The 50,052-nt window shown below is 45.0% G+C and carries 43 protein-coding genes; 30 read left to right on the top strand and 13 right to left on the bottom strand.

Annotation, left to right across the window (positions count from 1 at the left end; genetic code table 11):
- Positions 1–111: 111 nt before the first annotated feature.
- Positions 112–3,030: a response regulator gene (locus QUB06_RS23475; RefSeq protein ID WP_333437328.1), complete on the top strand. Its 2,919-nt coding sequence runs from the start codon at positions 112–114 to the stop codon at positions 3,028–3,030.
- A gap of 401 nt (positions 3,031–3,431) precedes the next feature.
- Positions 3,432–3,929: a hypothetical protein gene (locus tag QUB06_RS23470; protein ID WP_333437327.1), complete on the top strand. Its 498-nt coding sequence runs from the start codon at positions 3,432–3,434 to the stop codon at positions 3,927–3,929.
- A 65-nt stretch (positions 3,930–3,994) separates the two neighbouring features.
- Here the strand turns inward: QUB06_RS23470 and QUB06_RS23465 are convergent, their stop codons facing one another.
- On the bottom strand, positions 3,995–4,360 hold the full coding sequence (locus tag QUB06_RS23465; RefSeq protein ID WP_039886668.1) for a response regulator transcription factor: 366 nt from the start codon (positions 4,358–4,360) through the stop codon (positions 3,995–3,997).
- Positions 4,361–4,561: 201 nt separating this feature from the next.
- On the opposite strand from QUB06_RS23465, the gene QUB06_RS23460 reads away from it, so the two are divergent.
- Entirely contained in the window at positions 4,562–4,861 is a 300-nt protein-coding gene (locus tag QUB06_RS23460) for a hypothetical protein (protein ID WP_333437326.1), read from the top strand.
- On the opposite strand, the gene QUB06_RS23455 is transcribed toward QUB06_RS23460, so the two are convergent.
- Both QUB06_RS23455 and QUB06_RS23450 read right to left on the bottom strand, forming a co-directional pair.
- Positions 4,854–7,190: a polysaccharide biosynthesis tyrosine autokinase gene (locus QUB06_RS23455; protein WP_333437325.1), complete on the bottom strand. Its 2,337-nt coding sequence runs from the start codon at positions 7,188–7,190 to the stop codon at positions 4,854–4,856. The genes QUB06_RS23460 and QUB06_RS23455 overlap by 8 nt on opposite strands.
- Positions 7,191–7,325: 135 nt before the next feature.
- A complete protein-coding gene (locus QUB06_RS23450) occupies positions 7,326–8,798 on the bottom strand; it encodes a polysaccharide biosynthesis/export family protein (RefSeq protein WP_333437324.1) in 1,473 nt (490 codons plus the stop codon).
- A 205-nt stretch (positions 8,799–9,003) separates the two neighbouring features.
- On the opposite strand from QUB06_RS23450, the gene QUB06_RS23445 reads away from it, so the two are divergent.
- From QUB06_RS23445 to QUB06_RS23395, 11 genes are all read left to right on the top strand, one after another.
- On the top strand, positions 9,004–10,425 hold the full coding sequence (locus QUB06_RS23445) for an O-antigen ligase family protein (RefSeq protein WP_333437323.1): 1,422 nt from the start codon (positions 9,004–9,006) through the stop codon (positions 10,423–10,425).
- Between the two features lie 130 nt (positions 10,426–10,555).
- The gene (locus QUB06_RS23440) at positions 10,556–11,893 is read left to right on the top strand and encodes a flippase (RefSeq protein ID WP_333437322.1); all 1,338 of its coding nucleotides are present in this window, start codon (positions 10,556–10,558) and stop codon (positions 11,891–11,893) included.
- Positions 11,890–13,107: a hypothetical protein gene (locus QUB06_RS23435; protein WP_333437321.1), complete on the top strand. Its 1,218-nt coding sequence runs from the start codon at positions 11,890–11,892 to the stop codon at positions 13,105–13,107. Before QUB06_RS23440 ends, QUB06_RS23435 begins: the two co-directional genes overlap by 4 nt.
- 19 nt (positions 13,108–13,126) lie before the next feature.
- Positions 13,127–14,050 (top strand): glycosyltransferase family 2 protein, encoded by a 924-nt coding sequence (locus QUB06_RS23430; protein WP_333437320.1) that lies wholly within the window; start codon positions 13,127–13,129, stop codon positions 14,048–14,050.
- Between the two features lie 28 nt (positions 14,051–14,078).
- A complete protein-coding gene (locus QUB06_RS23425) occupies positions 14,079–15,338 on the top strand; it encodes a glycosyltransferase family 4 protein (RefSeq protein ID WP_333437319.1) in 1,260 nt (419 codons plus the stop codon).
- Between the two features lie 354 nt (positions 15,339–15,692).
- On the top strand, positions 15,693–16,580 hold the full coding sequence (locus QUB06_RS23420; RefSeq protein WP_333437318.1) for a glycosyltransferase family 2 protein: 888 nt from the start codon (positions 15,693–15,695) through the stop codon (positions 16,578–16,580).
- A 141-nt stretch (positions 16,581–16,721) separates the two neighbouring features.
- The gene (locus tag QUB06_RS23415) at positions 16,722–17,507 is read left to right on the top strand and encodes an FkbM family methyltransferase (protein WP_333437317.1); all 786 of its coding nucleotides are present in this window, start codon (positions 16,722–16,724) and stop codon (positions 17,505–17,507) included.
- A 24-nt stretch (positions 17,508–17,531) separates the two neighbouring features.
- On the top strand, positions 17,532–18,683 hold the full coding sequence (locus QUB06_RS23410; protein ID WP_333437316.1) for a glycosyltransferase family 4 protein: 1,152 nt from the start codon (positions 17,532–17,534) through the stop codon (positions 18,681–18,683).
- A 109-nt stretch (positions 18,684–18,792) separates the two neighbouring features.
- The gene (locus QUB06_RS23405; protein WP_333437315.1) at positions 18,793–20,022 is read left to right on the top strand and encodes a glycosyltransferase; all 1,230 of its coding nucleotides are present in this window, start codon (positions 18,793–18,795) and stop codon (positions 20,020–20,022) included.
- A gap of 59 nt (positions 20,023–20,081) precedes the next feature.
- Positions 20,082–21,164 carry an NAD-dependent epimerase/dehydratase family protein gene (locus QUB06_RS23400; RefSeq protein ID WP_333150197.1) on the top strand — a complete coding sequence of 361 codons (1,083 nt, stop codon included), beginning with the start codon at positions 20,082–20,084 and terminating at the stop codon, positions 21,162–21,164.
- A 117-nt stretch (positions 21,165–21,281) separates the two neighbouring features.
- Positions 21,282–22,088, top strand: coding sequence for a WecB/TagA/CpsF family glycosyltransferase (locus QUB06_RS23395; RefSeq protein WP_333437314.1), 807 nt, complete (start codon positions 21,282–21,284; stop codon positions 22,086–22,088).
- 587 nt (positions 22,089–22,675) lie between these two features.
- Here the strand turns inward: QUB06_RS23395 and QUB06_RS23390 are convergent.
- The 4 genes from QUB06_RS23390 to QUB06_RS23375 form a co-directional block, all read right to left on the bottom strand.
- Positions 22,676–23,614 (bottom strand): class I SAM-dependent methyltransferase, encoded by a 939-nt coding sequence (locus QUB06_RS23390; protein ID WP_333437313.1) that lies wholly within the window; start codon positions 23,612–23,614, stop codon positions 22,676–22,678.
- 633 nt (positions 23,615–24,247) lie between these two features.
- On the bottom strand, positions 24,248–25,207 hold the full coding sequence (locus tag QUB06_RS23385) for a DUF362 domain-containing protein (protein ID WP_333437312.1): 960 nt from the start codon (positions 25,205–25,207) through the stop codon (positions 24,248–24,250).
- A gap of 125 nt (positions 25,208–25,332) precedes the next feature.
- Positions 25,333–25,659 carry a hypothetical protein gene (locus QUB06_RS23380; protein WP_333104212.1) on the bottom strand — a complete coding sequence of 109 codons (327 nt, stop codon included), beginning with the start codon at positions 25,657–25,659 and terminating at the stop codon, positions 25,333–25,335.
- 173 nt (positions 25,660–25,832) lie between these two features.
- The gene (locus QUB06_RS23375) at positions 25,833–27,257 is read right to left on the bottom strand and encodes an aspartate ammonia-lyase (protein ID WP_333437311.1); all 1,425 of its coding nucleotides are present in this window, start codon (positions 27,255–27,257) and stop codon (positions 25,833–25,835) included.
- Between the two features lie 373 nt (positions 27,258–27,630).
- On the opposite strand from QUB06_RS23375, the gene QUB06_RS23370 reads away from it, so the two are divergent.
- On the top strand, positions 27,631–29,496 hold the full coding sequence (locus QUB06_RS23370) for a hypothetical protein (RefSeq protein WP_333437310.1): 1,866 nt from the start codon (positions 27,631–27,633) through the stop codon (positions 29,494–29,496).
- Between the two features lie 174 nt (positions 29,497–29,670).
- Here the strand turns inward: QUB06_RS23370 and QUB06_RS23365 are convergent, their stop codons facing one another.
- A complete protein-coding gene (locus tag QUB06_RS23365; protein WP_333437309.1) occupies positions 29,671–29,883 on the bottom strand; it encodes a hypothetical protein in 213 nt (70 codons plus the stop codon).
- On the opposite strand from QUB06_RS23365, the gene QUB06_RS23360 reads away from it, so the two are divergent.
- A complete protein-coding gene (locus QUB06_RS23360; RefSeq protein WP_333437308.1) occupies positions 29,848–31,533 on the top strand; it encodes a DNA repair helicase XPB in 1,686 nt (561 codons plus the stop codon). The two genes, QUB06_RS23365 and QUB06_RS23360, sit on opposite strands and share 36 nt — an antisense overlap.
- Here the strand turns inward: QUB06_RS23360 and QUB06_RS23355 are convergent, their stop codons facing one another.
- Positions 31,534–32,178 (bottom strand): peptidase M15, encoded by a 645-nt coding sequence (locus QUB06_RS23355; protein ID WP_333437307.1) that lies wholly within the window; start codon positions 32,176–32,178, stop codon positions 31,534–31,536.
- A 370-nt stretch (positions 32,179–32,548) separates the two neighbouring features.
- Here QUB06_RS23355 and QUB06_RS23350 point away from each other — a divergent pair, with 370 nt between their 5' ends.
- From QUB06_RS23350 to QUB06_RS23310, 9 genes are all read left to right on the top strand, one after another.
- On the top strand, positions 32,549–32,968 hold the full coding sequence (locus QUB06_RS23350; protein ID WP_332948402.1) for a XisH family protein: 420 nt from the start codon (positions 32,549–32,551) through the stop codon (positions 32,966–32,968).
- On the top strand, positions 32,953–33,264 hold the full coding sequence (locus QUB06_RS23345) for an element excision factor XisI family protein (RefSeq protein ID WP_333437306.1): 312 nt from the start codon (positions 32,953–32,955) through the stop codon (positions 33,262–33,264). Before QUB06_RS23350 ends, QUB06_RS23345 begins: the two co-directional genes overlap by 16 nt.
- Before the next feature lie 90 nt (positions 33,265–33,354).
- Positions 33,355–33,795, top strand: a complete 441-nt coding sequence (locus tag QUB06_RS23340; protein ID WP_333437305.1) for a hypothetical protein — start codon at positions 33,355–33,357, stop codon at positions 33,793–33,795.
- Entirely contained in the window at positions 33,782–34,111 is a 330-nt protein-coding gene (locus tag QUB06_RS23335) for a type II toxin-antitoxin system PemK/MazF family toxin (protein WP_333437304.1), read from the top strand. Before QUB06_RS23340 ends, QUB06_RS23335 begins: the two co-directional genes overlap by 14 nt.
- A 171-nt stretch (positions 34,112–34,282) precedes the next feature.
- Entirely contained in the window at positions 34,283–35,428 is a 1,146-nt protein-coding gene (locus QUB06_RS23330) for an iron-containing alcohol dehydrogenase family protein (RefSeq protein ID WP_333437303.1), read from the top strand.
- Between the two features lie 99 nt (positions 35,429–35,527).
- Positions 35,528–36,709, top strand: a complete 1,182-nt coding sequence (locus tag QUB06_RS23325) for an aspartate aminotransferase (RefSeq protein WP_333392207.1) — start codon at positions 35,528–35,530, stop codon at positions 36,707–36,709.
- Between the two features lie 402 nt (positions 36,710–37,111).
- Positions 37,112–39,631, top strand: coding sequence for a dynamin family protein (locus QUB06_RS23320; protein WP_333437302.1), 2,520 nt, complete (start codon positions 37,112–37,114; stop codon positions 39,629–39,631).
- A 38-nt stretch (positions 39,632–39,669) separates the two neighbouring features.
- Complete coding sequence (locus QUB06_RS23315) at positions 39,670–40,293, top strand: hypothetical protein (protein ID WP_333437301.1); 624 nt, start codon at positions 39,670–39,672, stop codon at positions 40,291–40,293.
- A 15-nt stretch (positions 40,294–40,308) separates the two neighbouring features.
- Positions 40,309–41,652, top strand: coding sequence for a hypothetical protein (locus QUB06_RS23310; RefSeq protein ID WP_333437300.1), 1,344 nt, complete (start codon positions 40,309–40,311; stop codon positions 41,650–41,652).
- A gap of 79 nt (positions 41,653–41,731) precedes the next feature.
- Here QUB06_RS23310 and QUB06_RS23305 read toward each other — a convergent pair whose 3' ends face one another.
- Positions 41,732–42,874, bottom strand: coding sequence for a hypothetical protein (locus QUB06_RS23305; protein WP_333437299.1), 1,143 nt, complete (start codon positions 42,872–42,874; stop codon positions 41,732–41,734).
- 229 nt (positions 42,875–43,103) lie between these two features.
- Positions 43,104–43,946, bottom strand: a complete 843-nt coding sequence (dapF, locus tag QUB06_RS23300) for a diaminopimelate epimerase (protein WP_333437298.1) — start codon at positions 43,944–43,946, stop codon at positions 43,104–43,106.
- Positions 43,947–44,258: 312 nt separating this feature from the next.
- On the opposite strand from dapF, the gene QUB06_RS23295 reads away from it, so the two are divergent.
- Positions 44,259–44,471, top strand: a complete 213-nt coding sequence (locus QUB06_RS23295) for an Hfq-related RNA-binding protein (protein ID WP_333205415.1) — start codon at positions 44,259–44,261, stop codon at positions 44,469–44,471.
- Between the two features lie 55 nt (positions 44,472–44,526).
- On the opposite strand, the gene QUB06_RS23290 is transcribed toward QUB06_RS23295, so the two are convergent.
- Entirely contained in the window at positions 44,527–44,652 is a 126-nt protein-coding gene (locus QUB06_RS23290) for a hypothetical protein (RefSeq protein WP_333437297.1), read from the bottom strand.
- Between the two features lie 11 nt (positions 44,653–44,663).
- On the bottom strand, positions 44,664–46,979 hold the full coding sequence (locus QUB06_RS23285; RefSeq protein ID WP_333437296.1) for a cation:proton antiporter domain-containing protein: 2,316 nt from the start codon (positions 46,977–46,979) through the stop codon (positions 44,664–44,666).
- A gap of 116 nt (positions 46,980–47,095) precedes the next feature.
- On the opposite strand from QUB06_RS23285, the gene QUB06_RS23280 reads away from it, so the two are divergent.
- The 4 genes from QUB06_RS23280 to QUB06_RS23270 all read left to right on the top strand — a co-directional run bounded on the left by QUB06_RS23280 (position 47,096) and on the right by QUB06_RS23270 (position 49,822).
- On the top strand, positions 47,096–48,193 hold the full coding sequence (locus tag QUB06_RS23280; protein WP_333437295.1) for an acyltransferase: 1,098 nt from the start codon (positions 47,096–47,098) through the stop codon (positions 48,191–48,193).
- 161 nt (positions 48,194–48,354) lie between these two features.
- Positions 48,355–48,558 (top strand): hypothetical protein, encoded by a 204-nt coding sequence (locus tag QUB06_RS23275; protein ID WP_333437294.1) that lies wholly within the window; start codon positions 48,355–48,357, stop codon positions 48,556–48,558.
- 12 nt (positions 48,559–48,570) lie between these two features.
- Entirely contained in the window at positions 48,571–48,720 is a 150-nt protein-coding gene (locus QUB06_RS34755) for a hypothetical protein (protein WP_445251414.1), read from the top strand.
- Between the two features lie 40 nt (positions 48,721–48,760).
- Positions 48,761–49,822 carry an NADH:flavin oxidoreductase/NADH oxidase gene (locus QUB06_RS23270; RefSeq protein WP_333437293.1) on the top strand — a complete coding sequence of 354 codons (1,062 nt, stop codon included), beginning with the start codon at positions 48,761–48,763 and terminating at the stop codon, positions 49,820–49,822.
- The last annotated feature ends 230 nt before the right edge of the window (positions 49,823–50,052 follow it).

Here is a 50,052-nt window from a genome sequence, read left to right as displayed (position 1 = left end):
TTTAGTCGGGGTACTTCGCGTAGCGCTCAGATTAATCCCCTCTAAATATACCGAGGGACTTCCCGGCTGGAAGTTAAGAATGTTTGCGCCCATACAAAAACTAAAAGGCTAATGGTGTCTATTCTATTAATCGACGACAACCCGAACGATCGCCTGATGATCGAGCGAGAACTGAGGAAAACTTTTCCCGATTTAGAAATTAAGTCGGTTATTGATATCCAAACTCTCGAACAAATCCTGGTCGCCGGGGGTTTTGACCTAGTAATTACCGACTACCAACTGCACTGGAGCGACGGATTAACGATTCTCCGCAAAGTTCACAGCCGCTACCCAAATTGTCCGGTAATTATGTGTACTGACAGCGGCAGCGAACAAGTGGCAGTCGAAGCTATGAAAGCGGGTTTGAGCGATTACGTGTTCAAAGGGCGACACTTAAAGCGGCTGGCGGCGGCAGTGGGCGAAAGCTTGAAAAATCAGCAGTTGCGCGAGAAATACGCGAAAACGTCGGCGCAGTTGGCAATTTCGGAGGAAAGGCTGAGGTTGGCGATCGAAGCCTCGAAAATGGGAACTTGGGATTGGAATTTATTAAATGGCGAGGTGGTTTGGTCGGAGGGACACGAACTGTTATTCGGGCTGGAAAAAGGCAGTTTTGCGGGAACTTACGAAGCGTTTTTTAGCTGCATTCACCCGGATGACCAGGCCTCGCTCGCCCAGGCTGTTGCCTTTGCTTTAGAAAACAAAATAGAATACCAATACGAATTTAGAGTCATTTGGCCCGACGGCAGCTTGCACTGGATCGCGAGTAGGGGCAAATTTTTTGAGGATGATACGGGTAAACCGGTGCGATCGATCGGCGTGGTTTGGGATATTACCGATCGCAAATTATCGGAAGCCCGGGTGCAAGAAAGCGAGGAAAACTTGCGCTTTGCCCTAGAAGCAGCTAATACGATCGCTTTTAGCTGGGATGTGGCATCGGGAGAAGTCCGCCGTTCGTCCAATGCCGAAACACAGATGGGTGTGGGCCCAGACACCACCTTTGGTACTTTTGAGCAAAAAAAGAATACGGTGCATCCAGAAGACCGCGAAAGCTTTTTGGCAGATTTGGATGCCGCACTCAGCGGGACGGGAGTCTACGAGTCGGAATACCGCCACGTGCACCCCGACGGCTCAGTGATTTGGCTTCACGACAAAGGGCGGGTGGTTTTTGACCCATCGGGCACACCCCTTCGGCTGTTCGGCGTGGCGATCGACATTACGGATCGCAAACAGTTAGAATACGACCGCTCCCGCGCGTTGGCCCGCGAGCGGTCGTATTTGCGCCGCCTGCAAAAGTTAACCTCCGCGTCAGTTGCTATCAACTCCACGCTGTCGGTGGCAGAAATACTTCAGTTAGCTGCCGATAGCGCCCGCCAAATTCTGGAAGTCCACCAGGTAGCGGTCAACCTCAACCCAGCCGCCAACTGGGATGCGGGAATTAGCAAGTTTTCCATGTCAGAAAAATACGCCGCGTGGCAAGATTACTGCGAAGAGCCAGACGGTACGGGCATTTACCAACAAGTTTGCCAGCAGCAAAAGGCGATGCGAATGACTCAAAGCGAGTTAGAGGCTCACCCGGCCTGGCGGGAGTTCGGCAAGGCTGCGGGGAAGCACCCGCCGATGCGGGGCTGGCTGGCTGTACCGCTGACGACTCGGGACGGCAGAAATCTGGGATTGATTCAGTTGTCGGACAAGTATGAGGGGGAGTTTGCCGAAGATGATGAAACTATTTTAATGCAGTTGGCTCAGGCGGTGTCGGGGGCGATCGACAATGCCCGGCTTTACGAGGAATCTCAGCAGGCAAATCGCATGAAAGATGAGTTTTTGGCAACTCTTTCTCATGAGTTGCGATCGCCCTTAAACGCGATTTTGGGCTGGGCGCAACTGCTGCGGCACCGCAGTTTCAGTCCGGCTGCTACGGGGCGGGCTTTAGAAACGATCGAGCGAAATGCTAAATTGCAAACTCAATTGATTGATGATTTGCTGGATATTTCTAGAATTATTCGCGGCAAGTTGAGTTTGAATCCTTGTGCGGTAAATTTGATTTCGATGGTGGAAGCAGCGGTGAATACGGTGCGGTTGGCCGCCGATGCTAAGTCGATCAATTTACGGTTTGCAATTGTAGATTTGGGCTTGGAGACTGCAGAGTTTTCCGAAGCCGGGGAGATTTCTGGCAATCCTGAATCTCCGTTAAATCCGAAATTTTGGGTATCAGGAGACCCCGGCCGCTTGCAGCAAGTGATTTGGAATTTGCTGACGAATGCGATTAAGTTTACGCCGCGCGGGGGGCGAGTTGAAATCCGGCTTTCGAGAGTTGATTCGGAGGTTGAGCTGGCTGTTACCGACACGGGAATTGGGGTTGCACCGAATTTTTTGCCTTACGTGTTTGAGTCTTTCCGCCAAGCGGATGCTACGATTACTCGCAATTATAGCGGCTTGGGGCTGGGTCTGGCGATCGTCCGACAGTTGGTGGAACTCCACGGCGGCACGGTTTGGGCGAGCAGTCCGGGACTGGATATGGGATCGACTTTTACTTTCCGTCTCCCCGCGATGCAGGTAAATTCGCTCGCGGGCGAGGAAGCGCAGGTTTTGGCTGGCGCTGGTAATTTACTGGGAGTTAAGATTTTGCTGGTTGATGACGAGGTTGATTCGCGGGAATTTATGAGGTTTGTCTTGGGGGATTCCGGGGCCACTGTCAGGGCTGCATCGTCTGCTGCTGAGGCGTTTGAGGTGGCTTCGCAGTTTGAGCCGGATGTTGTGGTCAGCGATATCGGAATGCCGGAGGAAGACGGCTATTCGCTGCTACGAAGGCTGCGTTCTTTGAACACGCAGACAGGGAAATTTTGGGCGATCGCTCTGACGGCTTATGCTAGGGATGAAGACCGCGATCGTGCTTTTGCTGCAGGTTTCGATCGGCATCTGTCTAAACCTGTGCAACCCGATGTGTTGGTAGAGACTATAGTCAAGTTGAGGCAGCAAGGGCTAACAACTTAAAAAAATCTCTTAATAAATGGTAAATGGTAAATGGTAAATGGTAAATGGTAAATGGTAAATGGTAAATAGTAAATGGTAAATGGTAAATGGTAAATGGTAAATGGTAAATGGGAATTGTGTTTGTAGTGGCGACTTTAATCCTCGTAAAACTCGCTCGTACTTGCCTTCCTCACTACCAATCTATAATGCTGATTTTACCGGACACCACCTGATTAACCCGACTGGATATCGACGTAATCGCTCAACTGAGAAATATAAAAATTTGTATTTTTCAAACTCTTCAACTTCTGCTTGTGGGGCTTTGCTTCTAGCCCGCCTAAAATATGCAATTTCTATGCCGATTAGGTGATTGGTTTGTGTTAATATGCTAAAATATCCAACAACCACGCGGTAATAATTAGGTGGACAAACTTCAGACAGATATAGAGGCAATTTACTCTCAAATTGAGGAATTGCGCCTGGAACGCCAGCAGCTTAGTATTGCCGATGTTGTCCCAGCCGGTGATTCGCCCCAAGCGATCGCCGATGCTTATCGTCGTCACGCGAGGGAAAAAGCACAAGTATCGGCAGAAGTCAAGGGGATAGATGACGCGATCGCGGCTCTGTCTGCTCAACTGAGTCAGAAACAGCAGCAGTCGGTAAAGTTGCAAAGAATCACTCCGATGGAGGAGCAAGTTGAAGAAGGAAGATTACTAGCCCAGGGACACGCGGAACGGATTAATGAACTGGCGGCGGAACTGGCGGCGGAAGTGAAGGGACTCAAAGCTATCGCCGACCAAATTAGTCCCAGCTACTGGCAGGTTTATTACAAGCCTTTTATTACGGGTTTTAAGAGTATTACTGTTCCCTACGTGCGATCGGACGGCGATGTTTGGACTATTGTCAATCGAGTAGTTTAGAGAGGCTGCGGGAGCAGAAATAATCAGCGCTCAAGACATTTTTTTCCTGTCCCTATTCCTCTACCTCAACCTCGCAGCAATTGCTTAATAGTCCCGACCAATTCTTGAGGGTGAAATGGCTTGGCGATGTAAGCGTCGGCTCCTTGTTTCATTCCCCAATAGCGATCGAACTCTTCGCTTTTGCTCGAACACATTACCACCGGCAAATTTTGGGTTTTAGGGTCGCTTTTGAGCCGACGACAAACTTCGTAGCCGTTCATCCGGGGCATCACGATATCCAGAACCACTAAATCTGGGCGGTTAGCCTTGATTTGCTCTAGAGCTTCTACGCCATCACTCGCTACGGTGACGTTGAGTCCTCTACCTTTGAGCAAGTCGGCGATCATCTCCCGCAGAGTGACGCTATCATCAACAACCATAACTGTACTCATAGAATAATCCCTACCAAGTTTCTGGGTTGAAACGTTCTCATTAACGTTTACACTAACGTTCACCTTCAAAGGTGTCTTTTCCTGATTGAGATTGCGCTCTGCTAAATGTAGTTTACCCACTTTTGCTGATTTCTCAATCATTTTCTGAGTAATTTCGGCCAAATTTAAAGTTCCGCGCAATCTCGGTTGACACAGGAGGCTATGTCCGTTAGTCTATCATTTTCTTTCTCAAATGGTACTATTATCAAAAAATCAGGGTATAGCTTGGTTGTGCGTTTCCGGTTGAGGACGGCGGCCCTCGGCTGCCTGCATCAACGGGAGCATCTCAATGAAAGCAGCCCTCCGCTAGAAATTGGAGTTTTGAGGCAGAAGGCAGGAGGCAGAAGGCAGGAGGAAAGAGGAAGAAGGAAAGAGGAAGAAGGAAAGAGGAAGAAGGAAGGAGCTAGAAGAAGTTTTTTTACAAATATGAGATGCTCCCTGCATCAACATTTGTCTAATTAGGATTTTTCGTACCTAAAGCCGATAGTTTTTGGTCGTAGAGCGTGTCTAAAACGACCGGGCGCTGGCGGTAGCTGTGACCGGTGTTTTTGCAGCCGTTAGCAACGATTCCCAAGACGGAAGCTCCAGAAATTTTTAATTCTTCTAAAACTTTGCGAACTTGCGATCGGTCTGTTTGCCCAATTTGGACGACCATAATCGTAGCGTCTGTGCGAGCTGCGATCAAGTGGGTGTCTGCCAAGCCTGCTACTGGCGGGGTGTCATAAATTACTAAGTCAAAAAATGCTTGAAATTGCTCCATTAGATACTGCATTTTTTTGGAAGAAAGAAGCTTGATCGGATCGGGGGGAATTTGGCCTGCGGTGAGTACGAACAAATTTTCTTGGTTCGGGGCTCGTTGAATCGCGTCGTTGAGGCTGAGATCCGTGGAGATGGCATCGCCCAGGCCACGCACGTTTGGGAGTCCTAACTTAGCGTGCAGTTGCGGGCAACGCAAATCTGCATCTACTAACAATACTCGCTGTCCGACTGCTGCTGCTGTGGCTGCTAGGTGCAAAGCTACTGTAGATTTGCCGTCTCCGGCTACGGCTGAGCCGACTAAGAGCGATCGAATTGCCGTGCCTGCACTCAGCAAGTGAATGTTCGTGTATAGCGATCGAAATGCTTCTAAAAATTGATAGTCCAAGTCGCTCAAAATACTTGGTCCCCCGCTCGTCGAACCAGTATGTCTAGCTTCGGCCGGTTCGACTACTTCCACTTTCAAGTTCGATCGAGCCGATGTTAGTTTCCTCTGTCTAGCTGGCGGTCGGCGCTTGACTTTCTTTGTAAACGGAATCACCCCGAGTATTGGCAATCTTGTGGCCATTCTGAGTGATTCTGGAGTGTGGAACACAGTATTTAGTACCTCTACGAGCAAGCCGACTGCTATGCCAAGCAGACTGCTTAAAATTACTGCCAGCGCTAACTGTTTTCTGGTTTGTTTGACGGTAGCTGTTATGGGGTTGCCGAATTTGTCTAGCGGAATTTGCGGAGGATTTATCAGCACCCAGGGTATTTGCTCCTGAGCCGCATCAATCCGCAAGGCTTCTCGTTTTGCCAAGAAGTCCGACAAACTCTTAGTAACTACTTGCAGTTCCCGCTGTAAATTGTCGTATTGTCGGGTTGTAACTGAAAAGTTTCTAATTTTTTGGTTGAGAGCATTTTGCAAAGCGGTCATTTCGCGATCGCGCGCTTCAATTTCTTTGATTTGGGTCTCTAAATTTCCCATCACCACTTCTTTTGCTTGTTTAGTGGCGGTTAAAATCAGTTCTTCCCGACTTTTTCGCAGCGCTAAAACTGGCAAACTGTCTTCTCTGTACTGAGCTGCTTTTAATGACAATTCCGAGTCTATTCTCTGAATTTGACCTAAGAGTCCGCCGTAAGCTTGTCCTTGGGTCATCAGCAGCCCCTGGGGATTATTTTCGTTGAGTAGTTTTTCATAGCTTTGGTAGAGGTTTCGCATCCCTTTTAGCTGAACTCTAATTTCTACTTGCTTGCCCCGAATGCTTTGAACTTGTTCAGACAGAGATCTTCCCTCTAGCTGGGGTTCAAACAAGTTGCTCTGCTGCCGCAGTCTTTGGACTTGCAATTGCAGAACTTCTACTCTTTCTCGGAGCTTGGGCAGCTCCGCATCTATAAATTTAATACCTTGATTAATGCCCGTCAGCCGTTGCTGCAAGCTGTAATCTAGATAAGCTTTTGAAATTTTATCCAATACCGTGTAAATTTTTTTTCGGTTTGAATCTTTGTAACGAACTTGTAAAATTTTTGTGCCTTGCTGTTTACCATCTTTCGTGTAGCTGATGCGGTTGATCGACATTTTTGAGTTCAGTTCGCTATAGCTCATTTTGGGATACCAAGCCCGCAATTCCTCAATCACTGGCTGCATCATTCTGGGACTTCGCAAAATCCTAATTTGGGTCTCGTAGTCTAGTAGGCTAATTCCTTCTATATTAATTCTTGCTAAGTCGGCAGCTTGGGTGTTGTTTAATTGTTTGGATAGCAAACCTTCAGCCGTGGCTGGTTCTACCAACAAGGAAAAGGAGCCTTCATACTCGATCGTAATCTGTTTAGACGTGAGGACGATCGCTGTTCCTGCCAGGGCGCTCAAAGCAATTGTGGCTGCTGCCATGACCAGGAAGCGACGGCGCACGACGCCTAACAGCCAGGACAAGTCTAGCTTTTCTTCTTCTCTCTCCTCTACGAAGTGATCTCTGTAGTTCGGAGCAGATAACTCCGGCAGTTTGCCATTCGATTTGGGTGTGAAGGGTTGGTAATCTTGTCTGCTATCCATATTCAGCCTGGGTATTTTTGAGGTTGATATTTTTGAGGTTGATATTTTTGAAGCGGCCAGGTCGCGGCTGGGTAATCTTATTGTTTAGTTTATTCTAGCCTTTGCCAGGAATTATCCACCTCACCCGCCGCCTTCTTACCTGAATAAAAAGCGGAGAACGTTTATAAAATTTAACACTCCCGTAGCTGGCCCGACAGGTCCGATTACAGCGTTCATGCGATCGACAAAATCGACGAGACCCCTGCGAGATACGATAATCATGTCGTTGTTGCGAAGTTGAGGATTGGTTTCTTCGTTAATTCCTTGACTTAAATCGACTTGGATCGTCCGTTTAGTAGCTGTACCGTCGTTATTCAGGCGGACTAGCTCAACTTTATCTCTTCTAGCTCTGGTATTCTCGTACCCAAAAAATCCTCTGGAAATTAAAGCTTGATTCAGCGTGGCATTAGCTGGGAGGCTCAAGGGATCGAGGGATGTTCTGAGTTCTCCTACTACAAAAACGTTAATGCCGGCGGGGGCAAAGTTAGTGTTCGCGAGCAAACCAGCTTCTGCGGGGTTGACGATCGTAGCTTTGGGCACGATGATCGTGTCTCCCTCCTGGAGGATGGTATCTTGGGCGCCGTCGCCGGACTCTAGGAACTGCCACAGGTTGACTGGGATAATTTGTTCGCCTCTTCTGGTGACGCGCCGCACTTGGATTTGCCGGATGTCGGCATCCGAGGTGATGCCGCCGGCTAGCTGAATGGCCCGGATGACGGTAGGGAAACCTTCGCGGCTGAGGTTGTTTGTGGTGTTGCCACCGATCACGACGTAAGCGCCGGGGCGGGTGACTTGACCAACGATGGAGATCGATCGAGGTTTTTCTGGGGGTGGCGAAAAGTTAGCCGTCGCAAATTGACGAGCTTCTGCTTGGTTGAAGTTGGCGACTGTGGGAATCACGATTGTGTCTCTGTCTTGCAAAATGATGTCTTGAGAGATGTCTCCTTCCTGCAAGAATTTCCACAGGTTGACGTTGAGCACTTGATCGGGGCCGCCTCGTTGGGGACGGCGGACGCGGATGTTGCGGATGTCGGCGACACCCGTGACGCCTTCTGCGAGTCTGATCGCTTGGGTGACGGTAGGGTACTGGACACTCGGCGAGGCTCCCGGGCCAGGTGTTAGGGTGATAATGAAGTTTCCGGGCCTGGTGACTTCTCCGATGACGCCGACGTTGAGGGGGCGGGCGGCCACGAGGCTGACTGTGACTATGGGGTCTTTGAGGACGCGGCGGTAGGCGTTGCGGATGATGTTGGTGGCTTCTACTAAGGTGCGGCCGCGGATGGAGACCAAGCCGATCAGGGGCAGGTTGACTGAACCGTCGGAAAGGACTTCGTAGCCGCGGCTGAGTTCGGGTACTTCGAGTATTTCTACTTGGATGCGATCGCCGCCGCCGAGTTTATAGCTTTCCGGCGATCTCGTAACGGGCGCAACATTCTGGGCTTGCTCTGCGCCTAGCGGGATGGGAAGTTGTGCCGGGGTGCTTCGGGCGTCAGCGATGACAGTGGAAGCAAACAAGACAACACCCACAACCGACCGGGCTATCTGTCCTGGAAAATGGGTGTTAACCATACACCACCTAATTTTATTGACTATGATTTATATAAGTGTAGCCTTTTTAGTGCTGGGCAAAAAGCTCATTATTTTAAGCGATCGCCGAAAAAACGATGCTGTATTTTTGCTTTATGCCTAATTTCTGTGTTAGCGTGGTTGCGGGTTGACGGCTATATTTTATATCTAGATAATTCGCTCTTGTTTTAGATAAAGGAAAGCAATTATGACTGAACCAGTGTCTCCAGCAAATATGCTAAAAGAGCTGATATTAGGTAGTTCTTCATTAACATGGATGCTAATTGCTATACTCGCGATGGCAACTCTACTATTATTTCAATTTGCTAGCTATAAAAAAATAGGTTTAGCTTTAGAAAAAAGCTTTGCTGGTCTTTATATTTTTATCTCTCCCTTCCTGACACAACCTCCTTTTAATTACTTGCACTTTGTTAATTTGAAAGATCCAGAAGGTGGCCTATTAAAACTCATACCCTATTTTTTTTACCCCTGGGTAGTATTGATTTTAATTTCAAGAATTAAAACTTTTAGTAGCAATTTTATAGATATTTTTGCCAAAATATTGATAATGAATCCTTTTTTCTTACTTTATATATTACTTCCATTAGTATCTACATTATGGTCTATAGTGCCTGAAAAAACGCTAAGAGCAGGCCTAGCGTTTTCAGGATTTACTGCTTTCGGGTTTTACATTGCAGCCCAATATAAATGGGAATATCTATCTCGTTTTTGGCGGTGGGGATACACGGCAATCGGTTTGGCAAGTTTTGTAATGCAACCCCCTGGAGCAGGCGATTTTGTCGGCTTAACCCAATCTAAAAATTCTTTAGGGGGAGTCTTAGCTTTATGTACGGCATTTTGGTATTTGCATTATTCTCAAGGAGCTAAAACTCAGAAAGAACGCTGGATTGCTTTGGGAATGATGTTCTTTTCATTTTACCTGGTGAGGGCTAATAAGTCTGGCTCGGCTCTAGTGATTACTATCATATTAATAATTGCAGTCTCTTCGCTAAATTTTCTAAAAAAGTTGAGTTTTCAGTGGGCATTTACTGCCATTATATGTTTCCTGGTTTTCAGCATAATTATGACTGTTTTTGTCGTAGACAACCTAGAGGATATTATTGTAGGTGGGTTAGGCAAGGACTTGACTCTAACTGGGCGGACAGAATTCTGGCCGCAGTTAATCGCTGCGGCCAATCAGCGCCCCTGGTTTGGCTACGGATACGATGGATTTTTTCAACAAGATAAGTTAGGAGCGGGTACTCCTGCTTATTTTATTTATACTCCTAGTGGATTTCAACCTAAAAATCCTCACAATGGGGGGCTCGGTATCTTGTTAGCCTTCGGTTGGCCGGGATTAATTTTAATGATGACTTCGTTGCTGCTCAATTTAGCTTACGCAGTTCGGTATTTGAGTCGTAGCACGCTGGAAGAAGCGGGAATGCCTATTTGTTTTCTAGTGTCTATTATTATAAGCAACATCACAGAAGGCTATATTATAGATATAGGAAATCCTTGGCTGAGTTACACAATGTTGACGGTTCGACTTGCGATAGATAATGCTAACAATAGTTCTAACAGTAGCACCAGTAACCCTCAAAGGCGTTCTTTAGCTCGCACTGTCCATTGAAGTAACCTTTATTGGGCGGATCGTGGGTCAAGTTGTGGTATGTTGTTATAGGAGCAACAAATCTAATTTTGCGAGATTGCCGACTCTGCCAGAACCGCGTTTGTGTTTTGTAAATATTTAAAATATTCTGATGCTAGAGAAGTTAACTGCGGTGAGTCAAAGGCTCGGCCCTAGTCTGCGCCAGGTACTCAGCAACATAGCTTGGCTGTTCACTGACCAAATCTTGCAGATGGGTCTAGGTCTGTTTGTAGGCCTTTGGGTGGCTCGCTATCTTGGTCCGACACAATTTGGATTGCTCAACTACGCGATCGCCTTTGTGTCGCTGTTTAGTTCGGTGGCAACGATGGGGTTGGGTACTCTGGTAGTGAGGAATATCGCTCGCGACCCAGAATGCAAAAATGAGACCCTGGGAACTGCCTTCGGACTGCAATTTACTGGTGGCTGCATCACTTTGTTGTTAACTGTCACCGTGATTGGGCTACTCAAGCCCAACGACACTCTGACTCGGTGGCTGGTAGGTATCATCGCAGCAGGAACTATCTTTAATGCTTTTGAGGCTATCAATTTTTGGTTTCAGTCCCAAATCCAGTCAAAATATACAGTGTTGGCTAAAAATTCGGTATGTTTTTTAGTTGCTGCTGTCAGAATTGCGTTAGTAACAATTAAAGCCCCCCTGCTTGCCTTCGCCTGGGTTAGATTGACAGAGGTCGCATTGGTAGGAATCGCTTATGTATATTTTTATAAGCTTACGGGGAATAAAATTAAGGATTGGCACTTCAGTTGGGAAAAGTGTAAGGAACTCCTATCGGAGAGTTGGCCAATAATTTTGTCGGGATTTGCAGTTTATGTGTACTCAAAAACGGATCAGATAATGCTCGGTGCGATGAATAAAAATGCCGAACTGGGCTATTATGCTGCAGCTGTTAAAATTTCCGAAATCTGCGATTTTTTGCCGATGATCATATCCAGCTCTATTTTTCCCAAATTAGCGAATTTGAGAAAGACAAATTATGAAGAATATCTAAATAAATTTCAAATTTATTCTGATATAATGATATTTTTGTGGTTGGGAGTTGCCATACCGATATCATTATTTTCTCCCTGGATAGTGCATCTACTTTACGGTGACAAATATGCACAGTCAGCAGCGGTGCTGGGAATCTATGTTTGGGCGCAATTTGGCAGTAACTTTGGAGTAGCACGGAGCACATATTTAAACATAGAAGGTCAGTTGCGCTACGGTCTTTATTTGACTGTAGTCGGATCTACTTTAAATGTAGGGTTGAACTTTTTGCTGATTCCTAAGTATGGAGCTTTGGGAGCAACCACAGCTACTCTGATAACTTATTTTTACGTAATTATATTAGTCAATTTCTTGATTAAGGAATTGCGCCCATTCGCAACTTTCATCTGGCGCTCGCTTAACTTATACAAGGCAGCTTGTAGAATCAGAGGATTAGTAAAGTGATTCAAATTAAACCTAAAATCGAACAGCGCTCGAATTGCCCCTATTGCGACACTGAACTCAATGCCAAAAAAATTTTGTGGCAAGGGATACATATTGTTCTGGACTGTAAGTGCGCGGGATGTGGTAGCGAAATAATCGACGAGTTGAGAGTAGGTCATGGAGTCAGAAACTCAGTCCAAGTTGATAGAAACAAAGGTGAAGTTTTTGCCAAACTTGCTAACATAAAAGAATGGCTAGGCAAACCATTACTCAATTCACTCCAAAATCCTCAATCAGAAAAACTTGAGATTGTAAAAGAGATTTTTAAACCCTGCAAGCGGGTAATTATCTTAAACTGTATCGATCATCTTTATGGTCATTCCCTGCTGAAGTTGCTAAATGCACAAAGGCACTTAGAATGCAACTCGGACTGCGGGTTAGTTGTGATAGTTCCTAAGTTTATAAGGTGGATGGTTCCCGATGGAGTTGCGGAAGTCTGGACAGTACCTATTTCCTTAAAAAATGGTCAAAATTACTATCCCAGCTTCGCCGACTTTGTGGAGGAAGAAACTAAACGCTTTGATGAAATTTATGTCAGCGAAGCCCATTCTCATCCTAGCCAGTTTGACATCACGCGGTTTACTAGAGTTCCCAAACACAAATTTGATGAACCAGAAACAAGAATTACTTTTATTTGGCGGGAAGATCGTTTATTAGTTAACAGTGGGCTGTTCCGATTTCTGAAAAAGCTAAATCAACGAGAAAGGGCATTGCCATTGCAAAATTTGAAAATTCAGCAGTTATTTGAGAAAATCAGGTTGCAAGTACCAGAAGCAAAATTTGCCGTAGCTGGTTTGGGGACAAAAACCAAGTTTCCAGCATGGATTGAAGATTACAGAGTGGATAGTTTTAATGAAAAAGTTGAAAAGGAAATATGCCGTGTTTATTCACAAAGCCGCTTAGTCATTGGTCTTCACGGCTCTAATATGCTGCTACCTTCTGCTCATGCTGGTATGACAATTGATTTGATAGATGAGCGCTGGGGAAACTTTGCTCAAGATATTTTATACCAAGAAAGCGACCCGAGAATGGCTAGTTTTCGCTATAGATTTTTGCCCTATCAGACTAGCAATGATACACTGGCATACATAGCGGCTGTGATGCTTCAGAAGTGGTTTAATTTTAAATCGCAGATGACTGCTGAGCTTGTTAATTCAGATGTTGAAGACTACTAGAAAAAGTAGAGTCGCAGAAATGTTCAATTACCAAATCCAAACACCCGTCGCTTTTATCATCTTCAAACGTCCAGATACAACGGCTAGAGTATTTGAGGCAATTCGTCAGGCCCAACCTCCCAAATTGCTAGTAATTGCTGACGGCCCACGTCCAGATAGGCCTGGAGAAGATCGAGAATGTGCTGCCACTAGAGCTATTATTGACCAAGTAGATTGGGACTGCGAAGTCTTGAAGAATTACTCAGACGTAAATCTCGGTTGTCGGCTGCGGGTTTCTAGCGGTATGAATTGGGTGTTTGATAAAGTTGAAGAGGCAATTATTCTTGAGGATGACTGTCTCCCTCATCCTACTTTTTTCCGCTTCGCTGAAGAATTGCTGGATCGTTACCGAGACGATCGGCGGATTCTGTCAATCTCTGGTCAAAATGTTCAGTTTGGGAGGAAAAGAACTGATTATAGTTACTACTTTTCTCGCTACAATCACTGCTGGAGCTGGGCGAGTTGGAGGCGAGCTTGGCAGCATTATGATTTAGATATGAAGTTGTGGCCGGAAATTCGGGATGGTAATTTTTTGATGGATGTACTGGGAGACTCCCATGCTGTAAAAGTTTGGACAAATACTTTTCAGCTTTGTTATGAAAAAAAATTACAGAGTTGGGCTTTTCAGTGGACATTTGCTAGTTTTATTCAAAATGGTATGAATATTATTGCGAATGTCAATTTAGCTTCTAATATCGGACATGGTGTAGGGGGAACTAATACGGAGGATGTGAACAGTCCTTATAGTAATATGCCTGTAGAAGCTATAACATTTCCGATGAAACACCCAGCCTTTGCAATTCGGGATCTGCAAGCAGATAATTTTACTGAAAACACTTTATATGATTACGATCCGAAATTTGTCAAGAAAGTACAACGAAAACTCCTACAATTTTTGAAATAGTAAGTAAGCATGAGTTAAGGATGTTTGGATGAAAGTTTTGCTGGTAAGTAATTATGATATTAAAGGTGGTGCGGCGAGAGCGAGTTATCGCCTGCACAATGGTTTACAAAGTATGGGGGTAAATTCCCAAATTTTGGTAGGGTCTAAGTCTAGTAATGATGAAAATGTGCGGTTGATGCCGACTAAATTAGGGGAGAAATTTAAGGGTATTAGAGCTAAATTAAATAGGTTGCCGTTAAAGGTTTATCCAAAACTGGGTCAGGTAATTTTTTCGCCTCAATGGGTTCCTGATTCCCTGGCATCTGAAGTTGCGGAAATTAATCCTGATGTGATTAATTTGCACTGGGTTTGTGAAGGCTATATGCAAATTGAAACGCTGCCTAAGTTTAATAAACCGATCGTTTGGACGCTGCACGATATGTGGGCGTTTACGGGTGGATGTCACTACAGCGAAAATTGCGATCGCTATCTTGATGCTTGCGGTGCTTGTCCGCAGCTTCACAGCACTAAAGATGCTGATATTTCTCGTTGGATTTGGCAGCGAAAAGCTCAATCTTGGCAAGATTTGGATCTGACTTTGGTAACTCCGAGTAATTGGTTAGCTGAATGCGCGAAATCTAGTTCTTTGTTGAATAAATATCCAGTAAAAGTAATTGGTAATGGCCTTGATGCTGAAGTCTACAAACCGCTGAACCGCCCGGAGGTGAGATCTAGTTTGAATTTGCCTCAAAATAAACAATTGGTGTTGTTTGGGGCGATGCAGGGAACAGGCGATCGCTGGAAGGGTTTTCCGCTGCTGGTTCCGGCTTTGCAAAGGCTCAGCAAGTCGGGATGGCAGGACAAAATTGAACTTTTGGTGTTCGGTTCTTCTAAACCTGAAAATCCGATCGATGTTGGTTTTAAAACTCATTATCTCGGCCGGTTGGAAGATGAAACTTTAGCAAAAGTTTATGCAGCGGCTGATGTGATGGTTGTACCGTCGCGGTACGAAGCTTTTGGTCAGACGGCATCGGAAGCTTTGGCTTGCGGCACGCCTGTGGTGGCTTTTAATGTGACGGGGTTAAAAGATATTGTCGATCGGCAACAAAACGGTTATTTAGCTGAACCCTATGACAGTGAAGACTTAGCGCGAGGAATTGCTTGGGTTTTAGAAGATCCCGAAAGACACCAAAAACTCTGTCGCAGCGCTCGCCTTAAAGTTGAAGAGAAATTTACATTAGAAGTGCAAGCTCGCGAGTACAAAAAGCTATATGAACAAGTCTGGGAAGCCGGTAATGGTGTTCATTGAATCAAGCCAGGATGACTGGTATATTTTCGGAGAGTGCGAGGTGCTTATTTTTACCATTTTGTGCTTATTTATACCACGAGGTCTTAGGCAATTACGAGGGCGGCCCGCGTTGGAAAATCACAAAATAAATTAGCAAATGGGGTTTACGAGCGAATATTGTGGGGTAATGAGCGATCGATAATACAGTTTGTAACGATTCTGAGGGTGATCCGGTTTTAAAATAAATAAATTTCTTATTAAATCTCTTGATGGTGCGGCCAACTTAAGTTAATAATTGAACAGGACTCGAACTCGATCGGTATTGCCGATCGTCCGAGGACAATTTTTTACTTCTCAGCCCAATCTTTTAGATAAATGGAGCACACCAGCATAGCAGTCCTGATGACTTGTCATAACCGCAAGTTAAAGACTTTGACCACTCTAGAGTCGCTGTTTCAGCAAACAGTAACAAATGAAATTGCACTTAGCGTTTATCTGGTAGATGATGGCAGCACTGATGGCACGGCCGAAGCAGTACAGCAAAAATATCCTCTAGTCAAGCTTTTTTCTGGAGATGGCAATTTATTTTGGAATGGAGGAATGCGGATAGCTTTCAGCGAAGCCATGAAAGACGAGCCGGATTACTACCTCTGGCTCAACGACGATACGGTACTGGCTCCAGAGGCTTTAAATACGCTGCTGACAACCAGCCGCCAGTTAAGTGAAAAGGGAGAAAAAAAGGCGATCGTTGCCGGCTCTACTTGTGATCCGGAGACTGGTAATTTTACTTACGGAGGAATGGTGCAGAGCAGGTGGTGGCACCCGATTTATTTGCGAGCGGTAGAACCGATCGATCGCCCGCAGCCGTGCGATACTATGAACGGGAATTTTGTTTTAATTCCTAAAGAAGTAGTTCGAGCCGTCGGCAATTTAGACCCGGCTTTCATTCACTACGCAGCCGACTATGACTACGGGTGGCGGGCCAAACAGCAAGGATGTAATGTTTGGATCGCTCCCGGTTATATCGGCACTTGCGCTCTCAATCCCAAACCTACAGAAACGCCCGCTCAGCCTTTAAGCGACCAACTGCAAAAAGTTAGCCAACCCAAAGGTTTAGCGCTGCAAGATGTAACGCTTCAACCTCTAGAAGAATGGAAAGTTTACAGTCAGCGGTACGGGGGTTTGCTGTGGCCGATATATTGGCTGTTGCCATACCGCAGGTTGATTTGGAGGTCTTTCGTGGCTAAGTTAAAAGGAGCGTGAAAGATTTTCTTGCTTGAAGAATACAGGGTGGCGGGCGGATTTAACCAACTATAACAACTGACAATGATGCAATCAAATTCCCGTTATTTCACAACAAAATGGAACTATCTAAGAAATCACAGAGCTTTTAAAAAAGCTCCTTTGACAGCTATTTTTCGCACGATATATTGGGCCGTCCTTTGCCAGTTGCGGATTCCGGCGACTGTGGAAATTCCGAAGTGGAAGTGCCGTTTTTTCTTGCCTGCTAAGTTCAAACAAGCCGGCTCGACAGGCATTTTTGTACTGCGCGAAGATTACGAGCCGGAACTGTATTATTTAGAGCGATCACTCTCTCCTGGTTCGGTATTTGTAGACGCGGGAGCCAACACGGGAATTTATACGGTTTTAGCAGCTAAATTAGTAGGAGATGTGGGGAAAGTTCTTTCCTTCGAGCCGGGAGAAGAGAGTTATCAAAATCTCGATCGCAACGTAAAACTCAACAATTTGACTCAAGTCAAACTCTTTAAATCAGCTCTTTCAGATACAGAAGGAACAGCGAAATTCTACCACATTGACAACGCTCCCAACAGTTATTCACTAGGAGGCGATGGCAGCGAAAATACGACCTACGAAGAAGTAGCTACCACTACTATAGATAGCGTTCTGAACCGCGAAGGAATCGAAGGGGTAGATTTCATCAAAATGGACGTAGAAGGTGCAGAAGAATACGTATTGCAGGGTGCGAAGTCACTGTTTAGCAAAATGCGGCCGACAGTGCTATTTGAAATTAACGAAAAAGCAATTGACAGATTCAAGCTCTCCGATGCGGGAGCCTGGAATTTTCTGAAAAACTTGGGTTACGAGTTTTTTACTGTTAAAGATACCGGAGAGCTGCAAAGCGTAAGCGCTCCGCAGGAAGGGAATATCCTCGCAATTCCTAAAGCTTAAAAACGAAATCGAGGTAAACATTACATGGATGATTTGCGCGTCGCTTGGCTGGTGCCGGAAGTAGAATTGGGTGCATATTGGCAGCCAGTATTGAGAGAATTTTCAAAAGTGTTTAAAAACACTGTTTTCTACACCGGCCGCGTTTGGTCGGGGTTCGATCCGACACTTCCGGGAGCATCGGCAATTCAGTTGGTAGGGGAGACTAAATTTATCGATACGGAAAAGATAGAAACAGGATACGATCGCGGATTCATTGTAGTATCGCCTAGTATTATCGGCTATTTGCTAGAATTTAGACCTCATCTGGTCTTTCCCCAAGCTTTCTCTTTGTGGACTGTAATTGTCGCGCTTTTAAAACCGCTGATGAGGTGGAGAATTGCGATTATTTACGATGGTAGTTCCCCAAATACAGACTTTCGAGATTCCAGTTTTAGGACATTTGTTCGCCGCATCCTCGTGCGGTTTGCCGATGCTTTTGTTTCCAATAGCAATGCGGGTAAAAAATATCTCAGGGAAGTTCTAAACGTACCGGAGGATAAAATTTTTACCAGAACTTATCTCGTACCTGATGCGGGAGCTTTGCTGAAACGGTTGGATCAAACTCAGCCGCCGAATTTGCAGTTAAAACGCCCGATTTTTCTGTATGTAGGGCGCATCACGGCGAGAAAGGGAATAAAAACGCTTTTAGAAGCTTGCGCTATGCTTAAAAGTCAAGGTTATGTAGATTATTCGCTGTTGATTGTTGGCAAGGGAGATCAGCGGGAAGAACTGGAAGCTTTTATTAAAGAGCGACATTTTGAAGAGCAGGTGAGCTGGGCTGGATGGGTGGAATATGGAAATTTGGGTCCTTATTTTCAGCAAGCTGATATTTTTGTGTTTCCTACTTTTGAGGATGTCTGGGGTATGGTTGTACCCGAAGCGATGGTGTTTGGAAAACCGGTATTGTGTTCAAATGGTGCAGCTTCCTATGAGTTAATTGTGTCAGGGGAGAACGGTTATATTTTCGATCCTAGCAGTGCTAAAGAATTAGCGGATAAAATGCAAATTTTTCTAGATAATCCTGATTTGATTGAGTCGATGGGAGAGCGTTCACGACAGATAATTTCTCAAAAAACTCCGGAAACAGCAGCTAAAGCTTACGTAGAAGTTACATCTTTTTTGATGGAGAATAGATGAAGTCAGTTCTGTGACGGATTTTGTAAGGGATTTAACGGATGGAGGGAAGATGGAATAGAGATGAGGGAAGAGGGAAAAATTAGCAATTACCAATTAGCAGCAATGAGCAATGAAAGTTTTATTATCTGCGTTTGCTTGCGAACCTAATCTGGGTTCCGAAGAGGGAGTAGGATGGAATACTGTTATCCAATCTGCTAAACATCACGAAAGTTGGGTATTTACTCGCACGTTTTGTCGATCGTACATTGAAGCAGAACTAGAGCGGAACCCAGTGCCAAACCTGCACTTTGTTTATTTCGATCCGTTTGGGTGGAGCGAAGATTGGAAGGGAAAACAAGGATTGCTGCAACTTCACTACTATCTGTGGCAAATCTGGGCTTATTTTATCGCTCGGAAGCTCGATCGCGAAATCGGTTTTGACATAGTACATCACGTAACTTATGTCAAACATTGGTCTCCAAGTTTCCTGGCGCTGTTGCCACATCCTTTTATTTGGGGGCCTGTGGGGGGTGCAGAAGCAGCACCAAAGCCTTTTTGGCAAGATTTTAGTCTCCGGGGCAAAATTTACGAAACGCTGCGAGCATTGGCTCAAAGCGTAGGAGAACGCGATCCGTTTGTGGGGTTGACGGCGCGTCGCAGTGCCGTAGCGCTGGCAACTACGGAAGAAACCGCAGCCAGACTGCGATTTCTCAAAGCAAAAAATGTGAAGATTTTCTCGCAAGTCGGTTTGTCCCAGCAGGAAATTCAAGAACTAGAGCAATTTCCTACCCCGCCGGAGCAACCAATTAGATTCATCAGTGTCGGTCGTCTCTTACACTGGAAAGGGGTGCACTTGGGACTCCGTGCATTTGCGGAGGCGAAGCTGGAACAATCGGAATATTGGATTGTGGGAGACGGCCCGGAAAGGCAGCGTTTGGAAGCTTTGGCAACAGAATTGGGACTGGCAAATAAAGTATTTTTTTGGGGAACTTTATCTCGCGCTGAAACTCTTTCTAAAATGGGGGAGTCTCACGTTCTCCTCCATCCGAGTTTGCATGACTCTGGCGGTTTTGTCTGCACGGAAATGATGGGGGTTGGCCGTCCGACGATTTGTTTGGATTTGGGCGGCCCGGCTACTCAAGTGACGGCCGAAACGGGCATTAAAGTGGCTGCTACTGAACCCGATCGCGCTGTGCAAGGTCTAGCAGAAGCTATAGTTTGTTTAGCCCAAGATAGTGAATTGCGAGCTCGCTTGGGTCGAGCGGGTCAAACGCGCGTCAGAGAAATCTATGATTGGAATATCAAAGGTAAATTTTTTGCCCAATTGTGCGAAGATGTATTCGACGGAAAATCAGGATAACTTCTGATGGGTTCGATCGGGCAAAACACAAAAAACTATATTTTTTCAGGCGGTGAAACGTGGGCGTTGCAATCATTACTGGCTCGGCGGGATTAATTGGCTCTGAGGCGTGTAAGTTCTTTGCCAAACAAGGCTTAGATATAGTTGGCATCGACAATAATATGCGCCAATTCTTTTTTGGTGCTGATGGTTCTACAAACTGGAACCGCCAACTGCTCGAAAAGTCTTTGGGTACCAAGTATTATCACTTAGATGTGGACATTCGCGACTATGAAGCGATTACCAATATCTTTCAGCGGTACGGCGAGTCGATCGAATTAGTAATTCACACAGCAGCCCAGCCCAGCCATGATTGGGCTTCCCGTGCTCCGAAAATAGACTTTACCGTCAATGCCAACGGCACTCTCAATCTTCTAGAAGTAACTCGCTTGTACTGTCCTAAAGCGGTTTTCATTTTCACTTCTACCAATAAAGTATACGGCGATACGCCTAACAGTTTGCCTTTAATTGAATTAGAACACAGGTGGGAAATTGCACCCGGCCATACTTACGAAACCGGCATTCGGGAAGATATGTCAATCGATCAGTGCCTGCACAGTTTGTTTGGTGCTTCTAAGGTAGCTGCTGACGTTTTAGTCCAAGAATACGGTCGATATTTTGATATGAACACCGCTTGTTTTCGTGGCGGCTGTTTGACGGGGCCAAATCACTCAGGAGCTCAATTGCACGGCTTTCTCGCCTACTTGATGAAGTGTGCTGTCACGGGAACTCCTTACACCGTATTTGGCTACAAAGGCAAGCAAGTTCGCGATAACATTCATAGCGCTGATTTAATTTCGGCATTTTATGAATTTTATAAAGCTCCCAAAAGCGCCCAAGTTTATAATACAGGAGGAGGCAGGTACAGCAATTGTTCGATGTTAGAAGCTATCCAGATGTGCGAGGCCATTGCAGAACGCAAGTTTAATTGGACTTATGCTGAAGGGAATCGCATTGGCGATCACATTTGGTGGATTAGTGACAATTCAAAATTTTCCAGTCACTATCCCAACTGGAAAATGAAATATAACGTTAAACAAATCTTACAGGAGATTTATGAATGTAACCGCGAGCGTTGGCTGAAAGAGGATGCCAATGAGTGAGCGGGGTCAAAAGAATGTGCTGGGAATTTCGGTAAACGATTGAAGAATACAAGGTTAAACAAATCTTAGGGGAGATTTATGAGTGTAACCGCGAGCGTTGACTTAAAGAGGTGCTCCATGATTGATAAAGGGAAAAAGAATGTACTGGGCATATTAGTAAATGCGGTTAATTATGAAGCGGCTGTTAGCAAAATTATTGCGGCAGCCAGCGCCGGAAAACCAATGTCAGTTTCTGCTCTCGCGGTTCACGGGGTAATGACTGGGGTTCTCGACAGCACTCATCGTTATCGGATTAATCACATTGACTTAGTATTGCCAGACGGACAGCCGGTCAGGTGGGCGTTAAATTGGCTCTACCATACGGAATTGCCGGATCGAGTTTGCGGGCCGAATGCGATGTTACAAATTTGCGAACGTGCGGCAGAAGAGGGATTACCTATCTATTTGTACGGATCTCAAGCTTCTGTACTGGAAGCTTTATCTCGCAATCTCTGCCAGCGTTTTCCCAAGTTAATTATTGCTGGATCTCAGCCTTCTAAATTTAGGCACGTTTCGCCCGAAGAGAAACAAGAAATTGCACAGCAAATTCGCAACAGCGGTGCAGCAATTACTTTTGTCGGTTTGGGGTGTCCCCGGCAAGAAGTCTGGGCTTACGAATACCGGGACGACTTATCAATGCCGTTGATTGCTGTAGGTGCTGCTTACGATTTTCATGCGGGTAATTTGGCTAAATCTCCTGACTTTTTATCTAAAATAGGTTTGGAATGGCTGTTTCGGATGATGAAGGAACCTCGGCGCCTTTGGCAGCGGTATGTTTTTTTGAATCCGCTTTATATCTGGCTGTTTTTGCTACAAGCTTTGAAAATCAAACAGTTCGACCCCACAGACGCCACGCCACCTGTAGAAGAAGTATTATATGGTTGAAATTTAAAAGTTTCTTGTGAATTATCGGTGCTCACAAGAAAAAATTTAAAAAGCAAACACATCGTAATATCAAATCCGTTAGCATCGGAATAGTAAATTCGACTTCACGGCGTTCACGGCGTTCACGCCGTCAACAGTCAACAGTCAACATCATATATGAGTATAACCGGAAATGATATAACTAATCTTTTTGAGGTGCAACTACGATCGCATATTCAAGAAAACTGATATCAAATCCGGTGGCATCGGAATTATAGTGGGAGCTTAAGAGCTCGCGATTTGGGTAGCGAGATATTAAGCTCCCACTGACATGATCCGAATATATTATTCCGATGCCACCGGAAACGATATTACGCCCGAAAACAATTTTTACCTTATCTATGTGGTAAGCTCCCGACTGCACACATTACATACAAAGTTTCTGCGTCAGTCTCGATCGAGTCAGGTGGATTGCTGGGTCAATAGTCGCATTTGGTTTGAGCGCACTCCTGGCCTTGGGGATTATCGCAGGGGATCGCAAAAGTATTGTGACTGTGTAACCAAACTGGATACAAAACCAAAAGTTTATTGCCCTTACCTCGCTCTTGCTATGGCTTTTGGGCTACAATCCGGATCGAATCGTACTTGTTTTCATCAGCCGCAAAAATTGTTTTCAGCAGTAGATTCCAAGCTTGGGCCTTACTGTTTTCTTTGGGCTTTACCATCCGAGGGGATTCCATTGAATCGAACACACTCAAAATTTTTCTTTCATCATCGATCCAACTGTTGGCAAATTGGCGATAGTAGCCATTAAACTCAGTAGAAATTATCTCAAATCCCGCTTTTTCACAGATAGCGCGGAAGCTCTGCGGTGTGAAGAAATACAAATGCCTTGGTACATCTAGATGCATCCATGCAATCCCTGATGACTTCAGCCCAATACAAGAGTTATTTGGTACTTCCATTACCAATTTGCCGCCATCCACGAGCAACTGCATGGCATTGCGGAGTGCAAGTAAAGGATCTCTGGTATGTTCGAGTACGTGGTTCATCACAATCATGTCGTACTGTGTAGACGTGACTTCCGGGGGCAAAGATTCAGCAGTACCATAAAATACATCAAGACCTCGCTGCTGGGCCAAAACCAAAGCTTGTCGATCGGGTTCTACACCCCAGACTTTGTGACCATCTGCTTGCAGTTCTTGCAGCAGGTACCCGTTGGCGCAACCGATTTCTAATATCGAGCAGGAAGCAGTCCCGAACTGTTGCTTCCACCATTGACTCGTGACATCTACTCCGCGATCGAAACGCCAAGCTAGATGCGTGCGTAATTTATCCAAGAAGGAAATAGAAGAGGAAGACTCGGGACCTGTAGAGTCTGTATGATGAGTATAGTAGTCGTCAATCTCGTAGAAACTGGCGATTTTGTTGACTTCGGGTAAAGGATGAATGCATCCAAGTTGTGACTTTTCGCACCAGTACAATTGAAAGGATTCTTTGTTTGCAGGTCTGCGCCAATCACCGGGTATCAATAGCCACGGTTTCATACTCTGTCCCGATATCGGACAGACGACGGTAGGACTTAAGCAATTTTGACTTGGCATTTTAGTTTTCATTATTTAGGTACTTGATGTACTAATAACCACTGATGTTGGATTTCAAATCCGGAAATAAATTATGTGCCAGTGACAATTGCCGAATCTGAAATACAGCGGATGACTGCCCCAAAATTATTAGGTTTCAGAAACAGGATTGCTGCGGCGTGGTTTTCAGCTTACATCGAACTTTAAGCTAACGCATTTAACTTGCTTTGTCACGTGTGATAAAAAACTACACATTCCGCGATCGGGCTGTGAGTAAGTTTTCCTATATTTAGGAATTCAGCAATAATTAAAGTATAAATTAAGTTATAAAACTGGGTAGCGATGTCGGCTGCGATCGATATAAATAAAAGCTTTATCACCTTTGTGCCTAAATAATATTGCTGATTTTGTTGCAAAAGCGAAGTATAAAATTTGCGATTTCATATATATCGGTGGACGCAAATGTTGCGTTCGCTATTGTTCCTTGAAGTAAAAATTTAGCTCCCAGTTGAGTTGGGAAACCAAACTTTTCTGTAATCTTCAGCACCATAGCTGATTGACAAGCACTGATTTTTATGTAGAGGTGGCGAATGTATCCTATCGATCGGCGTAAGCCCCCATCCGTTCTTTGATAAACCGGATATAAAAATGCCTGAAAGTAGACTTAATCACCCGCGGCATACCAAAGTCGATCGGCATCATATTTTCCGGCAACTTCCAATCCAAAACCTTGAGATTTTCCGGCTGCAAAAGCGGAAAATCAATCGCCTCCAAATTAGAGCAAAGTCCCAATCTCATGGCCGCAGCTACAGTGGGAACCGCCGCCGGATCAGCATTAATAATTTCAACTAAAGTTCTGTCCAAAGCAAACACATCATCAGAGGCGCCCAAAATTCCCAAAAACTTAGGTTCGCCGCCGCTGGGCCCGTTACCTTCGTGGCCGATAATGCCATCCAAAATCGTCAGATTTGGGTTAATTGCCCTGGCCGTTTCTACTAGCATTTCACCGAATCGGGCGCTATCTTTGCCAGCTTCCATGTGCCACCAAGCCTTCATTTTACCGGGGACGCAGCCGAACAAATTTTTCACGCCCATTGTCACGGTTAATTGAACGTGAGATTTGAGTTTGGGCAAATTAATCACTACATCCGCTTCCATTGCTTCTTTGCAAATTCGCAGATGATTGAAATCTTCGCTGACAGTTTCGTAGCGTTTTCCTTGAAACTCAACTACTGGCAAATTCAGTTCTTCCAACAGTGGCAAATAACCGTTGGCTTTGGCTACACCCATCGCGCTGCCAAAAGCGGGACTATCACCTAAAAACGGTTTTCCTCCCGCTTCAATCACCATTTTCGCCACGCAGTAAACCAATTCTGGGCGGGTGACACATTCTTTTGTAGGGCGAGAACCGGTGAGGAGATTGGGTTTGAGTAAAACCCGATCGCCCGATTTGACAAAAGCCGAGATTCCGCCCAAGGGTGCCAGCAAACTTTCTAAAGATGTTTGCAAGATTTGGCGATCGTATGAATTGGCCTGAATTAAACTAACAGCAGACATAATTATGAATTAATTGGTAATTGGTTATCGATCGGGAATAATCTCAATGTAACGCACGCGCGGAACACCCTAAGCAGGGTGATCTGCGCCTGCGTTACCAAGAATCATCTCAATACAAATGAACCCTAACTATTCATCGGCAATCTACCAACTGCCGCCCGCTGCATGGTACTAACTCGCAGCGAGTTAGAGAATACTCCTTGACCTTGCAGTTCAGGGATAGCAGGTTTTACTTCTACTTTTACCACCCTGGCTGTGCAGATAAAAACCGTTTGATCGGCTAAATGGAAAGTCAACCAAGGTTGATTTAATAAATGCAGCACTTCCTCTTGGAATTCTTGTGCCGGTATCGGAATAGTGAAAGTTTCAGCCTGACCTTCCACATAATGAAATGTCACTTGAGTTGTGTTCTCTTTATCTTGAGTTAATTTGGCAAAAGAACCTGCGCGCATAAATCTTGCTCCCAACTTTAGACTATAAAAAAAATTCAGAATTAAATGTAAAAAAAATGAATTCTGAATTGTTTAACTTTCACCTGTGACAGCGATCGGGCAGAACTCAGAAGGCAGAAGGCAGAATTAAATCGAGTTCAGCCTTCTAGTTTCGAGCTGATTCCTGCGAGATCCTATACGTTAGCAGAAGATGTTGGCATCGCACTCATTTTCTCTAAATCTAGAACTTTTGCCAAGTCTTCTGCACTCATTAAACCCCTTTCTAGCACAATTTGCCGCAAAGATTTGCCGGTTTCTAGAGATTCTTTGGCGACGGCGGCGGCGTTGAGATAGCCGATGTGAGTGTTGAGGGCGGTAACGAGGGCGAGACTACCTTCTGCGTAAGCGAGACACCGATCGCCCTTAGCTTCAATTTTTTCGAGGCATTTGGTGCTCAGGGCGCTAATCGTATTGCCCAAAATTTCGATGCTGTGAATGAGATTGTAGGCGATCAGGGGCATCATCACGTTCAATTCTAATTGTCCCGCTTGGGCGGCAAGGGCGATCGCGCTATCGTAACCCATAACTTGAAAACACACCATCGATGTCATTTCTGCCATCACAGGGTTGTATTTTCCCGGCATAATAGACGAACCAGGTTGCACAGGAGGCAGTTGAATTTCTTTCAAACCCGTTTTCGGCCCTGAGTCCATCAAACGCAAGTCATGAGAGATTTTAACGCAATCCTGAGCGAGATTTCGCAGTGCGCCGGACACATTTACAAACGGTGCCATACTCTGCATAGCAGCCATTAAATGCTTGGCTGGTTTCAGGGGGTGATCGATTAATTCTGAGAGAATTTCAGCAACTTTTTGACAGTATTCAGGGTGAGTATTTAAGCCTGTTCCGGCCGCACTTCCCCCCAATCCCAGGGATGTCAAATCATCGGATGCCCTGTCAATTCTCAAGGTATGTTCTTTCAGAATTTGCGCCCAAGCGCCGAAAGTATCGCCGAGTCTAACCGGCACAGCATCTTGCATATGAGTGCGGCCGGATTTAACGATATCTTTGAATTCTTCTGCTTTGTTTTCTAGGGCGACTACGGCATCCGACAAAGCCGGAAACAAAGTTTTTTCTAACGCCAACAATCCGCCGATCCGAATCGCCGTCGGAATCACATCATTTGTTGATTGACCGTAGTTTACATGATCGTTAGGACTGACGCGCTTGTAGTTGCCTTTTTCATCGCCCATAATTTCCAAAGCGCGATTTGAAAGAACTTCATTAACATTCATGTGGTGAGAAGTTCCGGCGCCGGCTTGGTAGACATCAACTACAAATTGATCGCGCAATTTCCCTGCTAGGATTTCATCGGCTGCTTGGACAATTGCTTGACTGATGTCTTGGGGAATGCAGCCGAGTTCGCCATTAGCGATCGCCGTAGCTTTCTTAATTAAAACACAAGCATCAACGTATGTTGATAAAGGCTTAATGCCGCTGATCGGGAAATTTTCAACTGCGCGCAGAGTTTGGATGCCGTAGTAGACATTAGATGGGATTTGTTTGTCTCCCATCGAGTCGCTTTCGGTGCGGTAGCTGATGGTTGGGTGTTCGCTCATATCGCTTTGTTTGTGATGATTGGGAATCGGGAATTTTTTTTAAGAATGCTGACTGCCACTCCTGTTTTACCGCGCCGGCGGGTTCAGTAAAACACAAGTCACGATTGTAAATAATTATCTCACACTCCGAGTTAAATCTCAAAGATTAAATCTTAAATTAAGATTTTTCCCTAAGTTTTTGAAGAGTAGTTGTGTAACTCCGAGTTTTTTAGTTGGCATAATTTTGTACTTTATTAGATAAAATTGGCCTGTTTAACAATAAATATTAAACCATGCTTCGGATTTTTGTAACAAAAATTCAAATTACAAATCGGGGAAAGTTGTTATATTTGGTAGCACAAACAATTTTGCAGCAGGCGGATTGCCAAAAATTATGCCGCGTTACCAAACCCTAGATAATGTTATTACCCTCCAAGAGGCACTCGAAGGAATAATTGTTGAAGATTTAAAAAAGCTGAATGCACTGTTGTCGGGCGATCGCAAATTAACTCGCAAAGCTGACCTGGTTGCTGGGATTAAAGAGCAAATGCAGGGACAAAAACTCAAGCAAGTTTGGGCGCAATTAGACGACTTGCAAAAAGCGGCCGTAGCGGAAGTTATACATGGGTCAGGTGGTGGCTATGATGCCGATGTATTTGTGGCGAAATACGGACAACAACCAAACTGGGGAACAAGCGATCGCTATGGATACAACCGAGAACCATCCCTACTATGCTTGTTCTTCTACGGCACTGCGATACCCTACGATCTTGAACAAAACTTGCGGAAGTTTGTGCCAAAACCTCAAGCAACTTCCTTAAATCTGGTTGGCGATGTACTGCCAGATAATTTTAGGGTTCGTGTAGAAAAACGTAACTTTCGTACATCTCAAATAGAGGTATCCGAGTACGAACTTCCTTTGACAATTTTTGAAATGGAACGGGCAGCCCCAAAGGATTTGGAAGCAGTTTTGCGTCTGATTCAGTCGGGCAAAGTTGCAGTTAGTGAGAAAACTGCATTACCAGGTGCCGCAACTCTAAAAGCGATCGCCGCCGTATTGCAAGGGGGTGATTTTTATAACGACGAACAGCGCCAAGCTACCGTGGAAAAGGGCGATATATTCTACGAGGTTGGTAACATCAAATCCTTTGCTTGGGCCGCGATCGCCCAAGCGAGCAAATTCGCCGAACAATCGGGCAAAAAGCTAGTTTTGACCAAAGCGGGACAGAAAGCTTTGCAAGAATCACCTGCCAAAGGATTACAGACAGCATGGAAGCGCTGGTTAAAAACAAACACTTTTGATGAATTTCGCCGCATTGATGCGATTAAAGGACAAACCGGCAAGGGCGCGCGCGGCATGACAGCGGTGGCGGGGCGGAGAGAGGCGATCGCCTCAAAGCTAGCAGAATGTCCTGTCGGTAAATGGATTCTGTTTAGCGAATTTAGCAAGTATATGTTGGCAACGGGCAATCGGTTTGAAGTAACGCGCGATCCCGACAATCTCTATATTTCTGAATTTGGGTATGGTAACTTAGGATATTCCGGCAGTCACGATTGGCATATTCTGCAAGAAAGATATATGCGCTGCCTGTTGTTTGAGTATGTTGCTACCCTGGGAATAATTGATGTTGCCTATGCCGATCCGTCCCTCATACCCAGCGATTTTGACGATCTTTGGGGTACGGACGATTTGAGATTTCTCAGCCGCTACGACGGCTTAATCTCTTTTCGCCTGACAGCTTTGGGGGCTTACTGTTTGGGATTGACTAACAATTACACCCCGCCAGCAATTGAGTTCCGTCAAACACTCCGCGTACTGCCCAATTTAGATATTGTTGTAGCAGGAGAAGGCATCGCGACATCAGATGCGATCGTCCTCGATCTCTATACTAAAAAAGTTTCAGATGTCGTCTGGCAACTCGATCGACAAAAGCTATTTACCGCCATTGAAGCCGGATACCCGCTAGCAGAATTTAAAGAAGTTTTAGAGACAAGAAGTATCGAACCGCTACCCGAAACCGTACAGCAATTTCTGACGGATGTTACAGAACGATCGAATAGTTTGCAAGATGCAGGAACTGTCAAGTTAATCGAATGTGCTAACGCCCATTTAGCAGTGTTGATTGCCAATGATTCCCGTACCAAAAAATTCTGTCAGCTAGCTGGCGCTAGCACTTTAGCAGTTCCATTATCCCAGGAAAGTAAGTTTCGCAACGCCCTGCGGCAGATCGGCTACGTCTTACCCCAGCGGGATAAATAATACACCTGATACTATTAGTGTCAAAAATCACCCAAAAACCTTTTTATCTTTCGTTTATAGCTGAGTCCTGATCCCCCTAAATCCCCCTTAAAAAGGGGGACTTTGAGTATTTGTAGGGTGCGTCGCTGGCGATAAATCCTAAAAAAAGATCGACAATCTCAATCGCGACGCACCTTATAACATGGACTGGAGCAAATAAACCAAACTTTTCTGTTCTAACAAACTTATTCCGTCTTCCTTCTTCCGTCTTCCTTCTTCCCTCTTCCTTCTTCCGTCTTCCTTCTTCCTTCTTCCTTCTTCCGTCTTCCTTCTTCCCTCTTCCTTCTTCCTTCTTCCTTCTTCCTTCTTCTTATGAATTATGTTCCCGAAAATGCTTTGATCGTGCAAAGCGATCGCTCAATTTTACTAGAAGTTCACGCCCCAACAGCACAACAGGCGCGAGAAGCGATCGCCCCCTTTGCCGAATTAATCAAAAGTCCCGAACACATCCACACCTATCGCATCACGCCCCTCAGCGTGTGGAATGCGCGGGCGGCGGGAATGCCAGTTGAAGACGCGATCGCAGCTTTGCGAAAGTATGCCAAGTATCCGATTCCTGACTCCGTAGCGCAGGAAATTGAACTGTTAGGGGCGCGGTATGGATTAACTGTAATTGAAAGAATCGATGCGGCTAGCCCCGATTTACAACTGCGAATTGCCGATTTGCCGCTAGCGGAATTGCTGGTAAGGGACGATCGCGTCAAACCAATGTTGGGCAAGCGTATCTCCGATCTTTGCTTTCAAGTCGATGCCGGGAATCGCGGCGTACTCAAGCAAGCTTTACTAGCGGTGGGCTATCCGGCAGAAGATTTGGCTGGATATGTCGAGGGTGCCGAATTAGGGATTTCTTTGCGCGATCGTACTCTAACAGATTTGCCCTTTAAGCTGCGTGCTTATCAACAAGAAGCAGCAGAGGCATTCTATCAGGATGGGGAGGTAAAAGGTGGAAGTGGGACGATCGTCCTACCGTGCGGGGCTGGTAAAACGATAGTCGGGATGTTAGCCATGAGTTTGGTAAAGCAAAAGACACTCATCCTCACCAGCAGTTTGACTTCAGTGCACCAGTGGCGCAGGGAAATATTAGACAAAACGAGTTTAACTGAGGATGCGATCGCTGAGTACAGCAGTGTCACCAAACAGACGGCTGCTGTCACCCTATCGACTTACCAAATGCTAAGTTATCGATCGAATAAAGATGATGAATTCCCGCATTTTGAGTTATTTAACGCGCAATCGTGGGGACTGATTATTTATGATGAAGTCCATCTATTACCTGCACCGATATTTCGGATCACCGCTGAATTACAAGCACGACGCAGGTTAGGTTTGACTGCGACATTGATTCGCGAAGACGGGAAAGAAGGCGATGTATTCACGTTGATTGGGCCCAAGCGCTATGACGTACCTTGGCGCGAATTGGAAGGACAGGGATTTATTGCCACTGCCAATTGTACGGAAATCCGCGTCGCCCAAAATGAGGCGGAAAAAATGGAATATGCCCTAGCGCCCCGCCGCAATCAGTTTCGGATTGCTGCGGAAAATCCGGGTAAGTTGGATGTGGTGCAAAGTTTGTTGCAAAAGGAAGCGGGACATCGTATTTTAATTATCGGTGAGTTTCTGGAACAGTTGGATGCGATCGCCAAAATTACGGAATTGCCTCTGATTACGGGGAAGACAAAACAGGCTGAGCGCGATCGGTTATACGAAGCATTCCGTCACAAAGAAATTCCCGGATTAATTCTATCTCGCGTGGGCAATTTTGCCGTCGATTTACCCGATGCCGATGTGTTGATTCAAGTATCGGGAAAGTATGGTTCTCGCCAAGAAGAAGCGCAGCGCCTGGGACGAATTCTCCGCCCGAAATCCGATGGACATACTGCGAGTTTTTATACATTAGTCTCGCTACAAACTTGCGAGGAAGATTTTGCCCGACACCGCCAACTCTTCCTCACCGAACAGGGCTACAACTATCGCATAGAAGTTCAAAAAGATGTTTAGTCAGCGATCGATAAATTCTTGGTAAAACTGCTCATGCAAACCTAAGAAATTATCCATCCCCTCCTTGGTCAGATACCCGCTATTCTTACCAGTGTGCGGGTTTGTTACGTAGCTATAAATTGTTTTTGAAACATTAGGATTCTCGCTCCACCTAATGTTGAACGCTGCATAGTCTGGGAAAAAGGTCATTTCTGCATAAGCATCAATGTGGTCATGTATCCACCATGCCAATGCTGTCCAATCTTGAGTGCGTTCATAGTAAGGGATGAATGATGTAACAACAATACATGCTGTTGCTCCCATATACCCATCTGAATCTTTTACGTCCCAGATATGTTCTGCATAGTTGGCCTCATTACTGGCACAGTTGTACTGATTTTTATTCTCTGCTCCTTTGGCGTTCACCGCACAAGAACGATAGGCTGAGCGGATACTAATCCGACCAAGCGCATCTTGAATTGGTTCAAGCACCCTCTCACACAAATTCTTTCCTGCTGCGATCGCCAAATCAGGATCGCTAGGAATGTTAGGGATATCTTCAATTTGAGAGATTTCTGAATAAAGAAACTCACGCATGAAAAAACTCTTAGAGAGTTGAACCCGTCCTAGCTTTTCCAAAGCTTTAACAGTTTGTGGTTTTCTCATAGAATGAACTACAGTAATTAGAGGTGAATAGCTTAATGTTAAACACTGGCAGATAATTTAGAAGCATTGTTTCAGCCAAAAGCGGAGCCAGCTAACTTATAATTGTACCGCAGATGCGATACAATACATAATAAAGTCTAAAAATACCGCAACTTGCCCATGTCTGTCCACCCCTTCTTACCTCCGTCGGAATCTTCTGTTCTCGATCGACGGCGCACCACCAGACTCAAACATCTTACTCGTCGCAATTAAAAAAGCGATCTTTGATTACATATTAGACTATTTACTTTCACAATAAGGGACATCCACAAGACATGGGAGCTGAAGAGGTTCGTGCTGAGCTTTCCTAACCTAAATTCTGGAATATCGAATGTCTAGACGCGATAATTTACATTCCTCCCTGCGTCGCACCCTCGAAAAAGACGGGTGGACAATTACGGACGATCCTTTAGTCTTAGTGTTAGAGCAGACTCTTTTGAAAGCCGACTTAGGAGCAGAAAAGTTTTTCAGTGCCGAAAAAGAAGGGCATAAAATCGCTGTTGAAATCAAAGACTTTGATTCACCATCAGTCATTAGCGAACTGGAAAAAACGATGGGACAACTTCAGCTTTACCAATGGGCATTGGAAAACCAAGAACCGGAGCGTCAGTTGTTTTTAGCAGTGAGCCAAGCGATCTACATTAAGCACTTTCAAAAACCGATTTTTCAGTTAGCCGTCCAGCGAAATAAAATCAATTTATTAGTTTACGAACCAAGTCAAGAGGCGATTCTCCAATGGATAACTCACTAACCTATGCAGACATTCTCAAAAAAACCCTGCAAGAAGCAACTCGCGCGCAACCCCGTTTACAGGCGATCGAGCTTTACTCCGTCTGTGATGTCGATTCGGGTCACTTTCTGGTTCTGGCGACAGGCTGGGATAAACAGCGCTGGATTGACACGATTCTGTTTCATGCTCGTTTAGTTGACGATCGAGTTGTAATTGAAGAGGATAACTTTGAGGAAGGTCTAAGTCGATCGCTGATTGAGTCTGGTATAAAATCAGAGCATATTGTGACTAGCTCTTTTCCTGTTGCAAAAAGCTAAAATTGATTGGTAAGGGCGATCGCACGCAGACCGAGCAAGTCAGCTATAATCGTATAAGTACATTAATTTTACTATTAGTGTCAAACTCCCATGAACCAACCAGCAAAAACTTTCACATATCCAGTGATTTTTTTGAGACTCGGCAATCTCGAAAAAAAATTATTAGAAAATCTGCAACTGCTTCCAACAGAAAAACGACAGGAAGTTCTGGATTTTGTGCAATTTCTTGTACATCAAGCACAAGTAAAACCGTCACTAAATGAAAGTTCTGAGTCCAATTTTTTGCAAACAGAGCCATCGCATCCCAAGCGCTCGTTTATTGAGTTTTTGAGTTGCGTATTAGAATCCCCTCCAATACTAAAACCGTTTGTAGAGATAACAACCCAACAAGATTTAACCGCTGCCCAATTAACAGAGTTTTTTGCAGTCAACAGCGAAGAATATTTAATTGACTCAGCTATTACTCGTAGTCACGATGCTTTTTTGAAAGGCTACGCACCCGAAGACGAAGGACTCTATGACGACTATTGAACCGGGTGATTTTTGGGTGGCAAATATTCCCTTTACAAGTGGCGCAGGCTTTAAAAAACGTCCCGTACTTTTACTGTGGTTAGATGGCGAGGATGTAGTAGCAGCAGCCGTTACTTCTGCAAAACCTCGCACCCAAACTGATGTATTACTTAATGATTGGTCGGCTAGCGGTTTGCGCGTTGCTTCAACAGTGCGTTTGTCTAGATTAGATTCTCTGGAGAAGTCTTTGTTGTTAGGGAAAATCGGGCAAATTTCTCAACCGGATGCAGCAGAAGTGAAACGAGTCTGGGATTTGTACGTTAAGCCTCAATTCTAATGATAGTTCGATCGCCCGCCCCTCAACTGGGTCCTCCCATCCCCCAACCCCGCACAATACTTAATAAAAACTTTACAAAACTTACCCGATCGCCCAACATGGGTTAGAGTTATCCTAGAAAATCCAGCAATCCTGCAAAGCGTCAACCTTCTCGTCACTTATCCAGTTTCGATGACTCAAACCCAAAGCACCAAAACCGCCACCGCACCAGCAATTTATTCCTTGACAATTGCTCCCGCCTGTGTATTGCGAGGTCGATCGGCCATCGCACAAGCCGGAGATGCGATCGCCCGTTTCGGAAAGCGGCCGCTAATCGTCGGCGGCAGTAACTCCCTCGCCGCCGCCCAACCCTACCTGCAACCAATCCTCGAACAGCAGCAGTTACAATCCGCCGAAACAGCATACGGCAAGGATTGCAGCGAAACCAGCCTCGAAACCCTCCGCGCAGCAGCCCAAACCCATGAAGCCGATTTCATCATCGGTGTAGGCGGCGGCAAAGCCTTAGACGCAGCCAAACTCGTCGCTTATAAGTGCAAAATCCCGATCGTCACAATACCCACATCAGCCGCCACCTGTGCCGCTTGGACAGCCCTTTCTAACATTTATTCAGAACAAGGTGCATTCCAATACGATGTCACATTAGCCAGATGTCCCGACTTATTAATACTCGACTACGGCTTAATTCAAACCGCACCACAGCGGACATTAGTAGCAGGAATTGGAGATGCGATCGCCAAATGGTACGAAGCATCAGTCAGCAGCGGACACTCCGAACAAACACTGATTATTTCGGCCGTTCAACAAGCTAGAATACTGCGCGATATATTATTCCAAAAATCAGCCGCCGCCCTCAAAGAACCCGGTACCGAAACCTGGCAAGAAGTCACAGATGCAGCCGTATTGCTAGCAGGAGTAATCGGCGGAATTGGTGGTGCCCAATGTCGCACCGTCGCCGCCCACGCCGTCCACAACGGCCTAACTCATCTATTAGCAAGTCACGGCACATTGCACGGCGAAAAAGTTGCCTACGGCATTTTAGTACAACTGCGACTAGAAGAAATGCTGCAAAACAATCAACTCGCCGCTAGCGCCAGACAGCAACTGCTAAAATTCTACGCCGAGATTGGATTACCCCAAACTTTAGACAACCTCGGACTCGGAGACATTACCATAGCAGAATTACAGCGCGCCACCGATATCGCCTGCAATCCCAATTCCGACATCCACCGACTGCCTTTTAAAGTTGTTCCCCAACAATTAATGGCAGCGATGGTTTCTACCACCGCACCTGTGGGAGAATTAAAGATTAAGAATTAAAACAGTTTGTAGTAAGGACTAAAGTCCTGAAAAGGCTGTGCTAGCAAGGACGAAAGTCCTTACTACAAACCAGGAAAACTGACAACTGACAAAAAATAAATGACCTTGGATTGGATTACCCCTGCTGACAGGTTGCAAAAACTACCGCCCTACGTATTTGCCCGTCTCGACGAACTCAAAGCCCGCGCCCGCGAACAAGGACTCGATTTAATAGACTTAGGAATGGGAAACCCCGACGGTGCCACTCCTCAACCAGTAGTAGAAGCCGCCGTCGCAGCCATCCAAAATTCTGCAAATCACGGCTATCCACCCTTTGAAGGAACTGCCAGTTTTCGCCGTACTATTACTAAATGGTACAGCCGCCGCTACAATGTTGAACTCGATCCAGAAAGCGAAGCATTGCCTTTGTTGGGTTCTAAAGAAGGTTTAGCACATTTTGCGATCGCCTATATCAATCCAGGGGACGTAATATTAGTACCGAGTCCCGCTTATCCCGTATTATTTCGCGGGCCAATCATTGCCGGTGCAAAAGTTCACAACATCATCCTCAAACCAGAAAATGACTGGGTAATTGACTTAGCGGACATTCCCGACAGCGTAGCCGAACAAGCCAAAATACTTTATTTCAATTATCCCAGCAATCCGACTGGAGCAACTGCACCCCGCGAATTTTACAAAGATATTGTGGCTTTCGCGCACAAACATCAAATCTTGCTGGTTCACGATTTGTGTTATGCGGAATTAGCCTTTGACGGCTATCAACCGACAAGTTTATTAGAAATTCCCGGCGGTAAAGAAATCGGTGTCGAATTTCACACCATGTCCAAAACCTACAATATGGCCGGCTGGCGCGTCGGTTTTGTAGTAGGAAATAGCAAAATTATCCAAGGTTTGCGGACATTAAAAACTAACCTAGATTACGGTATATTTTCCGCTTTGCAAACAGCAGCAGAAACAGCACTGCAATTGCCCGATAGTTACTTGCACGAAGTGCAAAATCGTTACAGAACTCGCCGGGATTTCATGGTGGAAGGATTGGCAGAATTAGGGTGGAATATTCCTAAACCTCTGGCTGCAATGTATCTTTGGGTTCCCTGCACTCCCGGCATGAGTTCGACTGATTTTGCCCTGAATGTTTTGCAGCAAACGGGTGTTGTGGTGACTCCTGGCAATGCTTTTGGGCCGGGCGGCGAAGGATATGTGAGAATTAGTTTAATTGCAGATTGCGATCGACTGGGAGAAGCATTGCGGCGCATGAAACAAGCTAATATTCGCTATTAGTCAGTAGTCATTGGTTATTGGTTATTGGCGATCGGCCGCTCTCTCTGCATCAACTCATTATTATGTTAAGGATGACACTCATTACCCCCTAAACATAATAATGAGATTAACAAGCTCAGGCGCATACAAATTTTACAGTCAAGTTTGATGAAATTATTGTGGGGTGTCCCGCCCGCCCGAAAAATACAACGCAAGGTGCGGGACAGCCTAGTGTGTAGGATGCCCCAGAGCAGAATAAACCTGTTAAAATTGAAATAATCAATCTCCGACGCACTCTACAAGTTGATTTAAGAGTCACTCTTTATTTTGTGGTCAGGTTTAAAACATCCGTGGATGTACGATGTCCGACGCCGTGCCTCCTTAGTTATACTTAACAAAGATCATTAAGGAAGCATTTTTGCCATGCCCGTAATTGAATCTAAGTTAAACAACATCCGCAACCTTTTACAAGAATTAGGCAACTCAGTCTCTAGCTTAGTCAACTCGTCCCCGGATGTTTTTGCTGATTCGGGGATTCAATCTTGCCTACAGGATTTTTTAACTGTTTATCAAGAAGCCGTCCAACGCCTAGAAAATCCTAGTTTTCGGATTGCTACTCTGGGCACAACTTCCTCTGGAAAGTCAACGATTGTTAACGCGCTGATTGGTCGAAAAATCGCACCGATTGAAGCCGGAGAAATGAGTGGGGGTGTATTAACCATCAAACATTCTCAAGAACAGAGATTAATGATTGCAGAAACGGAAGATGCTGCTTGGGATACTGGTGAATGGACGGGATTAAGCGATGAGGATTTATACCAGCGAATTAGCACCGTGATGCACTCCTATCACGCGGCGCGGAAAAAGCGTGAGTATGTTGCGCCACAAATAACCGCTCATGTTCCTCTTTTACCTGCTTGTCATGCTTCTTTGCTAGATTTACCCACCGGAATCGGAGTTGAATTGATTGATTTACCGGGATTGAAATCTGTTCAAGACCGGGCTAACTTAGCAACTATCCAAAAGCAACTTAATAAAGCTTTTAGTTTAGTGGCTTTAGACTATATGCAGGTAGATGATGAGAACCGAAAACGCTTATTAGAAGAATTAAAGAAAGTTGTCGAAGAGCTACAAGGTCGCACAGATTCGATGATTTTTATCTTAAATCGGGTTGATAACCGAGGAGCCGATGATTTACCCCTATCAGAGCGGATTGATAAGTTAAGAGAAGAAATTAAAGAGGTCTTATCGCTTCCAGAACTTCCTGATGTTCTGCCTTTTAATGCTCGTCTTTTATATTATGCTCAGTGTGCTTGGGGTTCAGGAGCTTTTAACGAACCGTCAGTGATCAGTCAGGAGATACGGTTAAAACTCCTTAAAGCTATGTTTCAAGACTGTGCAGGAGTTATTAAATTAAATACTAAGGAGAAGCGCGATTTAAAGAATTGGTTTCGCGATATTGAAGATCGGGTAGAAGACAATAAGACTATTGATGATGAAACCATGCGGCAAATTCTCCACTCTTCTTTAGAATGGAGTGGAGGTAGAGAACTTTGGGATCGTTTCCGTGTGCGGGTTCAAGAATCATTTGCTGAATTGGTAATACTTCCTGCATTGTTGGAAGTATTCGCCAATTACAATGCTTTAGCACAATCTCTGGAAATTATCATTAAAACGAGAAAAATTTACAATCCAGAACAGGTTAAGCAAGAACAGGTTAAGCAAGAAAGAGATAACCTTGCTAAAATTCGTCAAAATTTACATAAAAATATACAAACAATTGGCAAAGAATTTAATGGAGAAGTTAAGGAATTAATCGAAAAGCTTAAGGAAAACAACCCTACGACTAATGATCAACTTGTACAAGATGCGGTAAAAAAAGGGCGTAAGGGATTTGAGCCGATTTATGATGCTGTTCGAGAAGTAGAAGGAGATTTAATTAAAGTTTTAATTATTCCTGTTTTTGATGCTTTTAAAAATCATCAAGGAGCTTTTGAACTCAGAGATAAACTAGGGGAAGTAACATCCCCCCCATTAGCTGATGATATTTCTAAAGCCTATGATCATGTTAGTCGTAGACTCAGTACATTTTCTTCTGAGTCAGAAAACTTAGTTAAGCGTATACGGGCTGATGATGATAAGGGGAAAAAAGAACTTGAAGATGATGAACGCTATGTTCGCTTGCTATATCACACGATGAGAGAAGCTATGTCGGCAAGGGCAGAGTTTGTTCTACAATCAAAAGCAAAACAGTTTGAACAAGCTTTAGAATCATTAGTTGAGGAACAAGTTAAGAAACTAAAACTTTTTCTGACCGAGGGCATTTTTTACTCGATTAATCTTGAAAAAGCAGCCCTCAGTAATTTACGCAAAAAGCTAGCTCAACACTTACCAAATTTACCAGAAAAATTTTTTGAATTGCCAGATAATATCCAGCAAAACCGTTCAAAAAAAACAGAAGTAGTGCGACAAAAAACAGAAGACGAAACACCCACCAAAACAGAACAGGAGAAGTATGAAAAATCTTATAAGGAAGGGTCTTGCTTGAAAACAACAAAAACGAGAACAAAAACACGACCTGTAACTCGTACTTACCAAGAATCAGTAACTCGTGATATTACCCAAGATGTTGAATACCTCGAACTTTTCCTTCCGTCTTCAGGCTTAATGGCAAAACAATGGTCAAGTGGAATTGAGAAAGGGAAAGGGAGTTTGTGGGATATTTTGCTTGAGTGGATTCTCCAACGGTTAGATTATGTTAGCGATATCTTTAAAGAATCCGTTGATGAGATTACCAATCTAGCTGAACGTGCTTTGCAGCAAGAATTAAGTATTATTGAGGGCAATTTTGAGCAAAAAAAACTGTTTTGGCGTGAGTTTGAAGATAAAAAATATCATGCAACAGCAGATTGTGAAAAGTTACAAAAAATTTTTCGTCAGTGAAGCAAGTTTTAAACCTAATGAAATTCAGGAGTTAAAAAATGGAATCTAGGGATATGGAGAGTTTATTAATAGTAGTAGTAGTATTAGTAGGAGGAACAGTAGTAGTAGGAGCAGTATTAGGAGTAGGAGTAGTAGTATTAGCAGTAGGAAGAGCAGTAGGAAGAGGAGCACTTGTTTTCAAGAAACAAAAAGGACAAAAATTACCAAAGCCAACTTCTAGAGAAGATTTTAATCATCAATCTACGCCAGTTGAAACTCCTCTAGATCAGGAAAATTCTCAAGAATCTTCAATTTTAGTTTTAGTCGTTTCTGCCTCGCACGCAGAGTTTCTTAAATCGCTCAAAGACAAAAAGCATATTGATGTTAGTGAGGGAGAACAACTTTACCAAATTACGAGATATTTAGGGCTAGGAACTGACACTCAACTTTCTGGAAACCGACCTGATATCGATAAGTATTCAGTGGGCCGAGCCGAATCAGAATATAACATTTACTTGGTTTATATTGAACTCAAGCAAGATGACGAAGGATTTAAGCCTAATGTCAATCAACTCGATAGATTCGATGCTTTTCGTAAGTTAGCTGATTTAGCAGTTGATGTTAAAGTGTCTGATAGATTGCAAATAGAAGCCTACGAAAACCTTGAAGTTTATAATCGCTAAACAGGAGAAAGTAAAATGCTGATTGAGGCCACTCTTTTAGTTAAAGATCCAGAAATTATCAAGGGTTTACTTGATGGTTCCATGAAACGCTATGGAAGCGTTATTAGATGGGCTGCGGGAACTTTCAAGGCTGGTCAAATTGTCCGCCATTTAGCCGAAACTCCCGGACTGACTAGCAAACTGATGACTGTTCCATTTGATCCCATTGTGGCAGGAATTGATGTTATTGGTCATGCGCTTAACTATCATAAATTAATAGGTGTTGATCATAAATTAATCGGTATCGATAGTAAATTAATCGGTATCGATAGTAAATTAATCGGTATCGATAGTAAATTAATCGGCTTTGAAAAAACCTTATCCTCAGTGATGGGGCTAAGTCAAATTGCTGCCGCCGCAAGTGTTTTAAACCTTGGTATCAGTATTGCTGGCTTTGCCTATATGGGATCTAAACTGAACCAAGTACAAAAAACTTTAGGTCACATTCATCAGTCAATGGAAGAAGGCTTTAACCGTGTTAAAGCTGGCTTAAATCGGATTGATAATCGCTTAGATATTATCTCTGAACAATTGGCATATCTGTATTTATTGGTAGAAGACAGCCACCAAAAGCAAAAAAGCCTCGCGAAAGCTATTTCCAATCTTCATCAAGCCATGCTAATTAAAGAAATTACAGCTTTAAAAGCTGAACTTGACGATCGCTCTCGTTTTCCTGATGAATCACCGAGATCGGCCATTAAAACAGCTTCTAGGGTGGGATTATTTCTCAGTAATCAAGCAATGCAAGCTACCCCAGAATTAGATGCTGAAATTATGCTTAATGCTGATGTTTCTATTCAAGGTTGGGCTGTAGCCATAGCAACAGAAGCCAATCTTCTCTTAGAAATAGGGAAACATCAAGAAGCTAAAGAATTACTGGCGTTACAAATCCCCCAATTTAAACAAGTCGCGGAAAGATGGGGTAAGGCACTAATCAATGATGAAAACACTTATCTATCTACTGCTTATCGCTTTACTAATTCTCGGTTTAAAAACCATATTGCCTCAGAACGAGTAGAAAGAATTACGGAAATATCACCAAGCGATCGCACTTTATCTCCTGACCAAATCCGACGCAAAAAAAATTATGTTGATGTAGAGTTTGAAATGTCCTATAGTTCTGCTAAATTTGATCAAACATGGACACATCGCCAAATTGCTGTAGCTGAATATTTGGATGGATTGAGTGAACTTTTAGCCAGATTAGAGGGTTTAGAATCGTTTGCAAATCTGTGCGAAAGTAAAGGTGTTAAAAGCAGCCGTGAAATTCTGCCAGGGGATGGCGCTGAACCGGGCATATACATACTACCCAGCACATAGGGTAGGGTGCGTCAGAAGCCCAAACCCTTATTTTATCAATCTATAACTTGCTCTGACGCACCCTACAAATGACTGATAACTATAACGTTTGAATTTGCTCAATCACCCAATCAAAAGTTTGCATAACTTGCTTGAGGGCAGATTCGTCTTGCAAAGTAAACAAAGCCAGACTCGGCGACCTTCTCTCACCCGGTTCTATAGGCAGCGACAGACCGATCGAACTCAGCTTACTTCTCAATTCCAGCCAATTTTGTTCCGCATTAAAAGGCGACTGGGAACCATAATTATCAGCAGAAATCTCCATTCTACCAGCAATATCTACAGTGAATAACTGATAGGGTTTTCTTCCCTTTTGAGGCAATTGAGCGGCGAAACCGCCGTAGGCATCCCCCGTTCCCCAGTGGATTTGAACTTCGGGTTCTTGACTTTTTGCCCACAAGTAAATTGCTTTTGCCATTTGCGCCTCGTCCGCGCCTCGTCTAGCTTTGATTTCCGCAAAAAATGAAGATTCATCCCAGCGCCTTCTTTCGCGCGTTGCGCTGGATTTTTTCTGCTGTGCTTCGGCTGTCTGACCGATGACTCTAGGAACCAGCGTTTTCAAACCATCTTCACTTACATACTGCTTAATTTCCAGGGCCAAAACTTCAACCGGGTCCATTTGTTCGTTGAGAAATTCCACAACTCGGCGCATTTCAGCGGAAATCTCGTCAGCTACAAACACTAAGCGAATTTTACCCGCTTGCAAATTAGTTTTAACTTTCTGCCAAAATAGGTCTTCATTAGCATCCGCACCGAGAAACTCTTCAAAAATCTGTTCGGGATCGCGACCCCGATCGCGACAATTAGCTTCAAACAGAGCAATAATTGAATCGACCGGCCAGTAAACCAACGCATTAGCAGCATAGTCGATCGACTGACCCAAAACTTTTTGCCGGAGTCCGGCATTAGGAGTTCGCCGGACATCCACCAAAGTAGGAACTGCATTTTGGTCCAGAAACAAATGATCCAGCGACCACTGCACCGCTGTTTCCTCATCGCTGGGTGCAGCTTCCCGCGAAATTAACAGCCACCTCCGCGCCGTAGCCCGATCGATTTGGTCTCCCGCTATCAAGTTAGGATAAGTTACTAGCAAATCTTGTAACTGGTCTTCCGAGTCGTAGGGCTGTTCCATCATTTCTACCAGCCTGTCGTCGTCCTGAATCAGATAAATACCTCCAGCCATGCAAGCCCACCTACTTAATTTTAGATTTTAGATTTTAGATTTTAGATTTTAGATTTCAGGCTTAGTTATTAGTCTTCAGTCTTCAGTCCGCAGCCAATAATTTGTGAAGGTCGAAGGCCTTGGTCAGAATTCAATAAAAATTTTGAGTTCAATAATTTTTATTGTTTGTTAATTCCACCAAAAAAACCTTCTGACTGATGACTGATGACTGATGACTAATCACTAATGACTAATCACTCATACAACCAGTAAATACTCGCTGTGCCGGCCCGGTCATGTAAATCCGCCCAGAAACTTCTGCCCATTCGATTTCCAAAACGCCGCCTGGGAGTTCAACCGCAGTTACCCGATCGCACTTCCCTACCAACACCCCAGCTACCACAGCAGCACAAGCACCAGTCCCACAAGCTAGAGTAACACCCGCGCCTCTTTCCCACACCCGCATTTTTACATAGTCTGAACGTACCACTTGAATAAATTCCGTATTGGTACGCTGCGGGAATGCTTTGTTGTGCTCGAATTGAGGCCCGACAGTTTCTAAAGCAACAGCCGCAACATCCTCTACAAAAGTAATGCAGTGAGGATTACCCATGCTGACACAGGTAACAGACCAAGATTTATCGGCAACTTCGATCGGCACATCTATAGCTTTAGCATCCGCTGCAGCCAAAGTTGTCGGAATTTCCGCCGCCAGCAGCCGGGGAACCCCCATATCCACCTTCACCTGACCGTCCGATCGCAATTCCGGGCTAATCACACCAGCCAGAGTGTGGATGCGGTACTGAGTTTTCGCCTCTGACCCTTCCAAATCGGCGATAAACTTAGCCAAACAGCGAATCCCGTTGCCGCACATTTCCGGTTCCGAACCGTCGGAGTTAAAAATCCGCATGGTATAGTCAGTGTCGTTTTGACCCGGAAGAGCAAATATCACACCGTCTGCGCCAATCCCGAAATGTCGATCGCACAAATCCACAGCTTGTTCTGGCGTGATCATCGGTTCTGACGAGTGGCGGTTGTCAATCAGAATAAAATCATTTCCCAGTCCGTGATACTTCGCAAACTCGATCGGCATAAAAACAAACCTCTTTTGGTTAAAACTGATTAGATAATTTGATGACCAAATTACCCATTTCCCAGTATTATAAAACTTTATGCAATTTATAGTCCTTTATAGTGAAATATAAACAAATATAATATTTATAACTCCACAGGGATATCTAATTAATGCTGATGTCAATGGCTCAATGAATATCTGTCTAAAACTAGCCGCCAACTGGTTTCTCCCTCATGGAGTAGAAGCGCTTGTAATTCTGCCAGTACGGGTTAAACGGTATAAACAGAAGAATATGGTTTAAGGTAATATTTGACTATATTTTTCTGAACTATGTCTGAATTTGAAACCGGATTGCCCAGCGTTCGCTTAATACAAAGCTACATCAAAGACAAAAAACAGGTGGAGATCAAACTCGTTACCGGCGACTTAGTAGCTGGCAGAATTTTTTGGCAGGATAATAGCTGCATTTGCCTCCTCGATCCCTCAGAAACACAAATTCTGATCTCGCGACCAGCAATTGCTTATCTCAAACCCAACGGCTGAGAGTGGGGCATGGGGCATGGGGCATGGGGCATGGGGCATGGGGCATTGTTAGCTGTTAACTGTTGACTGTTGACTGTTGACTGTTGACTGTTAACTGTTGACTGTTGACTGTTGACTGTTGACTAATGCCAACTGCCAACTGCCAACTGCCAACTGCCAACTGACAACTGCCAACTGCCAACTGACAACTGACTAATCGCTAAACAGCTTTTCGATGACTTGGGCCTTGACCAAAGGCACCTTTAAAGCAGGTTGCGGCACCGGTGGTGAGGCCGTCCGCTGCATCAAGCCGAGCTCGTAGAAGCCACCGCACAGCAGCAAACGATCGCCTTCTTGCAAATTGGTAGTTCCGTCGGGCCAGCGAGTAAATTTCCCTTCCCGGCGGATCGCCCGCACCTGCACCCCGTACTGGCTAAGCAAATCTACCTCTGACAGTTTTTTGCCCGCCCAAGGGCTGTTTGCTGGCAGCCTCAGCCACTGGCAAGAACTGTCGCCCTGCGGTACTGCAACTTCCCCCTTCGCCAGCAACTCAAAACTGATGAGTTCTTCCGGTTCTCCCACTACAAAAAGTCGATCGCCCGAGTGCAAAGCTGTCTTGCCGTTAGGATAATCAATTTCCTCGCCATTCTCGCGGACGATCGCCATCACGCTGACCCCTGTCAACTGTCGCAGGTTAGTTTCTTCCAGAGTCATGCTGGCAATGGGAGAACCTGACGGCAAGCTGTACCACTCGCTGTTCATATCTCGAACCGCCACTTTCAAATCCCGCGAAACCGCCAAAGGTTCGCGCGCGGGCCGCAATTCGAGATAGCGGCTGCTGCGAATTTGCTGCACTTCCCGCCCGATCGCCATTGCCGAGATCCCAATACTAGCCAACAAGTGGGCAGACAGTTCTAAACTCGCCTCAAACTCCGGCTGCACTACTTCCCAGGCCCCCAGTTGGTAAAGCAGTTCGATGTCTTTATCTTGGTTGGCCCGCACCACAATATCCAAATCCGGGACTAATTCTAAAGCCCGCTTCAGACACAAGCGAGTGCTCATGGGATCGGGAAGGGCGATCGCCATTGCTTTTGCCCGTTCCACCCGGGCGGCTTCCAATACGTGCAAGCTGGCAGCATTCCCGTAAATGTAAGGAATTCCTTGCACTCTGCACTCTTGAATTCTACTTTCTGACTCGTCAATCACCACAACTGAACAGTTGCGGCTTTGCAGCATTTTGACTAAAATTCTGCCGACTCGCCCGTAGCCGCAAACCACAACATAATTTTGTTCCGGCAAAGTTTCAGCTATTGCCACAGGTTGAGATGTTTCGTCAAAATAGCGCTGCAAAGGCCCGAAATTTTCCGCCCATTTCAATAACTGCGGCACGCTTCTCAATACAAACGGAGTTAGCACGAGGGTGACGGCTGTCGTTCCTAAAATTAACAGGTAAACGTTCCGCGAAACCAGCCCCATAGCTTGGCCAGCACTAGCGAGTACAAAGGAGAATTCTCCTATTTGAGCTAAGCCCAAACCTGCGATTAATGCTGTTTTTAGCGGATAGCCAAATAGTCGGACGATCGGCGTTATAATCAAGAATTTGCCGACAAATACTATAAATACCAGTCCCAGAATTACTTCTAGATGGTTCCACAGAAACATCGGGTCAATTAACATTCCGATGGTGACAAAAAATAAGGATGCAAAAATATCTCGCAAAGGCTCGACATAAGTTAGAGTTTGGTCGGCATATTCCACCTCCGAAATCATTAAACCCGCCACAAATGCGCCCATCTCGATCGAAAAACCCAAATATTCTGTCAGCAGCGCAATCCCTAAAGCCAAAACCACAACTCCCAGCAAAAACAGTTCCCGACTTTCTGTTTGCGCGAGGTATCGCAGCAACTGCGGTACCATCCAAATGCCGGCGACTACAGCACCGACAGCAAATAACCCGATCCGCAGCAGGGCCCACGCTACCGTCATGCCGATCTCTTCTGCTGGCTGATTGAGGGCCGGCAAAACTGCTAGCATTAGCCCCAAAGCCAAATCTTGAACTACTAATATTCCCAGCATGACTTGACCGTGGGAAGTACCGGATTCATTGCGTTCCATCAAGCATTTCAGGACGACTGCTGTCGAGGAAAGTGACAGAATCGATCCTAAAAACACGCCTTGAGCGGGCGATTCTACCCACCCTACAGCCAAGGAAATTGCAGTAGTAATGGCGATCGTCAGCACAATTTGCAAGCCCCCCCCGCCCAAACTAATGGCTTTTACTTTCTGGAGTTCGGCGAAAGAAAATTCCACTCCCAAGGCAAATAACAGAAAGGCAACCCCAAATTCAGCCAGGGTGTCTACCTGAATTAATTCTTTAATCAGCCCCAAACCTGCCGGCCCAACTACGATCCCTCCCAGGAGGTAGCCGAGAATTACCGGCTGTCGCAATAGCGATGCAAAGAGTCCTCCTGCTGCGGCAGCAGCGAGAACTAGAACTAAGTCAACGATCAGTCGGAAGTCTTCTTGCACAAGTTTATGAAAAAAGTATAAAGTTATATTATAGTATCTAATGTGTTGACTATGTTTAGCGCGTTGACTATAGTTGAGGGACAAGCGCAACAGTCACTCTTGAACAAGGTATTCTCATGATGACACAGAGTTCCACTCCTCACAAAAAGCTTAAGCTCTTGCAAGTTTATCGAGGGATTGCCGCTGTATTGGTGGTAATGTTTCACCTTAACGAAATCAGCACGGGTATATTAAATCAAGTTACTTTTTTTAATTTATTTCAGGGTGGGTGGAGCGGTGTTGATTACTTTTTTGTATTGAGCGGTTTTATCATGGTGTACGTTCACCGATCGGCGATCGGTAAAAAAGACCAATTAAAATCTTTTTTAGTTAAGCGCGCCGTGAGAATTTATCCCATATACTGGATAATTACTCTGACACTTTTGTGTTTTTTTATAGTAATTCCCGGTTTGGCTAACAATCAAGATTTAGGTTTAGGATACGTAATTGGCTCGCTTCTCTTGATTCCTCAAAATGAACAGCCCATTCTATTGGTAGGTTGGACTTTAATTTACGAATTATATTTTTACTTCCTGTTCAGTATAGCTATCTGGTTGAAACCAAAACATTCTGTACCGATACTTTCGACTTGGCTATTTGTCACGATTCTACATTTTTGGAAAATTGTAACATTCCCCAAGTCTTTTGTCTGGCTGGCTCTAGTATTTGGGGGTATGAATCTAGAATTTGTTTTGGGCTGCATGGCTGGGTATATTGTGATTAAATATAACAATAAGATCGGCAAGTACAGGTGGATATTGTTTGGGATAGCAAATTTAGGATATGTTATTTTAGGAATCCTCATCGCCTGGAGAAACATAGAGTTCCGGCGCGTCCCTACTTTTGGAGTGCTAGCAGCTATGTTAATCATTGCTGCTACCTCGATAGACCTCAAGGATTCCCCGAAAATTCCTAATCTTTTAATTTTCTTGGGAGATGCCTCATACTCGATATTTTTGACCCACGTACCGCTGATTTTAGCAATGACAAAAATTTTGCAAAAGGCGAATTTAGGAAAATATTACGACGGTTTCTTTGCTCCGGCTCTACTGGCAGTGTTCGCCGTAGTTTTAGGTGGCATATTCTACTCTTTGATAGAAAAACCATTGACAGTTTTTCTGCGCCAAAATATTGTTGAAAAAATGTTTCCTCCCAAAGCAGAAGGCAGAATCTAAAAAAGCCGAAGGTTTGACGGCGTTGGAAGCTAAGAATCCCGATACTGTCTGCTGTGAAATTAATCTCGTTCTAACGGGTTATTGTTACTTTCGGGTTCCAGCTCCTAAACTGTGATTTTAGTCTTCAAAAACGCACTCACTATAGATATTTGAGCGGTATAATGAAAAGCCCTCGGATGCGCCAGATTATGGGGATTATGGACAGCCATATCTATGCAGCCGCGCTCAAGTCAATTGCCATTGAGCGTTTGATTGTGGCCAGCCACGGGGGTCAAACTAACGAGGATAAGGTGAAAGCTGCCGTAGCACCTGTAAAGACTGCACTAGAGGCGATCGACTCCCTAACTGTAGGACACCCGTATTAGCTCGGTCACGAACTGAGCATTGCCGATTTCTACCTAATTCCAGTCTTTACCTACCTATCCCAGACCGCAGAGTACGAAGCAACGATCGCGCAAACTTCAAAGCTGCGGACTTGGTGGAATGAAGTCAGTCAACTTCCCAGCGTCAAGAAAGTCTGTGCTTGATTGACATCTGTAGCATTTTATAAATCACGGGTTTATAACCATGTCCCATTTATTTGAGCCATTCGATCAACGTGGCGTTAGCTTCCGAAATCGCATTGCAGTTTCTCCCATGTGTCAATATTCCAGTGTTGAGGGATTCGCGAATGATTGGCATCTGGTTCATCTCGTCAGTCGAGCCGTAGGAGGGGCAGGGCTGGTGATGACTGAAGCAGCGGCAGTCGAGCCTGAAGGACGAATTACGGCGCAAGATTTGGGAATCTGGGACGATGCTCACATTGAAATGTTGGCGCGAATCGTCGAGTTAATTCACCGCAACGGTGCGGTTGCAGGAATTCAACTTGCTCATGCAGGTCGAAAAGCCAGTACAGCGCCTCCGTGGGATGGCGGCGATGTGCTTTCGGAATCTCAAGGAGGATGGACTTCGATCGCCCCTAGCGCCATTCCATTTGAACCCGGTACCCCCGCCCCGATCTCTCTGAGTATCGAAGACATTCAGAAGCAGACCACACTCTTTGTCAACGCAGCCCAACGCGCCCTCGAAGCCGGATTTGACGTAATAGAGATTCATGCGGCTCACGGCTACCTACTGCATGAATTTATGTCTCCCTTGAGCAATCAACGGACTGATTCCTATGGTGGCAGTTTTGAGAATCGCATCCGGTTTTTATGTGAAGTCGTAGAAGCGGTGCGAAATGTTTTGCCCGATCAAACACCGCTTTGGGTTCGCATCTCTGTAACCGATTGGGTTCCAAATGGTTGGGACATTGAACAAAGTATTGTACTCAGCTATAAATTAAAGTCACTTGGCGTTGATTTAATCGATTGTTCATCAGGTGCAATTGTACCGGGTGAAAAGATTCCGACGGGCGCAGGTTATCAAACTACCTTTGCCGATCGCATTCGACGCTCCGCCAACATCGCCACCGGAGCCGTTGGTATGATTACTGCACCCGCGCAGGCTGACCACATCATCCGTACAGGTCAAGCAGATATGGTATTACTTGCCAGAGAAATGCTGCGCGATCCTTATTGGCCGATGCGGGCTGCGAAGCAACTACGTCAATCCGTGCCTGCTCCTATTCAATACGATCGTGCTTGGTAATTAAGCGGATTTGCGATCGATTTTGGGTCAGCCGATTTAATCAACTAAGAGGAGTGAATATAGCCTTTCGACGAGCTCTCATATGAGGTACTCATGGCCTCCGTGGCCTCCGTGGCCTCCGTGGGCATACCTCACCACGCTTGAGAACCGCTATAAGTAGGTAGGCGGGAAAAAACCTATTTATGTAACAAAACATTAAGCAGGATAATTCGAGTTAAATTTAACGCGTT

The sequence above is a fragment of the Microcoleus sp. D2_18a_D3 genome, from assembly GCF_036702455.1.
Lineage (GTDB): Bacteria > Cyanobacteriota > Cyanobacteriia > Cyanobacteriales > Microcoleaceae > Microcoleus.
Note: the sequence above shows the minus strand (reverse complement) of the source record. Positions and strands in the feature narration are given on the sequence as shown.

What these genes read in the sequence shown, in the direction of transcription:
- QUB06_RS23425 (WP_333437319.1), top strand. Translation starts at nt 14,079, where the DNA reads ATGAAAGTTTTGCTGGTAAGTAATTATGATATTAAAGGTGGTGCGGCG.
- QUB06_RS23385 (WP_333437312.1), bottom strand. Translation starts at nt 25,207, where the DNA reads ATGTCTGCTGTTAGTTTAATTCAGGCCAATTCATACGATCGCCAAATC.
- QUB06_RS23410 (WP_333437316.1), top strand. Translation starts at nt 17,532, where the DNA reads ATGGATGATTTGCGCGTCGCTTGGCTGGTGCCGGAAGTAGAATTGGGT.
- QUB06_RS23325 (WP_333392207.1), top strand. Translation starts at nt 35,528, where the DNA reads ATGACCTTGGATTGGATTACCCCTGCTGACAGGTTGCAAAAACTACCG.
- QUB06_RS23355 (WP_333437307.1), bottom strand. Translation starts at nt 32,178, where the DNA reads ATGAGAAAACCACAAACTGTTAAAGCTTTGGAAAAGCTAGGACGGGTT.
- QUB06_RS23315 (WP_333437301.1), top strand. Translation starts at nt 39,670, where the DNA reads ATGGAATCTAGGGATATGGAGAGTTTATTAATAGTAGTAGTAGTATTA.
- QUB06_RS23270 (WP_333437293.1), top strand. Translation starts at nt 48,761, where the DNA reads ATGTCCCATTTATTTGAGCCATTCGATCAACGTGGCGTTAGCTTCCGA.
- QUB06_RS23350 (WP_332948402.1), top strand. Translation starts at nt 32,549, where the DNA reads ATGTCTAGACGCGATAATTTACATTCCTCCCTGCGTCGCACCCTCGAA.
- QUB06_RS23430 (WP_333437320.1), top strand. Translation starts at nt 13,127, where the DNA reads ATGTTCAATTACCAAATCCAAACACCCGTCGCTTTTATCATCTTCAAA.
- QUB06_RS23340 (WP_333437305.1), top strand. Translation starts at nt 33,355, where the DNA reads ATGAACCAACCAGCAAAAACTTTCACATATCCAGTGATTTTTTTGAGA.
- QUB06_RS23370 (WP_333437310.1), top strand. Translation starts at nt 27,631, where the DNA reads ATGCCGCGTTACCAAACCCTAGATAATGTTATTACCCTCCAAGAGGCA.
- QUB06_RS23375 (WP_333437311.1), bottom strand. Translation starts at nt 27,257, where the DNA reads ATGAGCGAACACCCAACCATCAGCTACCGCACCGAAAGCGACTCGATG.
- QUB06_RS23320 (WP_333437302.1), top strand. Translation starts at nt 37,112, where the DNA reads ATGCCCGTAATTGAATCTAAGTTAAACAACATCCGCAACCTTTTACAA.
- QUB06_RS23405 (WP_333437315.1), top strand. Translation starts at nt 18,793, where the DNA reads ATGAAAGTTTTATTATCTGCGTTTGCTTGCGAACCTAATCTGGGTTCC.
- QUB06_RS23465 (WP_039886668.1), bottom strand. Translation starts at nt 4,360, where the DNA reads ATGAGTACAGTTATGGTTGTTGATGATAGCGTCACTCTGCGGGAGATG.
- QUB06_RS23475 (WP_333437328.1), top strand. Translation starts at nt 112, where the DNA reads ATGGTGTCTATTCTATTAATCGACGACAACCCGAACGATCGCCTGATG.
- QUB06_RS23440 (WP_333437322.1), top strand. Translation starts at nt 10,556, where the DNA reads ATGCTAGAGAAGTTAACTGCGGTGAGTCAAAGGCTCGGCCCTAGTCTG.
- QUB06_RS23335 (WP_333437304.1), top strand. Translation starts at nt 33,782, where the DNA reads ATGACGACTATTGAACCGGGTGATTTTTGGGTGGCAAATATTCCCTTT.
- QUB06_RS23395 (WP_333437314.1), top strand. Translation starts at nt 21,282, where the DNA reads ATGATTGATAAAGGGAAAAAGAATGTACTGGGCATATTAGTAAATGCG.
- QUB06_RS23280 (WP_333437295.1), top strand. Translation starts at nt 47,096, where the DNA reads ATGATGACACAGAGTTCCACTCCTCACAAAAAGCTTAAGCTCTTGCAA.
- QUB06_RS23275 (WP_333437294.1), top strand. Translation starts at nt 48,355, where the DNA reads ATGAAAAGCCCTCGGATGCGCCAGATTATGGGGATTATGGACAGCCAT.
- QUB06_RS23455 (WP_333437325.1), bottom strand. Translation starts at nt 7,190, where the DNA reads ATGGATAGCAGACAAGATTACCAACCCTTCACACCCAAATCGAATGGC.
- QUB06_RS23390 (WP_333437313.1), bottom strand. Translation starts at nt 23,614, where the DNA reads ATGAAACCGTGGCTATTGATACCCGGTGATTGGCGCAGACCTGCAAAC.
- QUB06_RS23420 (WP_333437318.1), top strand. Translation starts at nt 15,693, where the DNA reads ATGGAGCACACCAGCATAGCAGTCCTGATGACTTGTCATAACCGCAAG.
- QUB06_RS23460 (WP_333437326.1), top strand. Translation starts at nt 4,562, where the DNA reads ATGTCCGTTAGTCTATCATTTTCTTTCTCAAATGGTACTATTATCAAA.
- dapF (WP_333437298.1), bottom strand. Translation starts at nt 43,946, where the DNA reads ATGCCGATCGAGTTTGCGAAGTATCACGGACTGGGAAATGATTTTATT.
- QUB06_RS23380 (WP_333104212.1), bottom strand. Translation starts at nt 25,659, where the DNA reads ATGCGCGCAGGTTCTTTTGCCAAATTAACTCAAGATAAAGAGAACACA.
- QUB06_RS23310 (WP_333437300.1), top strand. Translation starts at nt 40,309, where the DNA reads ATGCTGATTGAGGCCACTCTTTTAGTTAAAGATCCAGAAATTATCAAG.
- QUB06_RS23305 (WP_333437299.1), bottom strand. Translation starts at nt 42,874, where the DNA reads ATGGCTGGAGGTATTTATCTGATTCAGGACGACGACAGGCTGGTAGAA.
- QUB06_RS23450 (WP_333437324.1), bottom strand. Translation starts at nt 8,798, where the DNA reads ATGGTTAACACCCATTTTCCAGGACAGATAGCCCGGTCGGTTGTGGGT.
- QUB06_RS23330 (WP_333437303.1), top strand. Translation starts at nt 34,283, where the DNA reads ATGACTCAAACCCAAAGCACCAAAACCGCCACCGCACCAGCAATTTAT.
- QUB06_RS23360 (WP_333437308.1), top strand. Translation starts at nt 29,848, where the DNA reads ATGAATTATGTTCCCGAAAATGCTTTGATCGTGCAAAGCGATCGCTCA.
- QUB06_RS23445 (WP_333437323.1), top strand. Translation starts at nt 9,004, where the DNA reads ATGACTGAACCAGTGTCTCCAGCAAATATGCTAAAAGAGCTGATATTA.
- QUB06_RS23295 (WP_333205415.1), top strand. Translation starts at nt 44,259, where the DNA reads ATGTCTGAATTTGAAACCGGATTGCCCAGCGTTCGCTTAATACAAAGC.
- QUB06_RS23345 (WP_333437306.1), top strand. Translation starts at nt 32,953, where the DNA reads ATGGATAACTCACTAACCTATGCAGACATTCTCAAAAAAACCCTGCAA.